Raw genomic sequence first — 56,453 nt, forward strand, 5'->3', positions numbered from 1 at the left:
CCCGTAATCCTGCTCCCCGGTGCCGGCGCAACCTCGGCCGTATTCGGGTCTCTGGCTTGGCGATTGGGGCACACGCACCGAGTATTTGCGATCGACCTGATGGGTGACGTCGGCCGAAGTGTTCCCCACGCGGATCGCATCGCGTCGATCGCGGCGCTTCACGGGTGGTTCGACGCAGTGGTCGGTGCCCTGGGTGTGCACGACTTCGACGTCGTCGCCCATTCGTACGGGGCGATGGTGGCAGTTTCGCGGGCTGTCGCACCGGACAGCGGAATTGCCCGCTTGATTCTCCTTGATCCCACGTCGGTGTTCACGGGACTGAGCGCTTCGTATCTCCTGCGTGCGCTCCCGCTTCTCACGATGCCGACAGAACGTCGACAACGTGCGTTCGTCGAGTGGGAGTGCGCCGGCATCGCCGTGGATCCGACGTGGATGTCCGTCCTGGCCATCGGAGCTGCAGATTTTCCACGGCAGCGTCCGGTCGTACCGAAGAAGCCTTCGAAGGTCGAATTCGCTGCGATCACAGCTGATGTGAGCGTCGTCCTGGCAGGCCGGAGCAAGGCTCACTCGGCGTCGAACGTGGCTCGCAGGGTCGACGAGGTTCTCCCGCGAGCGCGGGTAGTCCTCCTCGACACTGCATCCCACCACAGCCTTCCTCTCGAACCGGCCGACGATGTAGCCAGAATTGTCATCGACTGCCTTGCGCACCCGCGTCGGAGCGACTGACGGGCGACGCAGGTCCGGTTCACGCCCGGCAATCAAGAATTATCCTGCGTCGCTGTATCGAGGGAATTCAGCCGGCTGGCCACTTGCCCGTCGGGTACGTGTGCTCTGACACGTAGTGACTCGCGCCTGCGCACTTTTCGGCACCCGATCGTCGGAAATTCTGCCAATCGGCAGAATCGACCACGATCGGGTGGCATGAGATGCGGCCGAGGACCTGCGCCACTGCGGAAATGGGTCGCGCGCGGGGCCGTCGAGCACCTACCGTGCGAGGGCCCGACCGAAAGAGGATCACCCATGCGCGATGTGACGTACTACGTGGCGACGAGTCTCGACGGATTCATCGCGGCTCCCGACGGCACCTGGAGCGCGTTCCTCGACGAGGGCGACCATATGGCGGTGCTCGTGGACGAGTTCGCGGACACGCTTCCCGGACACGTGCAGAATGCGCTCGGGATCCAATCGGACGCAACGATGTTCGACACGGTGATCATGGGGTGGACGACATACTCCGCGGCCCTGGACGTGGGAATCGTCAGCCCCTATCCGCACCTGCGGCAGTTCGTGGCTTCCCGGCACCGTCGATCCGAGTCCGACGACGTGACCGTCACGGACGATCCGGCAGCCACCCTCGGCAGGCTCCGTGAGGAAGACGGCGCCGGAATTTGGCTGGCGGGTGGGGGAGCGCTGGCGGGTGACCTCGTCGACCAGATCGACCGACTCGTCCTGAAGATCAACCCGGTAGTACTCGGTGACGGTGTGCGCCTGTTCGCCGGTGCTCGGTACGCGGACCGACCGTTCACGGCGACCCGGGTCCGACAGTTCGAGTCGGGTGTGGTGATCGCTGAGTACCGACGAGTATCCGGCACTCGTGGGGTGACGCCGTGACGGACACTCGACACACCTATTCCGTCTCGGTCACGTGGACCGGCAACTCCGGCGCGGGAACCGCGTCTCTCCGTTCGTACTCCCGCGACCACGACGTCGAAGCGCCAGGAGTTCCCACCATCGCGGGGTCGTCCGACCCCGCGTTTCGTGGCGACGCGTCGAGGTGGAATCCGGAGCAGTTGTTCGTGGCGTCCATCGCCCAGTGCCACATGCTCTGGTATCTCGGGCTGGCAGCACAGGCGGGTGTCATCGTGACCTCGTACGTCGACGCGCCGATCGCGGTCATGATCGAAGAACCCGGTGGGGCCGGACAATTCGAGTCCGTGACACTGAGACCTGTGGTGCGGATCGACGCGTCGAGCGACGCGGATCTTGCCGAACAGGTGCATCATCGAGTCGCCGACTACTGCGTCATCGCACGCTCGATCACCACGCCGATCGGCTACGAGGTGACGATCGAACGCTAGCGCTTCGTGGACGTGGCGACGGCCAGCCGCTGGTGTAACCGCTCACGCACCTCGTCCGGTTCGTACTGACGACGCTGACGCTCGTTGCGGGCGACGAGGACGCCGGACGCTGCCACGCCGACGGCGCCGGCGAGACCTGCGACCTTCAGCAGACCGCGCACGGAGATCTTTCGGGATCGTGCAGCCATTCATGAAGGCTAGCGCCACGAACTAGGCTCGTCGTCGATGAGCGTCGACGGAGTGTCCTCAGTCAACCTCGCCACCGCCGTGGAGACCACGCGGACAGGCGATCTCTGGATCTTCCGCGGCCGGTCGGCGGCGGATCGAGCGATCCAGACGCTGACGAACAGCCCGGTGAATCACGTGGGCATGGCCGTGGTCCTCGACGATCTGCCGCCCCTGATGTGGCATGCGGAGCTGGGGCAATCGTTGCCCGACATGTGGACCGGGCGCCATCAGCGCGGCGTGCAGCTGCACGACCTCCGCGACGCCGTCACTCATTGGGGCGAGCGCTACGACCAGAAATGCTGGTTCCGGCAACTACAGTCGCCCATCACGCGCGAACAAGAAGACGAGCTGATGCGGACCATCGCGCGGCTCGACGGCACCGCGTTCCCGACCACGGCACGGCTGGCGGGCAGATGGTTCGCGGGGCGGCTCCCGGCAGTGTCGGCCAAGGACGACCGTCGACTCGAGACCGCCTACTGCGCGGAGGTGGTGGCCCTGACGTACGAGGCGATGGGTCTGCTCGATCCGCGCGAATCACCGACGCCGCTGAAGCCGTTCGACCGGGTGGGACTCAAACCGCCGCGTCGACGGGCCAACTGGTACGACCCCGGCAGGTTCTGGAGCGGTGATCACCTGCCGTTGGCGGAGGGCGTCGAGCTGGGGCGTGAGATCGCGGTGGTCCTGGACTAGAGCGTCCTGGACTCGTCCGCCATAACGCGCCCTCCGAGCTCCACCCACCCGTCGTCGGAGAGCGTGGTCGACAGGACCGAGCCTCGGCCCTGCACGATGCTCAGATCGCGCCCGAGCAGTTCGGTCACACGAACGGCGGCCGCGCCCGTTGCTTCGTCCTCCGGGACGCCCATGTCGGGCGCGAACATGCGGGAACGAATTGCGCCGCCTTTCTCGTCCGCCCACGCCCACACGTAGTGGTGACCGTCGGTGAAGTCGGACGGGTCCACGGCGAGGACATCGGCCGGCGAGGCCACCGGATGAAACTCGAACTGCGGCGCCCATGACGGGCGAGCCCGGACGTAGGTGACGCCGTCGGCGAACCGGACGGCAACCTCGCCTGCGGGCACCAGTAACGCATCCACTGGTGTACCGCGATCGGCCAGCCATGCGGCGGTGCCCACCGTGGGGTGCCCGGCGAACGGCAACTCGACGGCGGGCGTGTGGATGCGGAGGGCCGTGGACTGCGCCGCGCCGGCGGGAACGTCGACGAACACGGTCTCGCTGTACTGCAGCTCGTGCGCCACGGACTGGCGATCGGCCGGGGCAACGGACGCAGCGTCGACGATGCCGAGAGGGTTGCCCCACCGACCCTGGTCGTCGGTGAACACCCGCACGACGTGGACGTCGAATGGCATGGTCTTCCTCTCAGCCTGCGGTGACCGTGATGTCGTCGAACACGACCTCGGCCAGTTCGTCGGACTCCTCGACGTCGACGGTGGCGTCGAAGGACCACCCGTGGTCGCCCTCGGGGTCGTCGAGAACCTGCCGCGCGGTGGTCTCGTCGCGGGTCTGGACGAACGAGAACAGGTGGGGTCCGCGCGCGGTCGGTGTCATACCGATCTCGCCGTACTCCTCGAAGTAGGGCTCGAGTTCGTCCTGCCAATCGACGTCGTCGCCCAGCTCCTCGAGGAGGTCCCACCGGCGTCGCGACGCCAGCTCGACGCGTCGGAACAGGGCGTTGCGCACCATGATCCGGAACGCTCGGGGGTTGGCGGAGATGGGCTTCGGTGTGTCGGCTCCGTACGCGACGACGGGCGTGCCCTCCTCGTCGAAGGTGGGGTCGGTGAGGTTCTCCCATTCGTCGAGAAGGCTGGAGTCGACCTGGCGCACCGTTTCGCCGAGCCATTCGGTGATGTCCTGGACGTCCTCGGTGCGCGCCTCCGGTGGAACCGTCTGTCGCAGAGCGCGATACGCGTCGGCGAGGTACCGCAGGACGGACCCCTCCGAGCGTGAGAGCCCGTAGTGCGAGATCAGCTCCGTGAACGTCATCGACTTCTCGATCATGTCGCGCACCACGGATTTGGGCGACAGCCCGAACTCCGACAGCCACGGATGGCCGCCGCGGTAGATCTCGAAGGCCGGCCGTAACAGCTCCTCGAGCGGCTTGGGCCAGGTGATCTCCTCGAGCAGCTCCATTCGCTCCTCGTACTCGAGGCCGTCCGCCTTCATCTGCGCGACGGCCTCGCCGCGCGCCGCGTGCTGCTGCGCCCAGAGAATCTGCCGCGGATCGTCGAGAGTCGCCTCGATGACGGAGACGACGTCGAGGGCGTAGGTGGGTTGCTCGCGATCGAGCAGCTCGAACGCGGCCAACGCGAACGTCGACAAGGGTTGATTCAGTGCGAAATCGCGTTGCAGATCCACGGTGAGACGGGCCCGCCGCCCCTCGGCATCCGGTTCGTCGAGTTGCTCGACGATGCCGGCGTCGCGGAGACCACGGTAGAGCCGCACCGCCTGCAGGATGTGTCGGCGCTGCGCGGCGCGCGTCTCGTGGTTGTCCTCGAGCAGGTGCCGCATGGCGTCGAAACAGCTTCCCGGCCGGGCGATCACGTTGAGCAGCATCGAATTGTTCACCCGGAAGCGCGAGACCAGCGGCTCCGGACTCGCGGCGACCAGGCGCTCGAAACTCGGTTTGCCCCACGAGACGAACCCCTCGGGTGCCTTCTTGCGCTGAATCCGCTTGAGCTTCTTGGGATCGTCACCCGCCTTGGCCACCAGGCGCGCGTTCTCGATGTCGTGCTCGGGCGCCTGCACCATCACCGTGCCGAGCGTGTCGTACCCGGCGCGCCCGGCGCGACCGGCGATCTGGTGGAACTCGCGCGCTCGCAACTGACGGGTGCGGACGCCGTCGTACTTCGTCAGACCGGTGAGCAGCACCGTGCGAATCGGCACGTTGATCCCGACGCCGAGCGTGTCCGTTCCACAGATGACGGCGAGCAGGCCGTCCTGCGCGAGCTTCTCCACCAGCCTCCGGTACCGCGGCAGCATGCCCGCGTGGTGCACGCCGATACCGTGGCGCACCAAGCGGGACAACGTCTTTCCGAACCCGGTGGTGAATCGGAACCCGCCGATGGCGTCGGCGATCGCGGCTTTGGTCTCCTTGGTCGAGACCTGGATCGACGTCAGGGCCTGGGCGCGCTCCAGCGCCGCCGCCTGCGTGAAGTGCACGACGTAGACGGGAGCGAGGTGCGTCGACACCAGTTCCTCGATGGTCTCGACGATCGGGGTGAGGCGGTACGAGAACACGAGGGGGACAGGCCGTTCGGATCCCTCGACCACGGACGTCGGCCGGCCGGTGCGACGGGTGAGATCGTCGCGGAAGAACGAGACGTCGCCCAGCGTGGCCGACATCAGCAGGAACTGGGCGTGCGGGAGCTCGAGCAGGGGGACCTGCCATGCCCAGCCGCGATCGGGCTCGGAGTAGTAGTGGAACTCGTCCATGATCACCTGGCCGATGGAGGAATCCGCACCCTCGCGCAGCGCCATGTTGGCCACGATCTCGGCGGTCGCGCACACGATCGGGGCGGACGCGTTGACCGCGGCGTCACCGGTGATCATCCCGACGTTCTCCGCGCCGAAGATCTCGCACAGGGCGAAGAACTTCTCGCTGACCAACGCCTTGATCGGCGCGGTGTAGAACGATCGGACGCCCGCCGCCAAGGCGGCGACGTGCGCAGCCACGGCCACCATGGACTTCCCGGACCCCGTCGGGGTCGCGAGCACGACGTTGTTGCCCGAGACCAGCTCGATGACGGCCTCGTCCTGCAGCGGGTAGAGCTCGAGTCCACGGTCGGCGACCCAGGTGGTGAAGGCGTCGTACACCTCGTCTGCCGACGCGGAGCGGGGCACCATCTCGGTCAACAGCATCACTACAGGCTACGTAGCGGACCTCTCGTCCGAACCCATGGCACCCAGCACGGCCTGCCGGGTGGCGGGGCTGCCCGTGATCGCGGCCTCGCCGACTCCCTCGATCAGCAGTCTGCGCCATCGGGACTCGTCGAAATCGAGAGGCGTCGTCGTGGCGACGAAGTCCTCGAGGACGCGGAGGAACCGCATCGGATCGTCCCGGTGCGGGAAATGGCCCGCGCCGCGAAAGACGTCGAGGCGCGAGCCGGGCATCGCCGCGTGCGCGAGCGTGGCGTGCTCGGCGGGAATCACCGTGTCGTGTTCACCCCAGACCAGCTGCACGGGAAGGTTCTCGGTGAGGTAGCACCGGTCGAGCATGGTGACCGCCTGGCCGCGCCAGTCGACCACGGCGCGCAGGGTCTTCCGGTAGGCGTCGTACGCCGTCGAGTCGAGCAGGTTGCCCACCACGCGCAGGAGGTCGGGCGTGTCGTGCAGGGCGGGCCCGGGGTGCAGCGGGGTGCCGTCGAGTCGCTGGATCGCGGACCCGGCCACCCGGAGGGCCCGCATGGCGCCGGGCAGGCGCAGCACCTTGAACAGCTCGTTGACCACCGGGAGCGACATCAGTCGCAGCGCCGGATGCACGTCCTTGGTGACTCCGCCGGCCGACACCAGGACCAACCGTTGCACCATCTGCGGGTACTGGTACGCGAACTGCATGGCCACCCCGCCGCCCAGCGAATGGCCCACCACGGTGACCGCGTCGATGCCCAGGGTGACCAGCAGATCCCGGAGACCGTTGGCGTAGGCGGCGACGGAGTAGTCCGCCCGGGGCTTGTCGGACAACCCGTGACCGAGGAGATCGGGTGCGATCACGGTGTGCGACGCCGCGAGGTGGGGGATGAGCTCGAGCCAGGTCTCGGAACTGTCGCCGATGCCGTGGACGAGCAGGAGGGCCGGACCCTCGCCGGCCATCCGGAAGGCGCGGCGATAGCCGTGCACCGTGCGGTGATGGAGGGTCGGGCGGGTGTCCGGCACGGTCCGCAGTGCGCGAGTGCGTGAAGCCGTCATGAGTCGTCGCTCCTCGCCGATGGACCGGACGACGCGGGTGCGTCGACCGGTCCAGTGTGGTCGGGATGTGTGACGGTCACGCTACGTGGGGGTGACGGCTCCGTCAGCGAATCCCGATCGTGTCCGCCGTGGTCGAGTACTCAGTTCCGCTCGTCGGGGTCGACGGGGTCGTCGTCGACCCCGGTCTGCTCGGCCAGGAAACGCTCGAACTCGGCCCCGATCTCGTCGCCGCTGGGCAACTCCTCGTCCGAGGCCAGCAGCGTCGACTTCTGCTCCTGAGCGGTCACGAACGTGTCGTACTGACGCTCGAGCGCCGCAACCACCGAACCGACCTCCGGGTTGCCCTCGACGTGCTCGTCGACCTGCTCCCGCACGCGGGCCGCGGCCGAGGTCAGGGCCGCGAGGGGCAGCTCCAGGTCGGCGGCGTCGGCCACCAGTTCCAGCAGTTTCTCCGCGGCGCTCGGGTAGGCGGTCTGCGCCAGGTAGTGCGGGACGTGCACCGAGAAGCCCATGGACTCGTGTCCGTGCTGCGCCATCCGGTACTCCAGCAACGACGACGCGCTGCCCGGCACCTGCAACTCACCCGACCACTTGTGGTGGTCGCCGACCAGCTCGGAATCGGACGAGTGGGCCGTGACTCCGAGGGGACGGGTGTGCGGGACGGCCATCGGAATGGAGTTCAGGCCGATCGTCCGCCGCACACCCAACTGCTCGGCCAACAGCCGCACGGCCGTGGTGAACTTCTCCCACTTCAGGTCCGGCTCGAGCCCGGAGAGGAGAAGGAACGGCGTACCCACCCCGTCCTGCACGGCGTAGAGGTTCAGAACGGGTTCCTCGTAATCGGAGAAGTGGTCCGCCTTGAAGGTCATCGTGGGCCGCCGCGAGCGGTAGTCCAGTAGTTCGTCGACGTCGAACGACGCCACGAGTTCCGTCTCCAGCGTCTCGCGCAGGTGCGCCGTCGCGAGCTTCACGGCGTGCCCCGCGTCGGAGTACCCCTCCAGACCGTGCACGAGGACCGGGCCGAGGCCGTCCTCCGAGAGCACGCGCGGCGCCGGAAACTCGAGCTCGTACATTCCGGACTTCTCGTCCATGCCGTGTCCTCCCTCGTCGCGCGGGTGCCGCCGAAACGGCTTCCGGTCGGTTACCCAGTTTCCCACAGCACGACGCGCTCGCTCACCGTCGTTCGTGGACCGTCCAACGACGTGCCGCAGTCCGGCATTCCCGGCGTGCCCTCGGCCGGACGCGGACACCTGCCATGCCCGTCTTCGCATGGATGCACCGATAGGGTCGACGCCGTGCCCCGCGGTCCGTCGCGGGCTCGGGACTCACCACCGACGGACCCACGACCGACAGAGGAGAGACACCATGCCACAGCACGTCCGCGGCGTCGTCGCACGAAGCAAGGGCGCCCCGGTGACCACCGAGACCGTCGTCGTCCCCGACCCGGGGCCGAACGACGTGGTGGTCGCGATCCAGGCGTGCGGCGTGTGCCACACCGACCTCCACTACCGCGAGGGCGGCATCAACGACGAGTTCCCGTTCCTGCTCGGCCACGAGGCCGCCGGAGTGGTCGAGACCGTCGGCGACGACGTCACGCACGTCGCTCCCGGAGACTTCGTGGTGCTCAACTGGCGCGCCGTGTGCGGCCAGTGCCGGGCGTGCAAGCGCGGTGAGCCGTGGTACTGCTTCGACACCCACAACGCCTCGAAGAAGATGACCCTCGAGGACGGCACCGAACTCACCCCGGCGCTCGGCATCGGAGCGTTCGCGGACAAGACGCTCGTCCACGAAGGCCAGTGCACGAAGGTCGATCCCGACGCCGACCCGGCCGTGGTCGGGTTGCTCGGCTGCGGCGTGATGGCCGGGATCGGCGCTGCGATGAACACCGGCAACGTCGGCCGCGGTGATTCCGTCGCGGTCATCGGCTGCGGCGGCGTCGGCGACGCGGCCATCGCCGGTGCGCGACTCGCGGGCGCCGGCACGATCATCGCCGTCGATCGCGACAAGGGGAAGCTCGACTGGGCGACGGAACTCGGCGCGACGCACACCGTGGACGCCTCCGCCGTCGACGCTGTCGAGGCCATCCAGGAGCTCACCGGCGGCAACGGTGCAGACGTGGTCATCGACGCCGTCGGTCGGCCCGAGACGTGGAAGCAGGCGTTCTACGCCCGCGATCTGGCGGGCACCGTCGTCCTCGTCGGCGTCCCGACGCCGGAGATGACCGTCGAGATGCCGCTCATCGACTTCTTCTCCCGCGGCGGATCGCTGAAGTCCTCCTGGTACGGCGACTGCCTGCCCGAGCGCGACTTCCCGATGCTGGTCGACCTCTACCGCCAGGGCCGTCTGCCGCTCGAGAAGTTCGTCTCCGAACGCATCGGTCTGGAGGACGTCGAGGCCGCGTTCGATGCCGCCGCGGCGGGTCGCGTTCTGCGCTCGGTGGTGGTCCTGTGAGCGGCGCCCTGCGCATCGACCGGGTCGTCACGTCCGGGACCTTCGCGCTCGACGGCGGGGAGTGGGACGTCGACAACAACATCTGGGTGATCGGGGACGACTCCGAGGTGGTGATCGTCGACGCCGCGCACGACGCCGACCCCATCGTCGACGCCGTGGCCGGCCGGACGGTCGTCGCGGTGATCTGCACGCACGGCCACAACGATCACGTGACCGTCGCTCCGGAACTGGCTCGGCGTCTCGACGCGCCGATCCTGCTCCACCCGGCCGACGACGTCCTGTGGGAGCAGACCCATCCCGGCGTCGGCCACCGGGAACTCGCCGACGGCGACCGGATCGCCGTGGCGGGCACGACCGTGCAGGTGCTGCACACCCCGGGCCACTCGCCCGGGTCCTCGTGCCTGTACCTCCCCGAAGCGGGGGAGCTCTTCAGCGGCGACACCCTGTTCTCCGGCGGCCCCGGAGCCACCGGCCGCTCCTACTCGGACTTTCCGACGATCATCGGCAGCATCCGCGAGCGGCTGTTCGCGCTGCCGCCGGAGACGACGGTGCGCACCGGGCACGGCGACGGCACCACCATCGGGACGGAGTCGCCGCACCTCGAGGAGTGGATCGCGCGCGGCTCCTGATCGGGACCGGCCGGCCGGATAACGAACCGGACACCCCGCGGTGTGGGTGCGGTCGGCAGCCCGGTGCTCTGTGCGATGCTCGCCGGACCACCGGGCTGCGGCCGCACCCGGGTGAGGCGAGATGAGGACACGATGCTGCTGCGCAGGACCCGACTCGGAGTCGCAGGATGCCTGGGAGCCGGTGCCGTTCTGCTCACCGCGGCCTGCGGCGGCAGCACCGTCGAGGGCGTGCCGGAGGCCGCCCGCACCTCCGTGCCGTCGACCGGCTCGACCACGGCGTCGGCCCCGACCACGCCGTCCACGCCGTCGAGCGACAGCGTGACTCCGACGTCGCCCGCCGCCGCGTCGGCTCTCGCGGCCCTGACCCTCGATCCGTCGGTCTTCCCCTCGACGTACCAGGCGGTGGTGTTGCCCCCGCAGGCCGTGGCCCAGGCCGCGCAGGATCTCGACGGTGTCGCCGCCGGGGCCTCCGTGGACCCGGCCGGATGCAAGCCCGACCGGCCGACGGCCGATCCCGACGCGACGTCCCTGGTGGTCGGCACCGACCCGGTGAACCGCGCGACGGTGTCGGTCGAACTCGCTCGGGTGTCCGACACGCTCGAGTCCCTGCGCTCCCGGACCGAGGAGTGCGGCACCGTCCGCACGACGGCCGGCGGGGTCACCGCAGAGGTGGTCAGCGAGCTCGTGCCGCCGCCGCCCCTCGGTGCGGACGACACGCTGGCCGTGCGCCGCACCGTCTCCTCCGGCGGCGGGGCGGACGAGATCACCCAGTCGATGCTCTCGCTCGTCGGGCAGATCGACGACGTCCGCGTCACCGCCACGTACATGTCGTTCGGTGCGGGGGAGCCCGACACCGCGACGCTGGACCTGGTGTTCCGCGAGGCGGTGCAGAAGGTCAAGAACGGCTGATCGAGCGTGATGTTCGACTCCGTGACGGGGACAGCGGATCTGTTCCGAGTCCTCGATCTCACCGGCGTGGTGGCCAACGCGCTGCTCGGCGGGGCGGTCGCCCGCGCCATGCGTTTCGATCTGGTCGGGTTCTCGGTCCTCGCCGTCGTCTCCGGGCTCGGCGGCGGCATCATCCGTGACACCTTGCTGCAGGCCGGTCCGCCGGTCGCGCTCACCGACTACCGCTACCTGACCGCCGCGTTGCTCGGTGCCCTGGTCGCCTTCGCGGTGCGGTTCGAAGGACGCGGCTGGGATCGCGTCTTCCCGTACGTCGATGCTCTGGCGCTCGGCTGCTGGGCTGCGGCCGGGGCCCAGAAGACGCTGGGAGTGGGGTTGGGGTGGCTGCCCGCGATCGGGCTCGGCGCCGTGACCGCCGTGGGTGGGGGAGCGGTCCGCGACATCGCCGTCGGCCGTGTCCCCGCAATCTTCGGTGGGAACACCCTCTACGCGACCTGTGCGCTGGCGGGCAGCGCGACGCTGGTGGTGGTCCAGTCCCTGACCGGCACCGACGCGGGCCTGGTGGCGGGCACGGTGGTGGGGGCCTCGCTGTGTGTGGTCGCGCGGTGGCGCGGCTGGATGCTCCCGGAGGGCGTGCCCTGGTCCAGGTTGCCCAAGCCGACGTTGCCCAAGCCGACGTTGCCGGCCCCCGTGCGGCGTCGGCGGGTGTCGACCCGCCGCCCCGGGCGCTCGACCACGATCCGGCGGTGGTGGAACCGGCTCAGGGGCTCTCGACGATCACGGTGACCGGCCCGTCGTTCAGCCGACTCGACCGCCATGTGCGCGCCGAACACGCCGGTCGCGACGGTGATGCCCCGCGCGCGCAGGGTCTCCACGACCGCCCCGACCAGTGGCTCGGCGACCGGACCGGGGGCGGCGCCGTTCCACGACGGGCGTCGGCCCTTGCGCGTGTCGCCGTAGAGGGTGAACTGCGAGACCACGAGCACGCCCGCCTCGGGTACTTCGGACACCGACCGCTCACCCGGAAGAATCCGCAGCTCGGCGATCTTGCGGGCGACGTGCTCGACGTCTGTGTGTCCGTCGGACGGCGCGACACCGAGGAGGACGAGCACCCCCGGACCGATCTCCCCGACCACGCGGTCCTCGACCCGCACCGTCGCGGACGAGACCCGTTGCAGCACTGCACGCATGGTGACGATCGTGGCATGCCGACCGGTCGCCGCGCGGGCCGGTGTTCTCCCCGGGGTCGCGTGCATCCACAGGTTCGCCCGGGTGGACCCGTCGGCCCAGGTCACGCTCCGACCCCGGTCGGCAGCCCGGCGCAGAGTGCGGCACATGACCAGACATCCCTACGCCGCCCACCGCCGCGACGACCATCCGCTCGATCCTCCGCTGCGCGCCACCGTGGCGACGGTGGGCGACCTCCTCGCTGCCGTTCCGGCCCTGCTGGGTTTCGTGCCCGAGTCCTCGCTCGTCCTGATCTGCCTCGCGACCGGACCGACGACGACGGTGCGCATGACCATGCGCCAGGACCTGACCGCGTCGCCCGACGCTCCGGACCTGCTCGCGGCGATCGAGCGCTGCGCCCTGGTCTGCGACCGCGAGGCCTTCGACACGGTCGTCGCGGTCCTGATCACCGGTGACCGAGCGCCCGAGAGCTACGAGCCCGTGGTCGACGCTCTACGGGCAGCGTTCGACCCGCTCGACATCGACGTCCCGGGCGTACACGCGGTGACCACGCTCGTCGCGGGCGCGACCTGGATCAGCCTGGGCGGCGATCCGCGGCGCGGAATTCTGCCGGATCCGCGCTCGTCGGCCGTCGCGGCGTCGACCGTGATGCGGGGGCGGCCGATCCGGCCCTCCCGGTCCGAGCTGGCGCGACTGCTCGCACCGACGTCGGAGACGGACCGTGACCGGTTCGCCCGCCAGTGCGCCGTCGCATTCGGCGACGTCGTGAGCGAGTACCCGGGCGAGGTGCTCGCCCGCGTACTCGACGACCTCGAGGCCGACCTCGACGCCGACGGGGTGGTCGACGCCGGCGCAGCGGCTCGCGCGATGGCGGCGCTGACCCTGCTGCCCGTCCGCGACGCCCTGCTGGGGCTCGCCGGCGGCCCGTTGGACTCCGTCGCGGGTGGTCTGTGGGTGGAGCTGACCCGGCGAGTCGACGGACCCGACCGGGCGGCACCCGCCACGATGGTGGCGGCGTGGTTCTACCTCCGAGGGGACGGACCGATGGCAGGTGTCGCGCTGGAGGCCGCGCTGCGCGCGGATCCCGGCTATCGCCTGGCCGTCCTGCTCGACACTGCGCTGCAGAACGGATTGAGTCCCGCGGTGGTGCTCGACCTGGTCGAGTCCGCACGGGGCGTCGCGACGAGCCTCGGGGTCACACTGCCGACGGGCGAGTGACGTCGGCCCCGACGGACGAGTCAGGTCAGCCTCGGCGCGCCGAGTGCGCGCGGTCGCCGAGCGAGAGGAGGAATTCCCAGGCATCGGCGACGATGGTGTCGAGGTCGGTGAGCTCGGGCGACCACCCCAGCTCGTCGATGGCCTTAGCACTGGAGGCGACCAGTACCGCCGGATCGCCCGGGCGTCGCGGCGAGTCCACGACCGGGATGTCCCGGCCGGTGACCCGGCGGCACGACTCGATCACCTCGCGGACGGAGAAGCCGGCGCCGCTGCCGAGGTTGAAGATGCGGTGCTGCCCGGGGACGCTCCGGTCGATCGCTCGCAGGTGCGCGTCCGCGAGGTCCCGCACGTGGATGTAGTCACGGACCGCGGTGCCGTCGGGCGTGGGCCAGTCGGTACCGAACACCGAGATCGACGCTCGGTGGCCGGCGGCCACCTGCAGGACCAGCGGAATGAGGTGGGTTTCCACCACCCGGTTCTCGCCGAGACCGCCGTGGGCGCCGGCGACGTTGAAGTACCGCAGGCTGGTCGCGCCGAAGCCGTGTGCCGCGGTGTACCCCGTGATCGCGTGATCGATCGCCAACTTGCTCGCGCCGTAGGGATTGGTGGGGCGGGTGGGGAAGTCCTCGGTGATCGGCGTGCGCTCGGGCTCGCCGTAGGTGGCGGCGGTGGAGGAGAAGACCAGTCGGGGGACGCCGTGCGCGACGATGGCGTCGAGCAGCGCCAACGCGGTACCGACGTTGCCGCGCCAGTACTTCTCCGGCTGCTCCACCGATTCGCCCACCAGCGACTGGGCGGCGAAGTGCAGCACACCGTCCACCCCGCCGCCCGCCAGGACGTCGTCGATCCGGTCGGCGACCGGGCCCTCGACGAACGTCGTGCCCTCGGGCACGCCGTCACGGTTACCGGTGGTGAGGTCGTCGATGACCACCACCTCGTGGCCGGAGTCCGCCAGCACTCCGGCGCACACCGAACCCACATAACCGGCGCCGCCGGTCACCACGTACTTCACGGCACTCCTCGCATGGTCGCGACCCGGACGGTCAGATGGTCTTCACCTGGACGGCGTGCGCCATCTCGACGGACAGGTCCACGTCGTCGTGCCCGGGCACCGTGATGGTCACCGCGCCCGGCTTCGGGCACACCGTGACGCGCGCGTCCGGTACGACGCCGGCGTCGCGCAGCCGCGCGATCGTCTCGGGGTCCGACTGCACGTACTCGGCCAGGCGGCGCACCACGACCGCCGTCGGCGTTCCGCTCGGCAGATCCGACAAGCGCACCAGATCCTCGACCGGGCTGCTGGGCCGCGACGAGCCGAGCTGGTCCAAGCCGGGAATGGGGTTGCCGTACGGGGAGGTGGTGGGGTTGTCGAGCACCTCGACGAGGCGACGTTCGACTTCCTCGCTCATCACGTGTTCCCACCGGCAGGCCTCGGCGTGCACGTCCTCCCACCGCAGGCCGATCACGTCGACCAGCAGCCGCTCCGCCAGCCGGTGCTTGCGCATGACCGCGACCGCGAGTTCGCGGCCCTTCTCGGTGAGTTGCAGATGGCGATCACCGGCGACGAGCAGCAGGCCGTCCCGCTCCATGCGGGCGACGGTCTGGCTCACCGTGGGTCCGGACTGCTCGAGGCGCTCGGCGATCCGCGCCCGCAGCGGGACCACGCCTTCCTCTTCCAGGTCGTAGATGGTCCGGAGATACATCTCCGTGGTGTCCACCAAATCCTTCACAATCACACCCTTCGTCTTCTGTAATTCTACCGGTAGGGAATCGACGTCGTGGGTCGGCCGCGTCGGACAGATCGGACACGTAGGTTGAACCTCATGACCGTGCCGTCGACCACACCCGCGCTCGTCTGGAGCGCGGACTACCTCAAGTACCGGTGGAGCGACGACCACCCGATGAACCCCACTCGGTTGGCCCTCACGATGGACCTCGCGACCACACTGGGTCTGCTCGACGACGCGGACACGGTACCGCCCCTCGCCGCCAGCGACGAGGACCTGTTGCGGGTGCACACGTCGTCCTACGTCCGCGCCGTCAAGCGCGCCCCCGTCGACCTCCCGCTGGGGTCCCGCGCCACCGAACCCGTGCACGGGCTCGGGTCCGAGGACAACCCGGTGTTCACGGACATGCACGAGGCGAGCGCCGTCGTCGCCGGCGGCACGCTCACCGCCGCCCGGGCCATCGCGTCGGGTTCCTCGCGCCGCGCCGTCAGCATCGGGGGCGGCATGCATCACGCGATGGCCGATTGGGCGTCGGGCTTCTGCGTCTACAACGACGCGGCCATCGCCATCTCGTGGTTGCTCGACAACGGGTACGACCGCATCGCCTACATCGACGTCGACGCCCATCACGGGGACGGCGTCCAGGCCGCGTTCCTCGACGACCCTCGTGTCATGACCGTCTCGCTGCACCAGCACCCCGCGACGCTCTGGCCGAACACCGGCTGGTCGAGCGAGGCGGGATCGGGCCTCGCGGAGGGCACGGTGGTCAACGTGCCGGTGCTGCCCGGAACGGGGGATCGGCTGTGGCTGCGGGCCTTCCACGCCGTCGTCCCCGGGGCGGTGGCGGCGTTCCGGCCCCAGATCCTCGTCAGTCAGTGCGGCGTCGATTCCCACCGCGAGGATCCCCTCGCCGATCTCGGCCTGACCGTCGACGGCCAGCGAGCAGCGTTCCTCGCCATGCGTGACCTGGCGGACCGGGTCTGCGAGGGCCGGTGGCTTGCGGTGGGCGGCGGAGGATACGGCCTGGTCCGCGTGGTGCCGCGGGCGTGGACACACCTCATCGCCGCGGTCCTCGACCGCGATGTCGATCCGTCGACCGCACTCCCGGACGAGTGGCGCGAACGTGTGCGCGGCGCCGCCCCGAGCATCGACCTGCCGTCCACCATGAGCGACGACGGGGACGTCGACTACGCACCCTGGGACGGCCCGGGCGGGGCGCCGTCCTCCGGGGTCGCCACGGCGGACCGCGCAGTCGAGCGCGTCGACACCGCGATCATCGCGACGCGTCGCGCGGTGTATCCCGCCCTCGGACTCGACCCGGAGGATCCGCGTGACTGACGAGACCACGGACGCGGCGTCCCCGGCCGACGAACCGCCGGTGTCGGAGGCCAAGGCGCGCGAACGGGCGCAGGCGGAGAACTACCCGAAGCACTGGTCCGCCGACGTGCTCGCGAGCGACGGCCGGGTGGTCCACCTCCGGCCGATCGTGCCGGCCGACGCCGAGGCGATCGTCGCCTTCCACGGCAAACTCAGCGAACGCACCCGCTACCTCCGCTACTTCGGCCCGTACCCGACCATGCCGCAGCGCGACGTCGTCAATTTCACGACCGTCGACCACTCGTCGCGGGTGGCCTTCGTGGCCACTCTGGGTGACGAGATCATCGCGGTCGGTCGCTACGAGCGTCTCCCGGACGGCGACGGCAATTCCGCCGAGGTGGCCTTCGTGGTCGCAGACCACCACCAGGGCCGCGGGCTCGGCCCGATCCTTCTCGAGCACCTCGCCGGTGCCGCCGCGGAGAACGGTGTCCGACGTTTCGTCGCGGAGGTGCTCGCGGAGAACCGCAACATGGTCACCGTGTTCCGGCAGGCGGGTTACCAGGTCAGCCGCACCTTCGACGGTGGTGTGCTCAGCCTCGACTTCGACATCGACCCCACCGACGCGTTGGTGCAGGTGCGCAACTCCCGCGAGCGGGCGGCCGAGGCGCGCAGCGTCCGCAACGTGCTGTCGCCGCGGTCGGTCGCCGTGATCGGTGCCTCCACCGACCCCGAGAAGGTCGGCAACGCGGTCCTCACCAATCTGCTGCGCGCGTCCTTCACCGGGCCGGTCTATCCGGTCAACGCCGAGCACACGTCGGTGCGCGGAGTCCGTGCCTACGCCAGCGTGTCCGACATTCCCGACGAGGTGGACCTCGCCGTCGCGGCGGTGCCGTCCGCGCAGATCGACGCCGTCCTCGACGACTGCCTCGCCAAGGGCGTGCGGTCGCTCGTCGTCGTGTCCTCCGGTTTCGGCGAGACGGGGGAGGAGGGCCGGGCGAACGAGCGGCGGCTGGTGCGCGCGGCGCGCGCGCACGGCATGCGGCTGGTCGGCCCCAACGCCCTCGGCGTCGCGAACCTCGACCCCGCCGTCTCGTTGAACGCGACGCTCGCTCCGGTGCTGCCGGGTCGCGGTCGGGTGGGGTTCTTCTGTCAGTCCGGCGCCCTCGGAATCGCCATTCTGTCCCAGGCCTCGAAGCGGCTGCTCGGACTCTCGACCTTCGTCTCGGCGGGCAACCGCGCCGACCTGTCGGGCAACGACCTGCTGCAGTACTGGGACCAGGACGAGAACACCGACGTCGTGTTGCTCTACCTCGAAAGTTTCGGCAACGCGCGCAAGTTCTGGCGGATCGCGCGGCGCGTGGCGCGCACCAAGCCGATCGTCGCCGTCAAGAGCGGGCGCGGTGCGGTGCCGCCGGCGCTGGCCACGGGGTCGGACGTCGACGACACCGTCGTCCGGGCGTTGTTCGAGCAGGCCGGCGTGATCCAGGTCGATTCGATCACCGAACTGTTCGACTGCGCCGTCCTGCTCGGCTATCAGCCCCTCCCCGCCGGTCCGCGGGTCGCCGTGGTGGGCAACTCGACGGCGCTCGGGGTTCTCGCCGTCGATGCCGCGCGGGACAACGGCCTGCGTGCCGATCCTCCCGTCGACGTGGGCGCGCAGGCGACGCCCGAGGACTTCGCCGCGGCGGTGACCCGCGCGATGGACTCGTCCGAGGTCGACGCCGTGTTGGCGGTGTTCGTCCCACCGGTCGCGGTGCGCGTCGAGTCCTACGCCGAGGCGCTCGGCGGCGCGGTCCGCGGCCGTGACAAGCCGGTGCTCACCACGTTTCTCGCGGCCGAGGGCATTCCCGATCTGCTCGCCGTGCGAGACGACGCCGGCAATCTCGCGCGCGGGTCGGTGCCGTCCTATCCGGATCCGGCGCGAGCGGTGCTCGCGCTCACCCGAGCCTGGCGGTACGCCGCCCGACTCGGCCGACCGGTCGACGACGTCACCCGGCCTGGCGGGATCGACACCGACGCCGCGCGGGCTCTGATCTCGGGATGGATGGAGCGCAGCCCGGAGGGGCGGTGGCTGTCCGACGAAGAAGCGACGCAGTTGCTCGAGTGCTACGGGATCTCCGTGGCGGCGTTCCGCACGGTCACCGACGAATCCGATGCCGTCGCGGCGGCCGAGGAACTGGGCGGACCCGTGGCGGTCAAGGCGACCGGCGAACAGTGGCGGCATCGCCCCGACCTGTCCGGAGTGCGCCTCGACGTCGTGGGCGCGGGCGCCGTGGGCCGGGCGTACCGCGACCTGTTCGCGGTGTCCGGCAATCCGGTGATGGTGGTCCAACGCATGGCGACCAAGGGGATCGGCTGCGTGGTGCGGGTGCAGGACGACCCGTCGTTCGGCGCGGTGGTCTCCTTCGGGCTCTCCGGTGCCCTCCCCGACCTGCTCGGTGATCGCGCCTATCGCGTGCTGCCGCTCGGTGCGCGCGACGCCGCGGAGCTGATCGAGTCCCCACGCTCGGCGCCCATGCTCTCCGGATACCGCACGGCGTCGCCGGTCAACAAGAACGCCCTCATCGACCTGGTACTGCGGGTCTCCACCCTGGCCGACGACCTTCCCGAGGTTCGGCACCTCATCTGCGACCCGGTGCTCGCGTCGGCCACCGGCGCGGACACCACGGACGCCCGCATCCGCATCGGGCCGGAACCGATGCAGGCCGACTTCGGGCCGCGTCGCCTGCGCTGACCGCACGCAGAAGGGCCCCGGCTCGTGCCGGGGCCCTTCTGCGTGAACGATCGGGTGGCGTCGTGAACGATCAGCTGGCGTAGGAGCGCAACCGCTCGGCGCGGTCGCCCTGGCGCAGCTTCCCCATGACCTCGCGCTCGATCTGACGCACTCGCTCGCGGGACAGACCGAACAGCTTGCCGATCTGGTCGAGCGTGCGCGGCTGCCCGTCGTCGAGGCCGTAGCGCAACCGGATCACCTGCTGCTCCCGCTCGTCGAGGGTGGCCAGCACGCTGCGCACGTCGGTGTGCAACAGGCCGGCGATGACGGCGTTCTCGGCGGACGTGGCCTCCGAGTCCTCGATGAAGTCACCCAGTGGCGCTTCCTCGTCGCTGCCGACCGGCATGTCGAGGCTCACCGGGTCCCGGCTGTGATCGAGCAGATCGGCAATCTTCTCGACCGGAATGCCCGACTCCTCGGCCAGCTCCTCGTCCGTGGCCTCGCGACCGAGCTGCTGATGCAGTTCGCGCTTGATGCGGGCGAGCTTGTTGACCTGCTCGACGAGGTGGACGGGCAGGCGGATGGTGCGGCTCTGATCGGCCATGCCGCGGGTGATGGCCTGACGGATCCACCAGGTGGCGTAGGTCGAGAACTTGAAGCCCTTGGCGTAGTCGAACTTCTCCATCGCGCGGATCAGTCCGAGGTTGCCCTCCTGGATGAGGTCGAGCAACGGCATGCCGCGGCCGGTGTACCGCTTGGCGAGGGACACGACGAGCCGGAGATTGGCCTCGAGCAGGTGCGCCCGGGCGGAACGACCCTCGCGAACGATGGTGGCCAGATCACGCTTCTTGGCGGCCGTGAGGCGCTTGCCGGTGGCGAGAACGTGGGCGGCGTAGAGGCCTGCCTCGATCTTCTTGGCCAGCTCGACTTCCTCGGCAGCGGTGAGCAGTGCGGTACGGCCGATACCGTTCAGGTAGACGCGCACGAGGTCCGCAGCCGGGCTCTGGGCATCGAGATCGGCTTCGCTCGGGCGCGGACGAACGGTGGTGGGGCTGGTCATGACGTGCCTCCTGATCGGTGGTGTCTCACCCGCTACAACGTCGAGACACTCCCCGAAAGTTCCCACCGCGTCCGGCCGTCAAACCACCTGGCCTGCGGATTCGTGCCTCGTGCCCTGAGAAGTTGCTGAGAGAAAGGATCGGTCCGCCGACAGCGCGGTCACGGGGAACCGGCCGGCCGAACGAGCCCGTGCATCACCAGTCCGGAGACCAGGGCCACCGCGCCCGGCATCAGCTCGTCGGCGTCGACCCCGCGCGCCGCGGCCAGCAACTCCACCACATCGGCCAGCGGCAGGCCGTCCTCCCGCAACCCGGCGAGCAGCGCGGCGCCGTCCTCGTCGATCTCGTGCTGCCATGCCGGGCCGTCGCCCCGGTGCACCCGACGAACCACCGTCGACCAGCCGCCGTCGGGGTCGGGGAGGGCGACGTCCTCGTACGCGGTCGCAGGGTCCACCGCGAAGCGCTCCGCGGCCACGTCCCGGGTGCGCAGCCAGTCGAGTCGGTCGAACACGTCGAGGGCCTCGTCGCCGAGGGGGTCCTCGAGACCGTGGCGGAGGTCCTCCGCGAGCACGCTCGTGGGACGGTCGGTGCGTCGCAGATAGACGAAGCCGAAGCCGACACCGGTGACGTCGGCGTCCTCGAGGCGTGCCAGCCACCGCTCGGCCAGCGCGTCCGCCGCCGGTGTGCGGGGGTCGAGTCCGCCGTCGCGCAACCAGGTCCCCACGTGCAGGGCAGGATCGGCGACGTCGCGCTGCACGATCCAGGCATCCACGCCGTGATCGGGGAGCCACGACGCCACTCGCGAGCGCCAGTCCTCTCCGTCGACGTGGATCCAGGCAGCGAGCAGTGTGGCGGTCCCGCCGAGTTCGAGGTGCTCCGGCGCGGTGGACACCACCGTCCGGCTCGCGCCGTCGAGGTCGAGCCCGGAGTCGCGGTAGGAGTGGGTCACGTCCCCCGTGCCCACGACGAACGGGGGATTGGCCACGATGCGGTCGAACCGCCGGCCGGCCACCGGGTCGAACCACGGGCCCGTCAGTACCTCGACGTCCAGGTCGTTCAGCGCCGCCGTCACGCGCGCCAGCACGACGGCCCGCGCGGACAGATCGGTGGCGGTGACCCGGGCGGCGTAGTCGCACGCGTGCACTGCCTGCACTCCGCACCCGGTGCCGAGATCGAGGAGCGTCACCGGAGCGTCGGTGCGCGTGGGCGTGGCTCGCACCAGGGACAGGGAGGCGTGACCGACGCCGAGTACGTGGTCGGCGCCGATGGCCACCTCCCGGGTGCTGCCGTCGATGTCCGAGACCACCCAGCGGGTGCCGTGGCCGAGGTCGAGCGGCCGGACGTCGAGGAGAGCGCGAACCGTCGTGGCGTTCGGACGGGCGAGCAGCCCGCCGCGCTCGGCGTCGGCCGGATCGACCGGTGTCAGGGCGTTCCGGGCCGCCTCGGCGTCGACGTCGTCGGCCAGGAGGAACAGGCGCACCAGCGTGCCGAGGTCGCCCAGCGCACGGCAGCGGCGACGTACCGGGGTGGGCTCGCCCCGGCCCAGCGCGTCGTGCACGTCGGAACCCAGCGCGGCCAGAATCCCGTCGGCCGTGAAGCCCGCGCGCTCGAACGCCTCGCGCAGCGGCTGCGCGAGGCGAAGGAGGATGGGCTCGTCGATCGGTGGGGAGTCGGCGGGATGCGTCGGGTCTGCTCCGGTCACGCGCACGAGCGTAGCCAGGGAGCGGACGCCGCTCAGGTGCCGACGGTGCCCGGACGCTTCGCCGTCACCGCCGGGCGACTCGACGCGTCGTCACGGGGTTTCTCGTCGAACTCCGCGTCGACCGTCACCACCGGGTGGCTCGAGGACTCGAGCGCGGTGGTGTTCTGCGCCCGCCAGCCGTAGCGGCTCGGCTCGTCGTCGGTCCGCGGCGGGCGATCGTTCGCGATCAGCACCGCCATCCACGGCAGCGGGATGGACGCACCGACGATCGCCATCGCGATCCACGGGTTCTGCCACGCGGCGTACGCGAGCGCCGCGAGGACCAGCGCCGGGATGCGGAACGACATGATGAAGAGGTATTTGCGGACACGCGCGCGGTGTTGCTCCTCGACCGACGTGTGTGCCTCGGTGATCAGAACCGCCCGGCGAACATCCTCTCGGGCGGCCTGGCGTGAGGTGCCGTCTTGTGCCATGACTCCACTGTGTCACTGTTGAACGAACTGTGCAGTAATCCTGGTCGTGACATGTCCGACGCCCGCGTCGGGAACAACCGTCATAATCGAGGAATGAGCAGCACGCAGACCATCGAACGGCCCGATGTCACCACCGACGAGACCACCGACGACGACACTCCCAAGTTCTTCCACTACGTCAAGAAGAACAAGATCGCCGAGAGTGCGGTCATGGGTACGCACGTCGTCGCGCTGTGCGGAGAGGTCTTCCCGGTGACCAAGTCGGCCAAGCCCGGATCGCCGGTGTGCCCGGAGTGCAAGAAGGTCTACGACGGCTTGCGCAAGGGGGACTGAGCCGGATCCGGCCGCGGGGACCGACCGCGAGTCGCCTCGGGCCGGTCGTCTCCCCGGCCGTCCTGGCGACCGAGCCTGATGGGCCCGGTCGCCAGCCGCCCGAGCGCCCCGGTGGCCGGCTCGACGGCCTTCGTGTTCACCCAGTCCTTCACCTGCTCGAGCCGCGAGGCGCGAGCAGGCCAGAACTCCTGCACGGTCGCGTTGAACTCCGCGCCGAGGACCACGGCGAAGCCGAGGAAGAACGTGAAGAGCAGGAAGGCGATCGGCGTGGCCAGCGCGCCGTAGGTGTAGCCCGTTCCGGTCACCCAGGACAGGTAGGAGCGCAGCACCGCGCTGGCGATCATGAAGAACACGCCGGCGAGCAACGCGCCGCCGAGGAGTCGGTGCCACGGCAGCGAGGTGTGCAACGCCACCTTGTACAGCGTGGTCAGTCCGACGATGAGCAGCAGACCCACGCCGGGGTAGTAGGCGACGTCGATGACGGTGGATCCGATTTCGTACCAGGACGACGGAAGCACGCGGCCGATCATCGCCGGCCCGAGGGCGACGAGTGGCAGCACGAACACCGCCACGATCAGGAATCCCACGTAGAGGAGCAGGGCGAAGATGCGCTGCCACACCGGATTGCGCGCGTCCTGCTGCCCGTGCGCGGCGACGATCGAGTCCACGAACGTGGAGATCGCCGACGATCCCGCCCAGAGCGAGAGCAGGAAACCCACCGACACCACCGGGCCGTGGCCGCTCGCGAGGATGTCCTGGACCGTGGGGCCGATGATCTCGTCCACCACGTTGTCGCTGAACAGCGTGCCGCTGAAGGTGAGGATCTTGGACTCGATGATGTCGAGCGTGTTCGGGCCGAACCAGGCGGCCACGGACGTGAGGCTCCCGAGCAGCGCCAGGATCAGCGGCGGCAGCGACAGCGTCTGCCAGAACGCGGCCGTCGCGGACTCCGAGAAGATCGAGTCGTCCCACGCCTTGCTCGCGGTGCGCGCGACGACGCGCCACGCCGTCGTCAGCGGTCGGCCCGGCACCGGCCCGCGGGCGTCGGCCGTCGCCGTGTCGGGCGAGTCGGTCGGGTTCGGATTCTCGGGCGCGGACATGGTCCTTCCAGCATGACGGACGGCGCGGGAAGATGCGGCGGTGCCGGGCGGCGTGTCACCGCGCGGCCGCGTCGGGCACCTCGACGGGACCGCGTGCTGGGGATTGGTCGGTCCGTCGCGTGGGCCGCTAGGGTTGCCCGCGGTGTGTACGAGAGCGGTGTGGTCGAGAGCGGTGTGTACGAAGCGAGTGAGCCGGACGGGAGTTCCATGCCACGGACGGAGCCGGTTCGCGTGAGGCCGCCCGCAGTGTCGACCGGGGCCGGGGTGGGCCGATGACGGCCGGTGTCGACGACACGCCGCGCGGCGCCACGGGGGTGTCGCTCCCACCGCTGCGCGCCTGGCAGCGACGAGCGCTGACCAAGTACCTGTCCGCGGGTCCCCGCGACTTCCTGGCCGTTGCGACGCCGGGTGCGGGCAAGACCACCTTCGCGCTGCGCGTCGCCCTGGAGTTGCTCGCCGACCGCACCGTGGATCGCGTGACGGTCGTCGCGCCGACCGAGCACCTCAAGCATCAGTGGGCGGAGGCTGCGGCCCGCGTGGGCCTGGCGTTCGACTCCCGCTTCTCCAACAGCACGGGGTCGACGTCGGCGGACTACCACGGCATCGTCGTCACCTACGCCCAGGTGGCGTCGCATCCGGCCCGTCACCGGGTCCGCACCGAGTCCTATCGCACCCTCGTGATTCTCGACGAGATCCACCACGGCGGGGACGCCAAGAGCTGGGGCGAGGGCATCCGGGAGGCCTACGGCGACGCGACGCGGCGTCTGGCGCTGACCGGAACGCCGTTCCGCAGCGACGACAGCCCCATCCCGTTCGTCTCCTACGAGCCGGACGAGGAGGGCCTGCCGCGGTCACGGGCGGACCACAGTTACGGCTACGCGGACGCGCTGGCCGACGGGGTCGTGCGCCCGGTGGTGTTCCTGGCCTACTCGGGCGAGGCGCGGTGGCGCAACAGCGCCGGCGACGAGTTCTCCGCTCGACTGGGCGAGCCGCTCAGCGCCGAGCAGACCGCGCGGGCGTGGCGCACGGCGCTGGATCCGTCGGGGGAGTGGGTGCCGTCGGTGCTGACGGCGGCCAACACTCGTCTGCACCAGTTGCGCGCGGGCGGCATTCCCGACGCCGGCGGCCTGGTCATCGCGTCCGATCAGACCACGGCGCGCGCCTACGCCGGCATCCTCGAGGCACTCACGGGGGAGACTCCCACGCTGGTCCTGTCCGACGACCCGACCTCGTCGTCACGCATTGCCGAGTTCGGGGCCGGCACGTCGGCGTGGATGGTGGCGGTGCGCATGGTGTCCGAGGGCGTCGACGTGCCGCGCCTGGCCGTGGGCGTCTACGCGACGAGCGCGTCGACGCCGCTGTACTTCGCGCAGGCGATCGGACGGTTCGTGCGGTCGCGCCGCAAGGGCGAGACCGCGAGCGTCTTCCTGCCGTCCGTTCCGGTGTTGCTGGACCTCGCGAGCAAGCTCGAGGCGCAGCGGGACCACGTGATCGGCAAGCCGCACCGGGAGAAGGACGGTCTCGACGACGATCTGCTGGCGGACGCGAACCAGCAGAAGGACGAGCCCGGTGAGGAGGAGAAGGCCTTCACGGCCCTGGGTGCCGACGCCGAACTCGACCAGGTGATCTACGACGGGTCGTCGTTCGGGACGGCGACGTTCTCGGGCAGCGACGAGGAGGCGGATTATCTGGGTCTGCCCGGTCTGCTGGACGGGGACCAGATGAGGGCCCTGCTGCGCAAGCGTCAGAGCGACCAACTCGCGGCGCCGGGTCCCGCCGCGCCCACGGCGCCCACGGCGCCCACCCCCGATGCTCCTGCCGGTACGGGGCGCGCGGGCGACGCTGCGAAGCTCGCGGAGCTGCGCAAGGAACTGAACTCGCTGGTGGCGATGCAGCATCACCGCACCGGCAAGGCCCACGGCATCATTCACGGCGAACTGCGGCGCACCTGCGGCGGTCCGCCGACGGCCATCGCGACGGCCGAGCAACTCGCCGAACGTATCGCCGCTCTGCGGTCCTGGTGATGCCGGCCCGCTGACACGGACATCCGTCGCGGGCCCCGGAGACGACGACGGCGGGCGACCACCGAAGTGGTCGCCCGCCGTCGGGTCGTGGGAGTCGGGGCTCAGGCCATCGCGTCGGCGTCGGTGACGATCGTCGCGTTCATCTCGCGAAGTCGGTCCTCGTGCTCGTTGGCGTGGTGGCGGCAGAAGAGAAGCTCACCGCCGGTGGCGAGGACGGCGCGTACCCGTGCGCCTGCGCCACAGCGGTCGCATCGGTCCGCCGCTGTGAGGGTCGTGTCTGTCATCAATCCGGGCATGACGCCTCCGTACTGACCGCGACTCACGGTCCTGGGATCGGTCCTCCGCGCCGGTGCGACGCGGTTCGTTCACTCTGTCAGACGTATAGCCGTCGTGCCTTGTTCCCACGCAGGACACGATGTGTTGTCACTAACACGAAACATGCTGGCCAGGGGCGTCGGCGTCGGACGCGTTCGCTGAGGGCAGAACGTCGGGGCGGGGTCCGGACCCTCGGCGAGGGTCGGCCGCGAGCCCTCGCTAGCGTTCTCGGCGTGGCCCTCGACGTGACGCGCACCGCACCGCGCACCTTTCCCGGGTGGGCGGTTCCGGGTGTCTTCGTCGTCGGTGCGGTGGCGCAGTACCTCGGTGCCGCCGTGGGGGTCTTCCTCTTCGATACGACGTCGCCGACGACGGTCGCGTGGCTCCGCGCCGCCGGCGCCGCCGTGATCCTGCTCGCGTGGCGCCGTCCGTGGCGTACGCGGTGGACCCGGCGGTCCGTGGTCGCCGCGACGGGCTTCGGCGTGGTGACCGTGGCCATGAATCTCGCCTTCTACGAGGCGATCGCGCGCATCCCGCTCGGGACGGCCGTGGCCATCGAGTTCCTCGGACCGGTTGCGGTGGCCGCCCTGGGGTCGCGACGGCCGCGGGACGTGCTCGCACTGGTTCTGGTGGTCGTGGGCGTCGCGCTGGCCGCGGGTGCGACCGGTGACGTCGGCGTCGCGGGAGTGGCCTTCGCGCTCACGGCAGCCGCGCTCTGGGCCGCCTACGTGGTGCTCGGCACGGTGGTCGCCGACGCCGGCCGCGGGCTCGATTCTCTGGCGGTCGGCATGGGAGCTGCGACCGTGCTCCTGGCCCCGATCGGACTCACCCCGCAGCTGCTGGCGGACCCCGGCGTGTTCGCCCACCCCGCGACGTGGCTCCTGGGCCTGGGCATCGGCCTGCTGTCGTCGGTGGTGCCCTACGCGCTCGATCAGGTCGTCCTGCGCTCGGTCGGCCGGGCGCGTTTCGCCCTCCTGCTGGCTCTGCTCCCCACCACGGCGACGGTGGTCGGATTCCTCGTGCTGCGTCAGCTCCCCACCGCAGGTGAGGGCCTGGGCATCGCGTTGGTCGTCGTCGCGGTGGCTCTCGGGGGCGTCGAACGCCGTCCCCGCCCCGAACCCGACCCCTCACCGACAGGACGGACATGACGGATCTTCTGCACCTGTGCAGCGACGACGAGTGGGCGACGTACCGCGCGGCCGGGGAGGTTGCGCCGCCGTCGTTGGCGACGGACGGATTCGTCCATCTCTCGACGCCCGAGCAGGTCCATCTGCCGGCGAACCGACTCTTCCGCGGGCGCACGGACCTGGTGGTCCTCCACGTCGATCCCGAGGCATTGCCCGCCGAGGTGAGGTGGGAGCCGGGAGTGCCCGGCGACCCGGCGTCGATGCTCTTCCCGCACCACTACGGTGCGATCCCGGTCGACGCCGTGCGTCGAGCGGAACCGTGTCCGCCCGGCGACGACGGCCTGTTCGGCGGGTGACGCCGAGCCGTGGTCACCGGGCGGTGAACGGGGTGGTGATCGAGTCGATCAGTCCAGGTAGTCGCGCAGCACCTGGGACCGGCTGGGGTGGCGCAGCTTGGACATCGTCTTCGACTCGATCTGGCGGATGCGCTCACGCGTGACGCCGTAGACCTGCCCGATCTCGTCGAGCGTGCGGGGCTGGCCGTCGGTGAGGCCGAAGCGCAGGCGGACCACGCCGGCCTCGCGCTCGGAGAGCGTCTCGAGCACGGACTGCAGCTGATCCTGCAGGAGGGTGAAGGACACGGCGTCGACGGCGACCACGGCCTCCGAGTCCTCGATGAAGTCACCGAGCTGGCTGTCGCCCTCGTCGCCGATGGTCTGATCGAGAGAGATCGGCTCACGCGCGTACTGCTGGATCTCCAGCACCTTCTCCGGCGTGATGTCCATTTCCTTCGCCAGTTCCTCCGGCGTGGGCTCGCGGCCCAGATCCTGGAGGAGTTCACGCTGGATACGGCCGAGCTTGTTGATGACCTCGACCATGTGCACGGGGATGCGGATGGTGCGGGCCTGGTCGGCCATCGCGCGGGTGATGGCCTGACGGATCCACCACGTCGCGTAGGTGGAGAACTTGTAGCCCTTGGTGTAGTCGAACTTCTCGACCGCACGGATCAGACCGAGGTTGCCTTCCTGGATGAGGTCGAGGAAGGCCATACCGCGGCCGGTGTAGCGCTTGGCCAGCGAGACCACGAGGCGGAGGTTCGCCTCGAGGAGATGGTTCTTGGCGCGGTTGCCGTCGCGGCAGATCCAGTTCATGTCCCGGCGCTGCGCGACGGGCAGCTTCTCGCCCTTCTCGGCGGACTCGGCCATGAGCTGCGTGGCGTACAGGCCCGCCTCGATGCGCTTGGCCAGTTCCACCTCCTCCTCGGCGTTGAGGAGCGCGACCTTGCCGATCTGCTTGAGGTAGGCGCGGACCGAGTCGGCCGAGGCGGTGAGCTCGGCGTCCTTGCGGGCCTGCCGCAGGGCTTCCGACTCCTCCTCGTCCCACACGAAGTCGCCGGACGCCTTGTCCTCCGCGGTGGGCTCCGGCGTGGCCTCGTCCTCGCCGTCCTCACCGACGGCGACGACCTCGACCACGTCGGTCTCGGCGGCGAGTTCGCCCTCCGGGACGTCGAGATCGGCAATGTCGCCGGGGTTCTCGTCGGCGTCCTCTCCCGCGGGCGAGGTGGCCTTCTTGGCCGGAGCCTTCTTCGCTGCCGTCTTCTTGGCAGCGGCGCCGCGCGGGGCGGCCTTCTTGGCGGGGGCCTTACGAGCCGCCTTCTTGGCGGGAGCCTTCGCAGGTGCGGCAACCGCAGCGTCCGCGGTGTCGGTCGCGGTCTCTACGGTCTGACGGATGTCGGTGGCTGCCACGTACGCCCTTTCGTGACGGTGTCGTGCGGCGTCACGCCAGAGTGTTCTTCCGGCGGAGAGGTCTGTCGGATTTCCCGGCGACGAAGCCGGGGCGTGGACCATTGTAACGACCGCGCGGCAGGTTCGAGACCGCGCGAGTCGCGCGGACCGGAACGACCGCTCGGGACCGGTGTCTCAGGGCGCGACGCGGGACGTCGAGGCGAGGGCCGCCCCGACGATGCCCGCCGTGTTGCGCAGGGTGGCGGGCTGCACGGGAGTGCGATTGGTCAGCATCGGGATCCACTTCTCGGCCTTCCGGCTGATCCCGCCGCCGGCGATGAACAGGTCGGGCCAGAACAGGTCCTCGATCCGTTCCAGCACGCGGGACACCTCCTTGGCCCACTGCTTGTAGGAGAGGTCGTTCTCCTCCTTGACGCGGGACGCGGCGCGGTGCTCGGCCTCCTTGCCGTCGACCTCCATGTGCCCGAGCTCGGTGTTGGGCAGCAGGACGCCGTTCTGCAGGATGGCCGAGCCGATCCCGGTGCCGAACGTCAGCAGGATGACCACGCCCTTGGTGTCCCGGCCACCCCCGAACTTGTCCTCGGCGATTCCGGCGGCATCCGCGTCGTTGAGCACGGTCACCGCCCGACCGCCGAGATGTTCGGAGAACAGTGCACCGGCGTCCGTGCCGATCCACGCCTGGTCGACGTTCGCGGCCGTGCGTGCGACGCCGCCCGTCACGACGCAGGGCAGGGTGATGCCGACGTCGCCGGTCCACTCGAAGTGGTCGACGATGGCGCGGACGGTCTCGGCCACGGCCTGCGGCGTCGACGGCTGCGGGGTCTCGATCTTGTGCCGGTCGCCGACGAGTTCACCGGTGGCGAGGTCGACGATGCCGCCCTTGACGCCGCTGCCGCCGACGTCGACACCGAACCCCCGACCCGACGGGGCGGTGCCGGTCCGGTCGGCGATGGACACGGGTCCGGGATCGGTGGGGCCGTTCGACATGCGTGCATCCTCCTCGGGCAGCGGGCGAGCGGAACCGGCGCTCGCGAATCACCCTAGTTGTTCCCGGCGGGTCCGGGACGGGGCGGCGCGTCGGTCGGGGATGTGGTCGGATCGAGCAATGACTTCGTCGATGGAACCCCCCGTGCCCGCCGACCGCCCGCGCGCCGACGACGACCCGGACACGCTGCAGCGCATCGCGGTCGAGGTCGCCCGCGAGGCCGGTCGCCACATCGCTCGTCGTCGACCCGAGGTGTTCGGTCGCGGTGCGACCCCGGCGGCGGCGGACGCCGTGCAGTCCAAGTCGACGCCCACCGACCCGGTCACCGTGGTGGACACCGAGACCGAGCACCTGGTGCGGGAGCGACTCGCCGATCGACGGCCGGACGACGACGTTCTGGGCGAGGAAGGCGGGGGAGCGAGGCAGGCGCCGTCGGGGGTGCGCTGGGTGGTCGACCCCATCGACGGCACCGTGAACTTCCTCTACGGCCTGCCCGCCTACGCGGTGTCGGTCGCTGCGCAGGTCGACGGTCGGTCCGTCGCGGGCGCGGTGGAGGACGTCGTTCGACGCCGGACCTACGCCGCCCGACTCGGCGGCGGCGCGTGGGTCAGCGACGACGGCGGGGACTGGGTCCGCCTGTCCGTCCGCGACGTCGACGACGTCTCGATGGCGTTGGTGGCCACCGGATTCGGGTACGGCGCGGCTCGCCGCCGTCGCCAGGGCGAGATGGTGAGCGCCCTCCTGCCCCGGGTGCGCGACCTGCGCCGAGTGGGGTCGGCAGCGCTCGACCTGTGCATGGTCGCGGAGGGGCAGGTGGACGCGCACTTCGAACACGGACTCTCACCCTGGGACTGGGCCGCCGGCGCGCTGATCGCGGCGGAGGCGGGTGCGCGGGTGCGGACACCGTCGCCGCACTCGCGCAGCAGCGACGGCGAGGTCACCGTGGCGGCGGCTCCGGGGGTAGCGGACGCGTTCTCGGCCCTGCTGGACGGACTCGGGGCCCTGGACCCCATCCCGGAGTAGTCCGGTACCGGGTCAGCAGTCGACGGTGCGCGCCGCCTGCAGCAGATCGAGGTCGAGGGCCGGAGCGGGCTGGCCGGGCGGAACCTCGGCGAGCGTCCGGACCACTTCCTCGGCATCGGTGTTCGGTTGCAGCGCGCGGAAATTCGTCCCGAGCGCGAGATCGACCGTGTCGTCGGCGCGATCGTCGCGCACGAACTCGGCGCACGGAGCGACGAGCGCGACGGTGCCGGCGGCGGCGACCCCTGCCTCGCCGAATCGGATCTGGGCGATGCACTGCATGTTCTGATCGACGTACACCGGGTCGTTGCCCACCTGGACGTCGGGAGCACTGGCATAGCCGTAGTTGTTGAGGTCCGCCGCTATCTCGGCGGCCTGGCCGCCCTGACCGTTGGCGTTGAACACTCGCACCTTCGTCGCCGAGAGCGGGAGCGGTTGCGACTCGTCGACGATGCCGGCGTCGACCACCTCGCCGAGCGCGGCCGCCGTCGGTGCCGCCGGGTCGGACGGCGGCTGGGGCGCGTTGCAGGCCACCGCCTCGGTGCCGGTCTCGGTGGCGGTCAGCACGCGCACCCACACCGCGGCGCCGGCCAACGCGAGTACCACCAGCAGGATCAGGATCGGAGCCGGGCGACGGCGGCGGAACGGCCGGCCGCGGTCGTCGGTGGACGATCCCCCGGTGATGTACGAAACCACGTTGGCGGCTGCCCTTCCGTCGTCGGTCCCTGCCCGCGGCGGGTCCTGGATACGCGGGACCGGCGGGGTGTCGCGCTCACTGTAGTGGCCGCGGCCGGCCGACAGGGCGCAGGACCGAGCGGTGCTTTCGATCCGGTCGGGCGTCGGCTATTGTCTGGCGGCCCGGTCAGGAATGGACGGCCCGTCGGCGCCATCGGCGGTGCAGGTCATCCGCACCGGCCTCGGCTGCGAATGGAGGTCGAACACGGTGCCCGACAGGGCGGCGACGGCCGTATCGGGAACAACTCGACCCGAATGGCTGTTCGGCCACGAACACCGTTCGGAAGCACCGCCCGCGGTGCGACCGAGGATGTAGGCACACGAGGAACGAGTTCGTCGAACAAGAAGCGGTCGACGTCTTGCACATCCCCACGAAGGCGATCGAGAGGATCGGGGCACCCATCCCGGTCCAGCAGGAAGGTAAGGGGACACGGTCATGGCAACCGATTACGACGCACCACGGCGTACCGAATCCGACGACGTGTCGGAGGACTCGCTGGAAGAACTGAAGGCGCGACGCAACGAGGCACAGTCCTCCGTCGTCGACATCGACGAGACCGACACCGCGGAGTCGTTCGAACTGCCCGGCGCGGACCTCTCGGGCGAGGAACTCTCCGTCCGGGTCGTCCCGAAGCAGGCGGACGAGTTCACGTGTTCGAGCTGTTTCCTCGTTCATCATCGGTCGCGACTGGCCGAGGAGAACGGGGGCGCTCCGATCTGCCGCGACTGCGCGGCCTGATCGAACCGTCTCGCTCCGCAGGAATCACGTACCGGGCACCCGACCTCGTCGGGTGCCCGTTGTCGTGTCGGCCGTCTCGGCGTCCCCGGTCTCGTCCGCGCGGGGACGGCGCGGGCGAGGTCAGCTGCCGCGGACGAGGGCGGCGACCACGTCGTCCGGCCGGCGACTGCTGACGAGCCAGTACGGCGTCGGGTCGTCCGCGTCGTCGAGCACGACCAGAACCAGTGTCTTCACCCAGGACCGGTTGAGGACGAACGCCGCGGGATCGAGCTGGCGGCCGAGCGCCGCGCTCTTCGCCGACGCGGGGACCGCGGCCGCCCGCGACACGACGGACGCCGGCAACGTGGCCTTGCCCGCGAGCAGATACCGCTCACCGTCGCGCTCCACCACGCGCACGCGCGTGCGCCCCAGGCGGGCGACGATCCACACCGCGAACGGCACGAGGACCAGGTACGGCAGCCACGCGGGGACTCCGGGAGACCCCAGATGGACCTCGACCGAGAGGATCACGGCCACACCGACACCGGCGAACCAGTACCAGAGCGGAACCCCGAGCCGCTCGTCGTGCAGCACGGTCTCGGCGGTGCCCGCCCTGTTCGGACGCTGCGTGTCGTTCTCTCCCACACCACCAGGGTAGTGCGTGCGATGCGACGGTCCGCCGCGCGCGGGTCGACGGGTAACGTCGTCGTCCGTGACCGACCCCCACTCCGGACCCGACGACGGCGCGTGGGCCGTGTCGTTCCGCCGGCTCGACCCGTCCGTTCCCGTTCCGTCCCGCGCGCACGCAGGCGACGCCGGGGTGGACCTCACCGTCACCGAGGACGTCGTCATCGAGCCGGGCGCGCGCGTGCTGGTGGGAACCGGGATCGCGGTCGCTCTGCCCGTGGGAACGGTGGGGTTGATCCACCCTCGGTCCGGCCTCGCGGCGCGGACGGGATTGTCGGTGGTGAACACACCCGGCACGATCGACGCGGGTTATCGCGGCGAGATCAAGGTATGTCTGATCAACCACGACCGATCGACGCCCATCGAGCTGCGACGCGGCGATCGGGTGGCGCAGTTGGTGGTGCAACGGGTGGAGTTGCCCCGATTCGTCGAGGTGGACACCCTGGACGAGACGACGCGCGGCCACGGCGGATACGGCTCGAGCGGTGGCCACGCGGTGCTCGATCGGGTGCCACCGGTCGACGCGGGCCCCGCGGCGAGCGCGAGCGAGAAGGAGTGAGCATGTTCGGCAGGAAGAAGCGGGACACGACCGAGACCGCGGAGGCCGAGACACAGTCGGCCCTCGATACGGATGCCGGCGAGGATCTCGGCGCCGACGGCGCCCCCGACTCCGTCGACGTGGCCGACGGGACCGCCGATCCGGACAGCGGTCCCTGGTCCATCGAGGACCGGGAGGGCGAGCGCGAGGAGATCGCGCAGGGACGCCTCGATCTCGGCTCCGTGCTGTTGCCCCTCCCGGCGGGCGGCCAGTTGCAGGTCGAGATGACGCAGCAGGGCACGCCGCAGGCGGTGCACATCGTCACCCAGCACGGGAGGATCACGGTGGCCGCGTTCGCCGCACCGAAGTCGCCCGGACAGTGGCGGGAGGTGGCCACGGAACTGGCCGACACGCTGCGGCGGGACAACGCGACGGTGTCCGTCGAGAGCGGCCCGTTCGGTCGCGAGGTGGTGGGCCTGACCGCCGGCGGCGAGCTGCGCTTCATCGGCGTCGACGGCTACCGCTGGATGATCCGTGGGGTCGCGACGGGTCCGACGGGGTCCGTGGGGGCCGACTCACCGCTGGTCCAGCAGGCGCGAGCGGTCGTCGCGGGCACCATCGTGGATCGAGGTTCCGATCCCCACCCGGTGCGGACTCCGCTGCCCGTCACGCTCCCGCAGGCGCTCGCGCAGCAACTCGCGGCCGCGCAGCAGCAACAGCAGGCGGCGGCCCAGCAGCAGGCGGCGGCCCAGCAACAGGCGGCGGCCCAGCAACAGGCGGCGGCCCAGCAGCAGCCGTCCACCGAGGACCCGACCGCCGGTGGCGGTCGACGCGGCCCCTCCGGGTCGGCGATGCAACAACTGGGCTGATCGGCCACCGCCCCGGTCAGCTGTCGGCCGGGGCCAGCGCGGCCAGGGCGTCGCGGGCACACCGTCCCAGCACGGCGCTGTCCCGGCCGACCTCGTCGAGCGTCGTCGTCGCGATCGCGCCGCGTCGCGCCGCTGCCGTCCACGCCCGGGCGACGGACACCGGATGGACGGGGTCGCCGTCGACGCCGACGACGGCCACGGGCACGTCGATCGCCGCGACGTCGTCGTCCGTGGGCGATGCGTAGGCCGCCGCCGAGTCGAGCGCGTCCGGGAGCGACGGCCACTGCGACCGCCAGGACGGTGCCAGGGTGCGCGCCAGCCAGTCCGGACTGGACGCGGCCATGCGGTCCAGGGTGACCTCGAGGCCGTCGCGGCGCAGCATCTCGGCCGAACTCCGCGCCAGAACCGCGGCGGGAGCGGAGTCCGGCGCGCCCGACCAGGCCGGCATCACCGCGACGACCCCGTCCACCACCCGGTTCCCGACGCCGGAGTCGGCGCGGTCGAGGAGCCACCGCGCCGCGACCGCGGCCCCGATCGACACCCCGCCGACGAGCAGACGCCCGCCTCCGCGTCGGGCCGCCCGGACCGCGTCGTCGAGAGCGCGTCGATATCCGGCGATCAGGTCGGACGGGGTCGGATCGACCGCCACCAAGGACCATCCCGCCGCCGCCGACGCGGGGGCGAAGGACGCTCGGACGAACGCGGCGTCCGATCCGGTTCCCGGCAGCATCACGAGCGTGGTGTTCGTCATGAACGGGGCTCCTTCGGGCGCGCCCCGAGCGGTCCGTCGGACGTGACCGAGCAGACGTGCAAGGGGTGTGGTGGGCGGTGCGGCCGGGGTCTACAGTGGCGCTGACAGAAGCGAAACACCAGTCGCGGACCGCCCGCGCGAACGCTCCAGGAGCAACCATGGCACCCGCTGCCGCAGGATACTTCCGCCGGATGGCTCGGAAGTTGACCGAGGACATCGACCAGCTCGATGCCGAGGACATGGAGTCGGAGTCCAGGGCGTCCGGTGCACAACGCGCCTGCGACTGTTCTCGCGGTGACGAGGTCACCATGATCGGTCGCCTCCGCAGCGTCGAGGCGTGCAGCAAGTCCGCCAACGCCGCCGTCCAGGCCGAGTTCTTCGACGGCACCGACACGCTGTCACTCGTCTGGATGGGCCGCCGCAAGATCGCGGGCATCGAGTCCGGCACGCAGCTGCTCGTCCGCGGCCGGGTCGGCGAGCGCGACGGGCGCAAGGTCATCTACAACCCGTACTACGAGCTGCGCTCGGGGGACTGACCCCACCGCACGGCTCGGAGTTCTCCGTCCGGTCTGGCAGGGTGACCGACCATGAGCGACGCTCCGAAGATCGACACCGACGCCCCGCCGCCCACCGTGCTCGCCCAACTCGGTGGCGTCAGCGGCCTCGTGTTCTCCACCCTGCCGGTCCTGGTTTTCGTGCCCGTGAACGCGCTCGCCGGTCTCACGGCGGCCATCTGGTCCGCGCTGGGACTCGCCGTCGCCATCCTGCTCTGGCGCCTCGTGCGCCGAGATCCCGTCCAGCCCGCGATCTCGGGGTTCTTCGGTGTCGCGCTGTGCGCGTTCATCGCCCACCGCACCGGTGATGCCAAGGGGTACTTCCTGTTCGGCATCTACACCTCGCTCGTCTACGGCGGGGTGTTCCTGGTGTCGATCCTCGTGCGCCGGCCGTTGGTGGGCATCATCTGGGGTTATCTCAACGGCACCGCCAAGGAATGGCGGGGGCACGCGCGGGCCGTGCGGGCGTACGACATCGCGACGGCCGCCTGGGTCCTCGTGTTCGTCGCGCGGTATCTGGTGCAATCGCAGCTCTACGACGCCGACGAGACGGGCTGGCTCGCCGTCGCGCGCATCGCGATGGGCTGGCCGCTGGCCGCCGTCGCCTTCGGGGTCACCTTCTGGGCCGTCCGCCGGGCCGACGCGATCGTGGCCGCGGCCGACGAGCCCGACGCGGCGGCACCGGAACCCGCGCCGCGCGCCTCAGGGTCGCGCGAGTCCGAGGCAGGCGCGTAGCTCGTCCTCGACGTCCACGGTGGTCACGAACAGGAGCTCGTCGCCGCCCTCGAGCGGATCGTCGGCCTGCGGCACGATCACGCGGCCCCCGCGCAGGATGGTCACCAGGGCCGCGTCCCGCGGCAGCGTGACCTTCCGCACCGGCTTGCCCGCCAGGGGAGTCGTGGCCGGCAGCGTGATCTCGACCAGGTTCGCCTTGCCCTGACGCAGGGTCATCAGCCGAACCAGGTCGCCGACCGACACCGCCTCCTCGACCAACGACGCCAGCATCCGCGGCGTGGACACCGCCACGTCGACGCCCCAGGACCCGTCGAAGAGCCATTCGTTGCGGGGATCGTTGACCCGAGCGACGACGCGGTCGATGCCGAACTCGGTCTTGGCCAGCAGGCTCAGCACCAGGTTGGCCTTGTCGTCTCCCGTCGCGGCGATGACGACGTCGTACGACTCGATCCCGGCGTCCTCGAGGGTCGCCAGTTCGCAGGCGTCCGCGTGCACCCACTCGGCGTCCGTCACGGACTCGGGGTCGACGTGGTCGAGTTTGCGTTCGATCAGCAACACGTGATGGTCGGAACGCAGCAGCTCGCGGGCGATGGATCGCCCCACGGCGCCCGCTCCGGCGATGGCGACTCTCATACTCGGAATCCGTTTCCTTCTCGGGTCGAGGTGCGACGGTGGGCGGCGGGCGTCATTCCTCGGGGGGCGGGCTGCTCGCGAGCGCGACCGCCTCGGCGACCATGCCGTCGACGGCGGCGACCCACACTTCGTCCTCGGCCTGCAACACGGTCTTCCGGTCGGGGAGCAGCCCACTGCCGAAGCGGATGAGGAACGCCACCCGGGTTCCGGTGGTCTTCTCGAGCACCGTGACGCTGCGCCCGACCCAGCCGTCGGCGAGGTCGAGCCGGGTGACCGCGACGTTGCCGGACGGATCGCGCCACTTGGTCTGCTCGTTGTCGTGGATCAACGTGTGCAGGAAGCGATCAGTCGTCCACGGCACGGTCGCCACCGTGGGGATGCCCAGGCGTTCGTACACACGCGCACGCTTGGCGTCGTAGATCCGGGCCACCACCCGCTCCACGCCGAAGGTCTCCCGCGCGACGCGCGCGGAGATGATGTTGGAGTTGTCCCCGGAGGACACCGCGGCAAGTGCGTCGGCGCGGTCGATTCCCGCCTCCACCAGGACGTCCCGGTCGAATCCCATGCCCGTGACCCGTCGACCGGCGAAGGCGCTGCCGAGGCGGCCGAAGGCCGTGGGGTCGCGATCGATGACGGCGACCTCGTGTCCGAGGCGGGACAGGGCGGTGGCGAGCGACGATCCGACTCGGCCGCACCCCATGACGACGACGTACAACGACTGCTCCGTTCGGGGCGGAAGAAATGCGTGGGCAGGACCGACGCGCTCACGCTATCGGTCACCCTGCCCCCCGGTCGAGTCCGGCACGGCTTACGCTTCTGCCTGTGTCCAAGCTTTCGACGGCCACCAAGAGGCTGCTGCTGGGTCGGCCGTTCCGCAGCGACACGCTCGGCCACACGCTGCTGCCCAAGCGCATCGCGCTGCCCGTCTTCGCCTCCGACGCCATGTCGTCGGTCGCCTACGCGCCGGAAGAGATCTTCCTGGTGCTGTCGGTGGCCGGCATCACGGCGTACTCGTTCTCCCTCTGGATCGGCCTGGCCGTGGCCGTCGTGATGGCGGTGGTCGTCGCCAGTTATCGGCAGAACGTGCACGCCTACCCGTCCGGCGGCGGCGACTACGAGGTGGCGACCACCAACCTCGGTCCCACGGCCGGCCTGACCGTCGGCAGCGCGCTGATGGTGGACTACGTCCTCACCGTCGCCGTCTCCATCTCGGCCGCGGCGTCGAACATCGGATCTGCGGTGCCGTTCGTCGCCGAACACAAGGTGCTGTTCGCCGTCGCGGCGATCGCGGCGATCACGGCGGTGAATCTGCGCGGCGTGCGTGAGTCCGGCACCGCGTTCGCCATCCCGACGTACGCCTTCATGGTGGGCATGTTCGTCATGCTGGCGTGGGGTCTGATCCAGGTCTTCGTGCTCGGGGAGGACGTGGCGGCGGAGTCGTCGGCCTTCGATCTGCAGGCCGAGGACAGTCACCTGTACGGCATCGCGTTCGCGTTCCTGCTCGCCCGCGCGTTCTCGTCCGGCTGCGCGGCGCTGACCGGTGTGGAGGCGATCTCCAACGGCGTGCCGGCGTTCCGTAAGCCGAAGTCCCGCAACGCCGCCACCACCCTGCTGCTGCTCGGGACGATCGGCGTCACCCTGCTCATGGGCATCATCGTGCTGGCGGAGAAGATCGGGGTGAAGTACGCGGCGGACCCGGCGACCCAGCTGATCGGCGCGCCGGAGGGCTACCAGCAGAAGACGTTGATCGCGCAGCTCGCGGAGGCGGTCTTCCAGGGGTTCAGCCCGGGCTTCTACTTCATCACCATCGTCACGGCGCTCATCCTGGTCCTGGCCGCCAACACCGCGTTCAACGGCTTCCCGGTACTCGGCTCGATTCTCGCCCAGGACCGCTTCCTCCCGCGCCAGTTCCACACGCGCGGTGACCGCCTGGCGTTCAGCAACGGCATCGTCTTCCTCTCGGCCGCCGCGATCACGTTCGTCGTGGTCTTCGGCGCCGAGGTGACCAAGCTCATCCAGCTCTACATCGTCGGCGTCTTCGTCTCGTTCACCCTCAGTCAGACCGGCATGGTGCTGCACTGGACGCGGCTGCTGCGGGACGAGACCGACCCCGCGGCGCGACGACGGATGGTGCGGTCGCGGGTCGTCAACGGTATCGGTCTGGCCATGACCGGCGTGGTGCTGGTGATCGTCCTGTTGACCAAGTTCCTCGCCGGCGCGTGGATCGCGATCGCGGCCATGCTGTTCATCTTCGGGCTCATGAAGCTGATCCGGAAGCACTACGACTCCGTGACGGCGGAGCTCTCCGACGTCGAGTGGGACGGCGTGTTGCCCAGTCGCACGCACTCGATCGTGTTGGTGTCCAAGCTGCACAACCCGACGCTGCGCGCGCTCGCCTACGCGCGGGCCACACGGCCGGACACCCTCGAGGCCATCACCGTCAACGTCGACGAGGCGGACACGCGCGCGCTGGTGCGGGACTGGGAGAAGAGCGACGTGACCGTTCCGCTCAAGGTCGTCGAGTCGCCCTACCGCGAGATCACCAAGCCGGTTCTCGACTACGTCAAACGGGTCAAGCGTGACTCACCGCGCGACGTCGTGACCGTCTTCATCCCGGAGTACGTCGTCGGACACTGGTGGGAGCAGGTCCTGCACAACCAGAGCGCCCTGCGGCTCAAGAGCCGCCTGCTGTTCCAGCCCGGCGTCATGGTGACCAGCGTGCCGTGGCAGCTCAACTCGTCCGAGCGGGCCAAACGCGAGAGCTTGCAGAACGCGCCGGGCGGGTCCCGGCGAGGCTACGAGTCGCCGCGCGACGCGGGCCCCGGCGCATGAGCGAGCCCTGGACGGGCCGCGTGCTCGAGGTCGTCGTCGGCACACCGGGGCACGGTGGATTCTGCGTGGCGCGGTACGACGGCCGCGTGGTCTTCGTCCGGCACAGTCTGCCGGGGGAGACGGTGCGCGCCCTGGTCACCGAGGACACCGGGGGCAGCTTCTGCCGCGCCGACGCCGTCGAGATCGTCGAGGCCTCGCCCGATCGGATCGACCGCCTGTGTCCGATCGCCGGACCCGGCGGTTCCGGCTGCTGCGACCTGTCCCACGCGACCGAAGCGGGTGCGCGGGCGTGGGAGGCGGCGGTGGTGTCCGAACAACTGCGACGCATCGCGCACGTCGACACCGACGTCGAGGTCGAGAGCTGGGGTGAGCGGACCGGCTGGCGGACTCGGCTGCGCCTCGGGGTGGGCGGTGACGGCCGCGCCGGTTTCCATCGCGCGCGCAGCGCCGAGCTGGTCACCGACCTCGCCTGCCCGCAGTCGCCTGCCGCCGCTTACGACGGCCTCGCCGATCGCACCTGGACCCCCGGGGCGGATCTCGCCGTGGCGCTGGCGTCCGACGGCGAGCGGCACGTCGTCGAGATCGCCCCGCCGACGGCGTCGCCCGCGACCCGCGGCGGCGCCCGTCGGGGAGCGTCGTCCCGACGGGCCCGCCGGTCCGCGCCGCGCGCCCACCGCGTCGTCGTCGGCTCCGGACGGGCGTCGCAGCGCGTCGGTGATCGCGAGTGGACGGTCGACGCGCAGGGCTTCTGGCAGGCCCACCGCCGTGCCCCGGACCGATACTCGGCGGTGGTGCGAGAGTGGGCCGATGTTCGACCGGGCGACACGGTGTGGGACCTGTACTCCGGCGCCGGGGTCTTCGCGGCCGCGGTGGCCGGCGACGCCGGGAGCACCGGATCGGTCGTGGGCGTCGAGGCCGCGGCCGACGCCGTGCGCGACGGCCGCGCCGCGCTGGCCGACCTCTCGGCCGTGGATCTGCGCGCGATACCCGTGGAGCGGGCGTTCGCGCAGTTACCGGCCGACCCGGCGACCGTGATCCTCGACCCGCCGCGGGCGGGCGCCGGGAAGGCCGTGGTGGCCGCCGTCGCGGACGCCGGGCCGCGCCGGGTGGTGCACGTCGGCTGCGACCCGGCCTCCTTCGCCCGCGACCTCGGCCTCTACCTCGGACACGGCTACCGCCTCGAGCAGCTGCGCGCGTTCGACGCGTTCCCGCTCACCGGCCACGTGGAGTGCATCGCCGCCCTCGTGCGGTGAGCGGTGACTACCTGCGGTTGTAGAGCCGCATCGTGATCGGACCGAAGATCGCGAGCAGCCCCGCCGACCAGATGCCCGTCCACAGCAGAGCGTGGGTGTCCACGGCGCCGTCGGACACGCTGCGCAGGGTGGTCACCAGGTGCGACACCGGGTTGACCTCGACGAACGCCTGCAACCACCCGGGCATGGTGGCCGGGTCGACGAAGATGTTGCTGGCGAAGGTGAGCGGGAACAGCACGAGCATCGACACGCTCATGACGGCGGTCTCGCTGCGCATCATCAGCGCGAACATCGTCCACACCCACGACACGCAGAACGAGAACACCAGCAGCAGCCCCACGGCGACAACCATCCCCGGCAGACCGCCCGCCGGCCGGAAGCCGAGTGCGAACCCGAGCAGCAGCACGATGGTGGACGCCAGGGTGTAGCGCACGACGTCACCGAGGAGAGCGCCCACCAGCGGGGCCGGCCGCCACATCGGCAGCGACCGGAAGCGGTCGAACACGCCCTTCTCGATGTCCCGGTTCAGCGTCATGCCCGTGTACATGGTGATCATCACGACCGTCTGCACCAGAATGCCGGGCAGCAGGAACTGGATGTAGGCCCCCGTCGAGCCCGCCAGCGCCCCGCCGAACAGGAACGTGAACATCAGCGTGAACATGATGGGGAACATCGTCACGTCGAACAGTTGCTCGGGGACGTGCTTGATCTTCAGCAGGGCGCGCCAGCCGAAGGAGAGCGCCGTCGACGTCGCGGTCGGGCGCGCCGGCCTCGGTCCGGACGACGCGAGCAGGTCGGCGACGGACGGGGTCGTGCCCGCCGCGCGGACGCCGGACTCGGTGGTGGTCATCTGGAGGACTCTTCCTGCTCGGTGGGTCGGCCGGTGAGGGCCAGGAACACTTCGTCGAGGCTCGGTTGCCCGAGCGCGTACGTGCCGATCTCGATGCCGGCCTCGTGCAGCGCGGTGAGGCCGCGCGCCACCGCGGCCGTGTCGTCGACGATGGAGGTGAGCGCAGCCGGATCCGGCTCCTCCACCACGTCCGTGCGCAGCGTCTCCCGCAGGATCCGCGCCGCCTCGACGCGGGTGGCGGAGTCGACCACCCGCACGTGCAGGGAGCCCGATCCCACCGAGGCCTTGAGCTGACCGGTGGTGCCCTCGGCGATGACGCGACCGGAGTCGATGACGGCGACGCGGTCGGCCAACTGATCGGCCTCGTCGAGGTACTGGGTGGTGAGCAGGACCGTGGTCCCGCCCGCGACCAGTGACCGCACGATCTCCCAGACCTGGTTGCGGCTGCGCGGGTCGAGGCCGGTGGTCGGCTCGTCGAGGAACATCAGTTCGGGGGTCACGACGAGGCCGGCGGCGATGTCCACCCGCCGCCGCATTCCGCCGGAGTAGGTCTTGACCTGCTTGCTCGCCGCGGCCGACAGGTCGAACACCTGCAGCAGCAGATCCGCGCGCTCGCGTGCGGCCGGTCGGCTGTAGCCGTACAGGCGCGACAGGAGAACCAGGTTCTCCCAGCCGGTCAGATCCTCGTCCAGCGACGCGAACTGTCCCGTCAACGACACTGCCGACCGCACGGCGTCGGGCTCGGTGGCCACGTCGTGGCCGAGGACACGGGCGGACCCACCGTCGATGCTCGTCAGCGTCGCGAGCATGCGCATGGTGGTGGTCTTGCCCGCACCGTTGGGGCCGAGCACGCCGTAGACGCCGCCGCGTGGCACGGCGAGGTCGACGCCGTTCACGGCCACGGTGGACCCGAACGTCTTCGTGAGGGCGGTCGCCTCGATCGCGAGGTCGGTGGGCGGGCCCGTCTCGGTGGCACTGCGCGGGGTTGCAGTGCGCGGGGTGGCGCTGTTCGTCATGGCGCGGTTCATGGTGGAAAGGACTCCCGGGGATACGAAAAGTCATCGCGGACGCCGGCGGGGTGCAGCGACCGAGGCGGACATATCGTGCGCGCCGACCGAGGGACGACGCAACGGAATTGATCCGTACGGGTGCGGTTCCGGTCCGTCCGGCCGTCGGTACCGAATCCCCGATGACGGAACACAGGGGTCTCTGTGGGGGGTGGACCACGACGAGTCGGCGCGGCCGGTAGTGAGGTGTGGACGATGACCACTAGTGTCATGGTCGATGAACGACACATCTTGTTTCGCGTCGGACCGCGCGCGATGAGTGCGGACGAGTCGGACACGGCCGCGTCGAACACGGTCGACTCGGCCTGCGTGGTGCCGACGTCCGACGTGAAGGCCCGGCGGGCCGCCGAGGCGGACGAGTTGCGGTCGCTGCTGTCCGCGGCGGCGACGGGCGATCAGTCTGCCTTCGGTCGGCTGTACGACCTCACGTCCTCCCGCGTCTACGGCATGGTTCTGCGTGTCCTGCGGGACCCGGGGTTCAGCGAGGAGACCACGCAGGAAGTCTTCCTGCAGGTCTGGCGGTCCGCCGATCGCTACGACCCCGCCCAGGGTTCTCCTCTGGCCTGGATGATGACGCTGGCGCATCGCCGCGCCGTCGACCGGGTGCGGTCGGAGCAGTCCGGCACCGATCGGGAGGCGCTCTACGGCAGCAAGGCCCACAGCCCGGCGCACGACGAGGTGCTCGAATCGGTCACGCAGACCCTGGAATCCGAGGCGGTGGTGCGCTGCCTCGGGTCGCTCACCGAGACCCAGCGTGAATCCGTCCGCATGGCGTACTACAACGGATGGACCTACCGCGAGGTGGCCGAGCGACTCGGTGTCGCCGTGCCCACCGTCAAGTCCCGCATCCGGGACGGACTGATCAAGCTACAGAAATGTCTGGGGGTGGACGGCGGTGAGTGACCCTGCCGACCACGGCCGACATCGGAAAGACGAGCTCGACGCCATGCCTTCCTCGCTCTCACCCACGTCGGGCGACGCCGCGTCGCGGGATCTGCTCGACCTCGCGTACGCCTACGCACTGGACGCGGTGGACGACGACGAACGCGCGGACATCGAGCGGCGAGTGGCGTCGGCGCCGGCGGACCAACGGGCCCGCTTCGACGCCGTCGTCGAGTCGGTCCACGTCACCCTCGCGCTGACCGCCGACGCTGACGCCAGTCCCGCGCCCGCACACCTGCGGGACAAAATTCTCGCCGCCGTCGACTCCGGTATCGCCGCCGGGCAGCCGGAACCCGGCGCGGAGCCGTCCCCGGTCGTCTCGCTCGACGACCGCCGACGCACCCGCCGGTGGCGTCTCGCCGCGGCCGCCGCCGCCGCGGTTCTCGTGGTGGGCGTCGGGGGAGCCGTCGTGTCCCAGCAGTTCGGTACCGACCCTGCGTCGCCGACCGCGACCGTCCTCGCCGCCGACGACGTCCAACGCAGCACCGTGCCCGTCGAGGGTGGCGGCTCGGCCACCGTCGCCTGGTCGCCGACGCACGACGCGGCCGTCGTCACGCTCGACGGCGTCGCCGACCCCGGGGACGGGCGGGTCTTCGAGATGTGGCTCATCGGCGCGGACCCCGAGCCCCGGCCCGCCGGACTGATCGACGCCGACAGCGCCACCGCCGACCGGGAACACCTGGTCAGCGGACTGTCCGGCGCCACCACCTGGGCCGTCACCGTCGAACCCGACGGCGGGTCGGACGCTCCCACCAGCCAGCCGATCGTCGCCGTCACCTTCTAGGCGACCCGCCTACGCCGGGCCGCTCCTCCGCAGGGCCCCCACGATCGTCTCCACCTGCTCGTAGGCCCGGTCCAGCAGCGTGATCACCAGATCCGCGGTCGCGGCCGGGTTCTCCACGCGCAGTCGCTCGAAGTCGGCCGGCGCGAGAACGGCCACCGCGGTCTCCTCGACCGCGGTGATCCGCAACCCGAACTCGCTCCGCCTGATCAGCGGAATCTCGCCGAAGCTCATCCCGGCGGACAGCGTGGACACCGGACGCACGACGTCGTCCGCCGCGACGAACTCCACCGACACCCGACCGGAGAGCACCAGGACCAGACCGAGAGCCGGGTCGCCCACGTCCGCGACCACCGTGCCGGCCGCATAGGTCACGGCGCTGGTGAGGGCCATGATGCGATCGCGGTGCGCGGGCGTCGTCGCCGCCAGCACCGGATGTGCGGCCAACGCCACCTCGGTGGCCTGCCGCGGCCCGTCGCACCACCGATCGAGAACGACGTCCTCGGCCCACCGCAGCGCCGAGTCCAGTGTCGCGAACACCCGACCGGAGCCGTCCCGGTCGGCCAGCGTGGACACCGTGTGGGCCATGGTCCCGCGCGGATCGACCAGCCCCGCCGCGCACCCGGCGCCACGGAGTTGCTCGGCCAGCGCGTCGAGCATGGACCGCGCGACGCCGCTGACGTCGTCGACACGGCGCATGTCCAGCACCACGGCGTCCGGCGGGGCCTCGTCCGCGGCCGGGGTCACGGCGCGCACCACCGACTCCGCGGCCGAGAACAACAGATCCCCGTGCAGTTCGTAGACGCGCGCCCGCGACCCACGCTCGGCGAGGGTGCGTTGTTCGGACGCGGTGCGGCGGCGACGCGACGGGGCGTCGACGATGCTGTACCGCGCGCGGACCGCGCTGCGGGCCGCACGTCCGACGTGCAGGAAGTGCAGTTCGAGGCGCCGGGACAACTCACGGCAGGCAAGGACCCCGCGCACGCTGTTGCCGTGCTCGTCGAGGCGGGGGGAGAAGACGGAGATGCCGAGCTGGCCCGGGAGGACGGCCATGACCGACCCGGCGACACCGCTCTTGGCGGGGAGTCCGACGCGGTTGACCCAGTCGCCCGCTCCGTCGTACATGCCGCAGGTGGTCATGACGCTGAGGACCCGCTCGGTCAGCACGGGGTCGGCGGCGATCTCTCCGGTGCACGGGTTGGTGCCGTTGTTCGCCAGGGTGGCGGCCATGGCTGCGATGTCGCGACCGGTGACGGTCAGCGAGCACTGCCGGAAGTACAGGTCGACCGCGGCGTCCGGGTCGGACTCGACCACACCGAAGGAACGCAGCATGTGGCCGATGGCGCGGTTGCGATGGCCGGTGGCGGCTTCCGAGGCATGCACGGCGGCGTTCAGCTCGAGGTCGCGGCCGGCGAACCGGGAGAACGAGCGACGGATGCGGTCGAACTGCACGTCGGGGGTGTCGCCCGTCACCAGCGACGCGGCGGTGATGGCCCCGGCGTTGATCATGGGGTTGCGCGGACGCTCGGTGACGGGGTCGAGACTGATCTCGTTGAACGGTTCACCCGACGGTTCGACGTCGATCTTCGTCGCCACCGCCTCCTCGCCGCGATCGGCCAGGGCCAGGGCGTAGGTGAACGGCTTGGAGACCGACTGGATGGTGAACGGCACCCGCGTGTCGCCCACCTCGTACACGTAGCCGTCCGCGGTGGTGAGGCAGATGCCGAATCGGTCGGGTTCGGCGGACGCGAGCTCCGGGATGTAGTCGGCGACGGCGCCGGACGTGTCCTCGGCGCACAGCGCGTACACGTCCTCGAGGATGTGTTGCACGACGTCGGTCATCGTTCTCGGTGCCTCGTTCCGTCGGTGCTGGTGTGGCCGGTCGTACGGTAACGCGACGCTCGGTGGCACGTAGACTGGCGTGACCGATCGGCGCGCCTCGATCGGACCGTACGAGGGGAGACGATTTCGTTGGGTGTTCTGTCACGTGTGCACGAGCCCGGCGACCTGCGTGCCCTCTCCCTCGACGAGATGACCGAGCTGGCCTCGGAGATCCGGCAGTTCCTGGTGGAGAAGGTGTCCGCCACCGGCGGCCATCTCGGGCCGAACCTGGGTGTGGTCGAGCTGACGCTGGCCGTGCACCGGGTGTTCGAGTCGCCCGCCGACGCCGTGATCTTCGACACCGGCCACCAGGCCTACGTCCACAAGATCGTCACCGGTCGGGCCGACAGGTTCGACACGCTGCGCAAGGACGGCGGGCTGTCCGGCTACCCGTCGCGGGCGGAGAGCGAGCACGACTGGGTGGAGTCGTCGCACGCGTCTGCGTCGTTGTCCTACGCCGACGGACTCGCGAAGGCCTTCGCCCTCACCGGCCGGTCGGACCGGCACGTCGTCGCGATCGTCGGCGACGGTGCCCTCACCGGTGGCATGTGCTGGGAAGCGCTCAACAACATCGCGGCCGGGCAGGATCGCTCGCTGGTCATCGTCGTCAACGACAACGGTCGGTCCTATTCGCCGACCATCGGCGGCCTGGCCGACCATCTCGCCACGCTGCGTCTGCAGCCGGGGTACGAGCGCGCACTCGACACCGGTCGCCGGGTCGTCCGGAACATCCCGGTGGTCGGCTCGCCCGCCTACGCCATGCTGCACGGCATGAAGGCCGGGCTGAAGGACGCCGTCAGCCCGCAGGTGATGTTCACCGACCTCGGCATCAAGTACCTCGGTCCGGTGGACGGGCACGATCAGTCGGCGATGGAATCGGCGCTACGCCGCGCGAAGGCCTACGGCGGACCGGTCATCGTCCACGCCGTGACCCGCAAGGGCATGGGGTACTCGCACGCCGAGAACGACGTCGCCGATCAGATGCACTCCACCGGTGTGATCGACCCGCTGACCGGTCGCGCCGTCGCCGTCGCGGCGCCCGACTGGACGTCGGTGTTCTCCCGCGAACTCATCGCCCTCGCCGCCGAGCGCACGGACGTCGTGGCGATCACGGCGGCCATGGCCGGCCCGACCGGGCTCGCTGCCTTCGGCGACCGATACCCGGACCGCTTCTTCGACGTCGGAATCGCCGAGCAGCACGCGCTGACGTCGGCGGCGGGCCTGGCTCTGGGCGGTCTCCATCCCGTGGTCGCCGTCTACTCGACGTTCCTCAACCGTGCTTTCGACCAGTTGCTCATGGACGTCGCACTACTGAAGCAGCCCGTGACCCTCGTCCTCGACCGCGCCGGAGTGACCGGATCGGACGGAGCGAGCCACAACGGCATGTGGGACATGTCGCTGCTGGGCATCGTGCCGGGCATGAAGGTCGCCGCGCCTCGTGACGCGGCCACTCTCCGGGAGGAACTGGCCGAGGCGTTGGCCGTGTCCGACGGGCCCACCGCGATTCGTTTCCCCAAGGGGGCCGTGCCGGAGAGCACCGTGGCCGTGCGTCGGATCGACGACGTCGTCGACGTCCTGCACGAGACGGACGGGCCGGGCGACGTCCTGCTCGTCGCCGTCGGACCGTTCGCGTCGTTGGCGCTGGACACCGCCGAGGAACTGGCGGCCGGCGGCGTGCGCGCCACCGTCGTCGATCCGCGGTGGGTGCTGCCGGTGCCGCAGTCGCTGACCAAGCTCGCCGCGGACTACCGCCTGGTGGTCACGGTCGAGGACAGTGGCCTGCACGGGGGCATCGGTGCGTCCGTGTCCGCCGCGTTGCGCGCCGCGGGTGTCGACGTCCCGTGCCGGGATCTCGGTGTGCCGCAACAGTTCCTGGACCACGGTTCGCGTGACCGGATTCATCGGGAGATCGGGCTGACCCCGGCCGACATCGCCGGTCGGGTGTTCGGGTGGCTCGGCCATCGGCCGGACGGCATCTGACCGAGCCACCGCCCGCGTCGCGGTCAGGCTGCCTTGCCGGCGGCGTCCTTCAGCTGCGGCAGGATGCGCTCGAGGACCCAGGGCGTCGACACCGGGTTGACGTTGCTGAGTCCGGCGATCACCTGCTGATCGGTCATCGCGATCGCGGAGCCGGACTGCACCGCCGGCAGGGTGGCCAGTGCGGGCACCGAGTCGAAGGTGAAGCCGTCCGGGGTGAAGGCCACGATGACGTCGGCATCGAAGCTCTGGACGTTCTCGAGCGACACGGTGGAGAAGAAGGAACCGGTGGTGTCGGCGTCGGCCAGCGCGGTCACGCCCGGCGCGTTCACGAAGCCCATCTCGTTCAGCACCTGCACGCGCGGATCGGTGGGCAGGTACACGTTGGCCTGACCGGCGTCGGTGTCGAGATTCACGACGGCGACCGTCTTGCCGGCGAACTCCGGGTTGGCCTCGGCCTCGGCGGCGAGCCGTTCGCCCAGACCGTCGATCAGGCCCTGCGCCTCGGCGGGCTTGCCGACGGCCTCGCCGATCATCGTGGTCTGCTCCTGCCACGTGGTCTGCCAGGGGCCGCCGGGGTACGCGACCACGGGGGCGACACCGCTGAGGGTGTCGTAGTAGGTCTGCGAGAAGCCCTCGTACGGAGCGAGGACCAGGTCGGGTGCCAGGGCGGCGAGGGCCTCGACGTCCGGGTCGCCCGCTGCCGGATCCTCGTACAGCGTCGTCGCGTCGGCGTCGTAGAACTCCTGCGCCCACGGCATCACGCCGTTCTCGTCGGCGCCGTAGGTGTACCGCGGCTGTCCCACCGGGGTCACGCCCAGCGCGCCGAGGATGTCCTGGGCGTTCCATCCCATCGTGACGATGCGCTCGGGGGCGGAGGGGATCTCCGTCGACCCGAAGGCGTGCTCGATGGTGACGGGGAAGGCTCCGTCGCCGGTGCCGGCGGAGGTCGATTCCGAGCCCGAGTCCGAGGAGCACCCGGCCACGAGGGCGACAGCGGCGGTCGCAGCGACGAGGGGAACGAGGCGGTTGCGTTTCACGAGGGTAGCCTAACCTATGCAGGTGGGCCGGGGTGATGGTCCGGGGCTCGCCGGTGTGGGCGGCTCGGGTTCTGGTCGGGGCGCAGGGAAGGGTTGCGCAGGTTCCGGTCAGGTGCGCGGGGTGCAACCGGTGACGGTGGCGAAAACCTGCGCAGGAACGACGACACCTCCGGGGGATGCGCGGAGCACCCACCCGGAGGTGTCGGTCGAGCGGCGAACTACAGGCTGGCCACACCCTTGTCGAGGAAGCGGTGCCCGGTGACGGCCTCGGAGGTGCCGGTGCGGTCCAGGTACGGAGTGATGCCGCCGTTCCAGAAGCCGAACCCGCCGCCGAGGATGAGGCACAGGTCGATGTCCTGAGCCGCAGCGACGACACCCTCGGTGAGCATGATGTCGATCTCCTCCGCGAAGGCGCGGCGGGTGCGATCGAGCACCTGCTCGGCCGTGGACGGAGAGTCGCCCTGCGGCCAGAGGTCCGCGACCTCCGGGTCGACGGTCTTGGTGCCGTCGGCGCCGTAGGTCCACACCGCGGACTTCTTCGCGGCGACCATGGCCTGGAGGCCGGGGGAGTCGTGGAAGCGCTCCGGGTAGTACTCCGCCATCGTCTCGCCGGTGTGCAGTGCCACCGCCGGGCCCACCAGGGACAACAGGGTCAGCGGGCTCATCGGCATGCCGAGTTCCCCGATGGCGTCGTCCGCGACGTCGAAGGGGGTGCCCTCGTCGATGGCGTTCATGACCTCGCCGAGCGCTCGGGTGAGCAGCCGGTTGAACACGAAGCCCGGCTTGTCGGCGACGAGCACGGCCGACTTCTTCAGCGACTTCGCCGTGGCGAACGCGGTGGCCAGCGTGGCGTCGTCCGTCTTCTCGCCGCGGATGACCTCGAGCAGCGGCAGGACGGCGACCGGGTTGAAGAAGTGGAAGCCCACCACTCGCTCGGGGTGCTTCAGGTCCGCGGCCATGCGGGTGATGGACAGCGACGAGGTGTTGGTCGCCAGGATGGTCTCCGGGGAGACGTGCTCCTCGAGCTCGGCGAACACCTTCTTCTTGACGTCGAGGTTCTCGAAGACGGCCTCGATGACCCAGTCGGTCTTCGCGAACGCGGCCTTGTCCAGCGAGCCGGACACGAGCGCCTTGAGGCGGTTCGCGGCGTCGGGTGAGAGCCGCTTCTTGCCCTGCAGCTTGTCGATCTCCGCGTGGACGTAGCCGACGCCCTTGTCGATGCGCTCCTGATCGATGTCGGTGAGGATCACCGGCACCTTCAGCTGGCGCACGAAGAGGAGGGCGAGCTGGCTGGCCATCAGTCCGGCTCCGACGATGCCGACGCCGGTGACCTTGCGGGCCGCCGACTTGTCGGGTGCGCCGGCGGGACGCTTGGCCCGTTTCTGCACCAGGTCGAAGGCGTAGAGACCGGCCCGCAGTTCGTCGGCCATGAGGAGGTCGGCGAGCGCCTCGTCCTCGGCGGCGAATCCGGCATCGAGCGACGCCGGGTCGCCGAGATCGGTGTTCCGCGCCAGCTCCAGCAGTTCGACCGCCTTGACGGGTCCCGGAGCATGGTTGCGGGTCTTGCCGGACACGATGCCCTTGGCGCGGGCGATCGCGTCGTCCCACGCCTGGCCGCGATCGATCTCGGGCCGGGCGGGAACGACGTCACCGGCGAGCACCGAGGCGGCCCACACGAGCGACTGCTCGAGGAAATCGGCGCCGCCGAGCACCGCGTCCGCGATACCGATCTTCTGCGCGTCGGCCGGCTTCAGCATGCGGTTCTGGTTGAGAGCGTTCTCGACGACCACCGTCACCGCGGCCGACGGGCCGATGATGTTGGGCAGCAACTGCGTTCCGCCCCAGCCGGGCACGAGACCGAGGAACGCCTCGGGCAGTCCCAGGGCCGCGGCGTTGTCCGCGACGGTCCGGTAATGGCAGTGCAGGGCCAGCTCCAGACCGCCGCCGAGCGCAGCGCCGTTGACGAAGGCGAACGTCGGCACCGTCGATTCGCGGAGACGACGGAACACGGCGTGGCCGCGGCGCCCCATGGTCAGGGCGACGTCCCGGTCGGCGATCTTCGGCACACCGTTGAGGTCCGCGCCGACGGCGAAGACGAACGGCTTGCCGGTGACCGCGACGGCGACCGGGTCGGCGGCGTAGGCCTCGTCGAGCGCCGCCTCGAGCGCGTCGAGTCCGGCCGGGCCGAAGGTGGACGGCTTGGTGTGGTCGAAGCCGTTGTCGATGGTCACGAGGGCGACGGGTCCGTCGATGCCCGGGACGGTGAGGATGCGCGTGAAGGCGTGCGTGACGACCTCGTCGGCGAAAGCAGCCGCGCTGGTGGATTCGGTCATGATGGTCACTTGCTCCCGTCGAAGTTCGGGTTCTCCCAGATGACGCTGCCGCCCATGCCCAGGCCGATGCACATGGTGGTGAGGCCGTAGCGGACATCGGGGCGGGTGGCGAACTGTCGGCTGAGCTGGGTCATCAGCCGAACGCCGGACGAGGCGAGGGGGTGGCCGCACGCGATGGCGCCGCCCCACTGGTTGACGCGAGCGTCGTCGTCGGCGATGCCGAAGTGCTCGGTGAACGCGAGGACCTGGACGGCGAAGGCCTCGTTGATCTCGAAGAGCCCGATGTCGCCGATCGACAGGCCGGTGCGGGCCAGCAGCTTCTCGGTGGCCGGCACCGGGCCGACGCCCATGACGGCGGGGTCGACGCCGGCGAAGGCGAAGCCCACCATGCGCATGCCGACCTTCAGGCCGAGTTCGGCCGCGGTGTCCTCACCCGCGAGGATCGCCGCGGTCGCGCCGTCGTTGAGGCCGGCGGCGTTGCCCGCGGTCACGCGTCCGGCGGGCCGGAACGGCGTCTTCAGCGCGGCGAGGTTCTCGAGGGTGGTGCCGGGACGAGGCGGCTCGTCCTCGGTGGCGAGGCCCCAGCCGGCGGCCGACTTGGTGGCGACGGGGACGAGCGTCTCGCCGATGAGTCCGGCGCGCTTGGCGGCGTCGTACTTCTCCTGGCTCGCCACGGCGTACGCGTCGGTGCGGTCCTTGGTGATCGACGGGTACCGGTCGTGCAGGTTTTCCGCCGTGTTGCCCATGACCAGAGCGCTCGGGTCGACGAGGCGGTCGGCGAGGAAGCGCGGGTTCGGGTCGACGCCCTCGCCCATCGGGTGGCGGCCCATGTGCTCGACGCCGCCGGCGATCACCACGTCGTACTGCCCGAAGCCGATGCCCGACGCGGTGGTGGTCACCGCGGTCATGGCGCCGGCGCACATACGGTCGACGGCGAAGCCGGGGACGCTCTGCGGGAGTCCGGCGAGCAGCGCACTGGTGCGGCCGATGGTCAGGCCCTGGTCACCGGTCTGGGTCGTGGCGGCGATGCCGACCTCGTCGACCCGCTCGGGCGGGAGTTCCGGGTTGCGGCGCAGAAGTTCCCGGATGGACTTGACCACCAGGTCGTCGGCGCGGGTGTCGGCGTACATCCCCTTGGGGCCGGCTTTGCCGAACGGGGTGCGGATGCCGTCGACGAAGACGACACCGCGGGCGGACGAGGCGGCAGCGGGCGAGGACTGTTCGGACATGATTCCTTCCGACGAGCGCGAGGATCGGCTCGGACGGTGGTCCGAGCACCGTCACTGTAGACCGTCTGCTACTCGTCGGTAACTTCGGGCGCGTCCGCGGTGGCCAGCGCCTCCGCGGCCACGGGACCGACCAGCTCGCGCTGCCACGGACGAGCGCCGTGGGCGGCGAGAACCGCGTCCACGTGTGCCGGTAGATCGTCCGTCGCGGGTGGGCCGGGCCACTCCCAACAGAGGCGTCGGAGGGTGTCCGGGGCGCAGAGATTCTCGACGGGCACGTGCACCCGTTCCGACAGCGCTGCGACGGCCTCGCGCACGGCGGCCAATCGCGCCGCGGCGGCCGGGTCGCGCCGGGCCCACCTGCTGATGGGCGGAGGGCCGGTGAACGGCTGGGCGACCGGAGGCAGTACGTCCTCCGGCAGGCCGCGGGCACGCTCGAGCGCGGACATCCACACATGGGATTGACGGCGTTGCCGCGGACCGCCGAACACGGGCAGCGACCGCAGCTCCCCGCTGGTCGACGGATTCTGTTGTGCTGCAGCGGTGATGGCGGAGTCGGGCAGGACCCGGCTGGGTGCGACGTCCCGCTTGCGGGCGAGATCGTCACGCGCGGTCCACAACTCGCGGATCGCCGCCAGGGTGCGGGCGTTCTTCACGGTGTGGATGCCCGACGTCCGGCGCCACCGGTCCGGTTTCGGCGCGGGCGGTGGGGCCAGCCGAATGTGCTCGAATTCCTGTGCGGCCCAGTCGGTCTTACCCTGGCTCGCCAGCTCCTCGGCCATGGCGTCGCGCAGTTCCACCAGGACCTCGACGTCGAGAGCGGCGTAGTTCAGCCACGTGTCGGGAAGCGGGCGCGTGGACCAGTCGGCGGCGCCGTGCCCCTTCTGCAGGGACAGCCCCAGCACCCGTTCGACCATGGCCGCGAGACCCACGCGCTCGAAACCGGCCAGGCGCCCGGCGAGTTCGGTGTCGTAGAGCGAGCCGGGGATCAGGCCCAACTCGGCGAGACCCGGCAGGTCCTGGTCGGCGGAGTGCAGGACCCACTCGAGGTCGCCGATCGCGTCGGCCAGGACGGCCAGGGCGTCGCGGCCGTCGTCGCCGGCCGCGACCACCGGGATGGGATCGAGGAGCACGGTGCCGGCACCGCGACGTCGGAGTTGGATCAGGTAGGCCCGAGCGGAGTATCGGAATCCGGAGGCACGCTCGGCGTCGACCGCGAGTGGCCCGGACCCGGCGGCCAGTGCGGCCGCGACGGCGCGCACCGCGTCGGGCGTGTCCGTCAGCGGCGGCACTCCCTCGCGCGGCGCGAGCAGGGGTGTCGGCTCGGGGGAGACGTCCGCGGCCGGGGAGTCGGCTGCGGACGGGTCGGGCGTGTCGGAACTGTCGGGCACCTCGGCCACTCTAGGCGTCGGCGGTGCCGGTCGACCCGCGTGCTCCCAGGCGGGTGATCCCCGCGGGCGGCAGACCGGCGGCGTAGGCGAGCACCTCGCAGAACGCCTCGACGTGGACGGACAACTCGTCGGTCAGCGCGGTCCACGAGGAGCGCAGTTCCAACTGGTGCGCTCGCGGGGGACCGGCGATGTCGCCGAAGCGCACCGAGCTGGTGGACGTCACCGTGCCGCCCAGGGCGGTCAGCGGCTCGTTCCGGGAGTCGAATGCCTCGACGAGCCAGGACCACGCCACGTCGGGAAGGAGGGGGTCGCCCGCGAGGGAGGCGTCCACGTCGGCCTGGATGTACGCGACCAGGCGCATCGTGCCGTTCCAGGCCTCGTCGCCCTCGGGGTCGTGCAGCAGGATCAGCCGGCCGAAGGCGTCACCCTCGGTCTGCTCCGGAACGCCCTCCGATTCCGGGTGGCGCACCTCGGCGCCGAGGGCGTAGCTGTACGGCGCGAGCCGCTGGGGTGGCCGGATCGGTCCCACCTCGATGCTCGGGTGCACCGTGGCACGGTGCATGGCCTCGATGGCGGCGCGGAACTGCGCGGGTTGCGAGGCATCGGGCGTGGTCACGAAATCGGACGTTAGCCCGGTCACGGGGCACAGGAGCGGAGGCGCGCCGGACCGCGGCGTTCTGGCAGCATGGACGCCGATGAACACCACCTCGGCCCCCGCTTCCGGTCACGACGTCGCGCGTCGGACACTTCCCGACGCCCCGTTCCTCGCGGCGGCGACGGGCCGGACGCCGTCGCGGCGTCCGGTGTGGTTCATGCGGCAGGCCGGTCGGTCGCTGCCGGAGTACCGGAAGCTGCGCGAGGGCACGTCGATGCTCGCGTCGTGCTTCGACCCCGAGATGGTCTGCGAGATCACGATGCAGCCGGTGCGCCGACACGGCGTCGATGCCGCGATCCTGTTCTCCGACATCGTCGTTCCGCTCAAGGCCGCCGGCATCGACCTCGAGATCGTCGCCGGCACCGGTCCCGTGGTGGCCGAGCCGGTGCGGTCGGTGGCCGACGTGCGCGCGCTGCCCGCGCTCTCCCCGGACCAGGTCCGGCCCGTCGCCGACGCGATCGGCCGGCTGCTGACGGCACTCGGCGAGACCCCGCTCATCGGCTTCGCGGGCGCGCCGTTCACTCTGGCGTCCTACCTCGTGGAGGGTGGGCCGAGCCGCAACCACGAGCGCACCAAGGCGCTCATGCACTCCGACCCCGAGACCTGGCACGCACTCCTCGGCTCGCTGGCCGACACCACCATCACGTTCCTCACCGCGCAGCTCGACGCCGGCGTCGACGCCGTCCAGCTCTTCGATTCCTGGGCCGGCGCCCTGTCGCTCGCGGAGTACCGCGAGTTCGTCCTG

54 protein-coding genes and 1 pseudogene (1 of these 55 running past the window's edge) are annotated in these 56,453 nt (G+C 70.7%); 27 read left to right on the forward strand and 28 right to left on the reverse strand.

The features are described 5' to 3' along the window. From RC2_RS12480 to RC2_RS12490, 3 genes are all read left to right on the forward strand, one after another. On the forward strand, positions 1–726 hold a 726-nt coding region (locus RC2_RS12480; protein WP_072681478.1), incomplete at its 5' end, for an alpha/beta fold hydrolase. Positions 727–1,020: 294 nt separating this feature from the next. After that, on the forward strand, positions 1,021–1,611 hold the full coding sequence (locus RC2_RS12485) for a dihydrofolate reductase family protein (protein WP_068150724.1): 591 nt from the start codon (positions 1,021–1,023) through the stop codon (positions 1,609–1,611). After that, positions 1,608–2,078 carry an OsmC family protein gene (locus RC2_RS12490; protein ID WP_068150726.1) on the forward strand — a complete coding sequence of 157 codons (471 nt, stop codon included), beginning with the start codon at positions 1,608–1,610 and terminating at the stop codon, positions 2,076–2,078. The genes RC2_RS12485 and RC2_RS12490 overlap by 4 nt, the downstream gene beginning before the upstream one ends. Here the strand turns inward: RC2_RS12490 and RC2_RS12495 are convergent. Then, positions 2,075–2,266, reverse strand: a complete 192-nt coding sequence (locus RC2_RS12495) for a hypothetical protein (RefSeq protein ID WP_037185345.1) — start codon at positions 2,264–2,266, stop codon at positions 2,075–2,077. The two genes, RC2_RS12490 and RC2_RS12495, sit on opposite strands and share 4 nt — an antisense overlap. Positions 2,267–2,303: 37 nt before the next feature. Here RC2_RS12495 and RC2_RS12500 point away from each other — a divergent pair, with 37 nt between their 5' ends. Continuing rightward, on the forward strand, positions 2,304–2,996 hold the full coding sequence (locus RC2_RS12500; protein ID WP_068150729.1) for a hypothetical protein: 693 nt from the start codon (positions 2,304–2,306) through the stop codon (positions 2,994–2,996). On the opposite strand, the gene RC2_RS12505 is transcribed toward RC2_RS12500, so the two are convergent. The 4 genes from RC2_RS12505 to RC2_RS12520 all read right to left on the reverse strand — a co-directional run bounded on the left by RC2_RS12505 (position 2,993) and on the right by RC2_RS12520 (position 8,320). Further along, a complete protein-coding gene (locus RC2_RS12505; protein WP_068150732.1) occupies positions 2,993–3,673 on the reverse strand; it encodes a PhzF family phenazine biosynthesis protein in 681 nt (226 codons plus the stop codon). The two genes, RC2_RS12500 and RC2_RS12505, sit on opposite strands and share 4 nt — an antisense overlap. A gap of 10 nt (positions 3,674–3,683) precedes the next feature. Beyond that, positions 3,684–6,182: a DEAD/DEAH box helicase gene (locus RC2_RS12510; RefSeq protein ID WP_068150782.1), complete on the reverse strand. Its 2,499-nt coding sequence runs from the start codon at positions 6,180–6,182 to the stop codon at positions 3,684–3,686. A 9-nt stretch (positions 6,183–6,191) separates the two neighbouring features. Continuing rightward, positions 6,192–7,229 carry an alpha/beta fold hydrolase gene (locus tag RC2_RS12515; RefSeq protein WP_068150735.1) on the reverse strand — a complete coding sequence of 346 codons (1,038 nt, stop codon included), beginning with the start codon at positions 7,227–7,229 and terminating at the stop codon, positions 6,192–6,194. 140 nt (positions 7,230–7,369) lie between these two features. Continuing rightward, entirely contained in the window at positions 7,370–8,320 is a 951-nt protein-coding gene (locus RC2_RS12520; protein ID WP_068150738.1) for a proteasome assembly chaperone family protein, read from the reverse strand. 274 nt (positions 8,321–8,594) lie between these two features. Here RC2_RS12520 and RC2_RS12525 point away from each other — a divergent pair, with 274 nt between their 5' ends. The 4 genes from RC2_RS12525 to RC2_RS12540 all read left to right on the forward strand — a co-directional run bounded on the left by RC2_RS12525 (position 8,595) and on the right by RC2_RS12540 (position 12,001). Then, positions 8,595–9,680: an S-(hydroxymethyl)mycothiol dehydrogenase gene (locus tag RC2_RS12525; RefSeq protein ID WP_068150741.1), complete on the forward strand. Its 1,086-nt coding sequence runs from the start codon at positions 8,595–8,597 to the stop codon at positions 9,678–9,680. Then, entirely contained in the window at positions 9,677–10,309 is a 633-nt protein-coding gene (locus RC2_RS12530) for an MBL fold metallo-hydrolase (protein ID WP_068150745.1), read from the forward strand. The genes RC2_RS12525 and RC2_RS12530 overlap by 4 nt, the downstream gene beginning before the upstream one ends. 132 nt (positions 10,310–10,441) lie before the next feature. Then, positions 10,442–11,218 (forward strand): hypothetical protein, encoded by a 777-nt coding sequence (locus tag RC2_RS12535; protein ID WP_068150785.1) that lies wholly within the window; start codon positions 10,442–10,444, stop codon positions 11,216–11,218. Between the two features lie 21 nt (positions 11,219–11,239). Further along, positions 11,240–12,001, forward strand: a complete 762-nt coding sequence (locus tag RC2_RS12540) for a trimeric intracellular cation channel family protein (RefSeq protein ID WP_245811107.1) — start codon at positions 11,240–11,242, stop codon at positions 11,999–12,001. On the opposite strand, the pseudogene dtd reads toward RC2_RS12540, so the two are convergent. Then, positions 11,976–12,405: pseudogene (gene dtd / locus RC2_RS12545) on the reverse strand (D-aminoacyl-tRNA deacylase). The gene RC2_RS12540 and the pseudogene dtd overlap by 26 nt on opposite strands. Positions 12,406–12,550: 145 nt before the next feature. On the opposite strand from dtd, the gene RC2_RS12550 reads away from it, so the two are divergent. Further along, entirely contained in the window at positions 12,551–13,621 is a 1,071-nt protein-coding gene (locus RC2_RS12550) for a DUF4192 domain-containing protein (protein WP_169818403.1), read from the forward strand. Between the two features lie 25 nt (positions 13,622–13,646). Here RC2_RS12550 and galE read toward each other — a convergent pair whose 3' ends face one another. Further along, positions 13,647–14,633 carry a UDP-glucose 4-epimerase GalE gene (gene galE / locus RC2_RS12555; RefSeq protein WP_068150747.1) on the reverse strand — a complete coding sequence of 329 codons (987 nt, stop codon included), beginning with the start codon at positions 14,631–14,633 and terminating at the stop codon, positions 13,647–13,649. A gap of 31 nt (positions 14,634–14,664) precedes the next feature. Beyond that, the gene (locus RC2_RS12560) at positions 14,665–15,351 is read right to left on the reverse strand and encodes an iron-dependent transcriptional repressor DtxR (protein ID WP_068150794.1); all 687 of its coding nucleotides are present in this window, start codon (positions 15,349–15,351) and stop codon (positions 14,665–14,667) included. Between the two features lie 93 nt (positions 15,352–15,444). Between RC2_RS12560 and RC2_RS12565 the strand changes: the two genes are divergently transcribed. After that, positions 15,445–16,686: an acetoin utilization protein AcuC gene (locus RC2_RS12565; RefSeq protein WP_068150748.1), complete on the forward strand. Its 1,242-nt coding sequence runs from the start codon at positions 15,445–15,447 to the stop codon at positions 16,684–16,686. Positions 16,687–16,726: 40 nt separating this feature from the next. Continuing rightward, positions 16,727–19,399: a bifunctional acetate--CoA ligase family protein/GNAT family N-acetyltransferase gene (locus tag RC2_RS12570; protein WP_245811119.1), complete on the forward strand. Its 2,673-nt coding sequence runs from the start codon at positions 16,727–16,729 to the stop codon at positions 19,397–19,399. A gap of 70 nt (positions 19,400–19,469) precedes the next feature. On the opposite strand, the gene RC2_RS12575 is transcribed toward RC2_RS12570, so the two are convergent. The 3 genes from RC2_RS12575 to RC2_RS12585 all read right to left on the reverse strand — a co-directional run bounded on the left by RC2_RS12575 (position 19,470) and on the right by RC2_RS12585 (position 22,611). After that, complete coding sequence (locus tag RC2_RS12575; protein WP_068100856.1) at positions 19,470–20,438, reverse strand: sigma-70 family RNA polymerase sigma factor; 969 nt, start codon at positions 20,436–20,438, stop codon at positions 19,470–19,472. 158 nt (positions 20,439–20,596) lie between these two features. After that, the gene (locus tag RC2_RS12580; protein ID WP_068150797.1) at positions 20,597–22,096 is read right to left on the reverse strand and encodes a DUF7782 domain-containing protein; all 1,500 of its coding nucleotides are present in this window, start codon (positions 22,094–22,096) and stop codon (positions 20,597–20,599) included. Positions 22,097–22,170: 74 nt separating this feature from the next. Then, positions 22,171–22,611: a DUF3099 domain-containing protein gene (locus RC2_RS12585; RefSeq protein ID WP_082895646.1), complete on the reverse strand. Its 441-nt coding sequence runs from the start codon at positions 22,609–22,611 to the stop codon at positions 22,171–22,173. A 93-nt stretch (positions 22,612–22,704) separates the two neighbouring features. On the opposite strand from RC2_RS12585, the gene RC2_RS12590 reads away from it, so the two are divergent. After that, entirely contained in the window at positions 22,705–22,944 is a 240-nt protein-coding gene (locus tag RC2_RS12590) for a DUF3039 domain-containing protein (RefSeq protein ID WP_068150753.1), read from the forward strand. Here RC2_RS12590 and RC2_RS12595 read toward each other — a convergent pair. Further along, positions 22,917–24,044 (reverse strand): YihY/virulence factor BrkB family protein, encoded by a 1,128-nt coding sequence (locus tag RC2_RS12595; protein WP_072681481.1) that lies wholly within the window; start codon positions 24,042–24,044, stop codon positions 22,917–22,919. The two genes, RC2_RS12590 and RC2_RS12595, sit on opposite strands and share 28 nt — an antisense overlap. Positions 24,045–24,316: 272 nt before the next feature. Between RC2_RS12595 and RC2_RS12600 the strand changes: the two genes are divergently transcribed. Next, positions 24,317–26,068 (forward strand): DEAD/DEAH box helicase, encoded by a 1,752-nt coding sequence (locus RC2_RS12600; protein ID WP_068150756.1) that lies wholly within the window; start codon positions 24,317–24,319, stop codon positions 26,066–26,068. 101 nt (positions 26,069–26,169) lie between these two features. Here the strand turns inward: RC2_RS12600 and RC2_RS12605 are convergent, their stop codons facing one another. After that, positions 26,170–26,364, reverse strand: coding sequence for a DUF7455 domain-containing protein (locus RC2_RS12605; protein ID WP_068150802.1), 195 nt, complete (start codon positions 26,362–26,364; stop codon positions 26,170–26,172). Positions 26,365–26,616: 252 nt separating this feature from the next. Between RC2_RS12605 and RC2_RS12610 the strand changes: the two genes are divergently transcribed. Both RC2_RS12610 and RC2_RS12615 read left to right on the forward strand, forming a co-directional pair. Next, positions 26,617–27,531: an EamA family transporter gene (locus tag RC2_RS12610; RefSeq protein ID WP_068150758.1), complete on the forward strand. Its 915-nt coding sequence runs from the start codon at positions 26,617–26,619 to the stop codon at positions 27,529–27,531. Then, positions 27,528–27,866, forward strand: coding sequence for a DUF952 domain-containing protein (locus RC2_RS12615; protein ID WP_068150760.1), 339 nt, complete (start codon positions 27,528–27,530; stop codon positions 27,864–27,866). Before RC2_RS12610 ends, RC2_RS12615 begins: the two co-directional genes overlap by 4 nt. A 48-nt stretch (positions 27,867–27,914) precedes the next feature. Here RC2_RS12615 and RC2_RS12620 read toward each other — a convergent pair whose 3' ends face one another. Beyond that, on the reverse strand, positions 27,915–29,255 hold the full coding sequence (locus RC2_RS12620) for an RNA polymerase sigma factor (RefSeq protein ID WP_068150763.1): 1,341 nt from the start codon (positions 29,253–29,255) through the stop codon (positions 27,915–27,917). 174 nt (positions 29,256–29,429) lie between these two features. Then, positions 29,430–30,242, reverse strand: a complete 813-nt coding sequence (ppgK, locus tag RC2_RS12625; RefSeq protein WP_082895648.1) for a polyphosphate--glucose phosphotransferase — start codon at positions 30,240–30,242, stop codon at positions 29,430–29,432. Positions 30,243–30,372: 130 nt separating this feature from the next. Here ppgK and RC2_RS12630 point away from each other — a divergent pair, with 130 nt between their 5' ends. Next, positions 30,373–31,263 (forward strand): inositol monophosphatase family protein, encoded by an 891-nt coding sequence (locus RC2_RS12630; RefSeq protein WP_082895649.1) that lies wholly within the window; start codon positions 30,373–30,375, stop codon positions 31,261–31,263. A gap of 12 nt (positions 31,264–31,275) precedes the next feature. Here RC2_RS12630 and cei read toward each other — a convergent pair whose 3' ends face one another. Next, on the reverse strand, positions 31,276–31,956 hold the full coding sequence (gene cei, locus RC2_RS12635) for an envelope integrity protein Cei (RefSeq protein WP_068150766.1): 681 nt from the start codon (positions 31,954–31,956) through the stop codon (positions 31,276–31,278). A gap of 475 nt (positions 31,957–32,431) precedes the next feature. Here cei and RC2_RS12640 point away from each other — a divergent pair, with 475 nt between their 5' ends. Further along, positions 32,432–32,734, forward strand: a complete 303-nt coding sequence (locus RC2_RS12640) for a DUF4193 domain-containing protein (RefSeq protein WP_068100871.1) — start codon at positions 32,432–32,434, stop codon at positions 32,732–32,734. Positions 32,735–32,854: 120 nt separating this feature from the next. Here the strand turns inward: RC2_RS12640 and RC2_RS18445 are convergent, their stop codons facing one another. After that, positions 32,855–33,358: a DUF3093 domain-containing protein gene (locus RC2_RS18445; RefSeq protein ID WP_169818402.1), complete on the reverse strand. Its 504-nt coding sequence runs from the start codon at positions 33,356–33,358 to the stop codon at positions 32,855–32,857. 67 nt (positions 33,359–33,425) lie between these two features. Here RC2_RS18445 and dut point away from each other — a divergent pair, with 67 nt between their 5' ends. Together dut and RC2_RS12655 are read left to right on the forward strand one after the other, a co-directional pair. After that, positions 33,426–33,959 (forward strand): dUTP diphosphatase, encoded by a 534-nt coding sequence (gene dut / locus RC2_RS12650; protein ID WP_068150768.1) that lies wholly within the window; start codon positions 33,426–33,428, stop codon positions 33,957–33,959. A 2-nt stretch (positions 33,960–33,961) separates the two neighbouring features. Then, positions 33,962–34,807: a DUF3710 domain-containing protein gene (locus RC2_RS12655; protein ID WP_068150813.1), complete on the forward strand. Its 846-nt coding sequence runs from the start codon at positions 33,962–33,964 to the stop codon at positions 34,805–34,807. Between the two features lie 16 nt (positions 34,808–34,823). Here RC2_RS12655 and RC2_RS12660 read toward each other — a convergent pair whose 3' ends face one another. Then, positions 34,824–35,558, reverse strand: a complete 735-nt coding sequence (locus tag RC2_RS12660) for a hypothetical protein (RefSeq protein ID WP_068150771.1) — start codon at positions 35,556–35,558, stop codon at positions 34,824–34,826. Between the two features lie 158 nt (positions 35,559–35,716). Here RC2_RS12660 and RC2_RS12665 point away from each other — a divergent pair, with 158 nt between their 5' ends. Both RC2_RS12665 and RC2_RS12670 read left to right on the forward strand, forming a co-directional pair. Then, positions 35,717–36,094 carry an OB-fold nucleic acid binding domain-containing protein gene (locus RC2_RS12665; RefSeq protein WP_068100877.1) on the forward strand — a complete coding sequence of 126 codons (378 nt, stop codon included), beginning with the start codon at positions 35,717–35,719 and terminating at the stop codon, positions 36,092–36,094. Positions 36,095–36,145: 51 nt separating this feature from the next. Next, positions 36,146–36,847: a DUF3159 domain-containing protein gene (locus tag RC2_RS12670; RefSeq protein ID WP_068150773.1), complete on the forward strand. Its 702-nt coding sequence runs from the start codon at positions 36,146–36,148 to the stop codon at positions 36,845–36,847. Here the strand turns inward: RC2_RS12670 and RC2_RS12675 are convergent. Then, positions 36,815–37,480 carry a potassium channel family protein gene (locus tag RC2_RS12675; protein WP_068100881.1) on the reverse strand — a complete coding sequence of 222 codons (666 nt, stop codon included), beginning with the start codon at positions 37,478–37,480 and terminating at the stop codon, positions 36,815–36,817. The two genes, RC2_RS12670 and RC2_RS12675, sit on opposite strands and share 33 nt — an antisense overlap. Positions 37,481–37,532: 52 nt before the next feature. Continuing rightward, complete coding sequence (locus RC2_RS12680; protein ID WP_068150777.1) at positions 37,533–38,195, reverse strand: potassium channel family protein; 663 nt, start codon at positions 38,193–38,195, stop codon at positions 37,533–37,535. Positions 38,196–38,302: 107 nt separating this feature from the next. Here RC2_RS12680 and RC2_RS12685 point away from each other — a divergent pair, with 107 nt between their 5' ends. After that, positions 38,303–40,312, forward strand: a complete 2,010-nt coding sequence (locus RC2_RS12685; protein WP_072681482.1) for an APC family permease — start codon at positions 38,303–38,305, stop codon at positions 40,310–40,312. Continuing rightward, positions 40,309–41,565, forward strand: coding sequence for a class I SAM-dependent RNA methyltransferase (locus RC2_RS12690; RefSeq protein ID WP_068152424.1), 1,257 nt, complete (start codon positions 40,309–40,311; stop codon positions 41,563–41,565). The genes RC2_RS12685 and RC2_RS12690 overlap by 4 nt, the downstream gene beginning before the upstream one ends. A gap of 7 nt (positions 41,566–41,572) precedes the next feature. Here the strand turns inward: RC2_RS12690 and RC2_RS12695 are convergent, their stop codons facing one another. Together RC2_RS12695 and RC2_RS12700 are read right to left on the reverse strand one after the other, a co-directional pair. Next, a complete protein-coding gene (locus RC2_RS12695) occupies positions 41,573–42,415 on the reverse strand; it encodes an ABC transporter permease (protein WP_068152427.1) in 843 nt (280 codons plus the stop codon). Continuing rightward, the gene (locus RC2_RS12700) at positions 42,412–43,431 is read right to left on the reverse strand and encodes an ATP-binding cassette domain-containing protein (protein WP_082895734.1); all 1,020 of its coding nucleotides are present in this window, start codon (positions 43,429–43,431) and stop codon (positions 42,412–42,414) included. The genes RC2_RS12695 and RC2_RS12700 overlap by 4 nt, the downstream gene beginning before the upstream one ends. Before the next feature lie 306 nt (positions 43,432–43,737). Between RC2_RS12700 and RC2_RS12705 the strand changes: the two genes are divergently transcribed. Both RC2_RS12705 and RC2_RS12710 read left to right on the forward strand, forming a co-directional pair. Then, positions 43,738–44,385, forward strand: a complete 648-nt coding sequence (locus tag RC2_RS12705) for a sigma-70 family RNA polymerase sigma factor (protein ID WP_139277387.1) — start codon at positions 43,738–43,740, stop codon at positions 44,383–44,385. 43 nt (positions 44,386–44,428) lie between these two features. Continuing rightward, positions 44,429–45,208 (forward strand): anti-sigma factor, encoded by a 780-nt coding sequence (locus RC2_RS12710; protein ID WP_068152431.1) that lies wholly within the window; start codon positions 44,429–44,431, stop codon positions 45,206–45,208. A 9-nt stretch (positions 45,209–45,217) separates the two neighbouring features. Here RC2_RS12710 and glsA read toward each other — a convergent pair whose 3' ends face one another. After that, positions 45,218–47,047, reverse strand: a complete 1,830-nt coding sequence (gene glsA / locus RC2_RS12715) for a glutaminase A (protein ID WP_068152433.1) — start codon at positions 47,045–47,047, stop codon at positions 45,218–45,220. Positions 47,048–47,176: 129 nt separating this feature from the next. Between glsA and dxs the strand changes: the two genes are divergently transcribed. After that, entirely contained in the window at positions 47,177–49,066 is a 1,890-nt protein-coding gene (gene dxs, locus RC2_RS12720; protein ID WP_072681484.1) for a 1-deoxy-D-xylulose-5-phosphate synthase, read from the forward strand. Positions 49,067–49,089: 23 nt separating this feature from the next. Here the strand turns inward: dxs and RC2_RS12725 are convergent, their stop codons facing one another. The 5 genes from RC2_RS12725 to RC2_RS12745 form a co-directional block, all read right to left on the reverse strand. Continuing rightward, positions 49,090–50,103: an iron-siderophore ABC transporter substrate-binding protein gene (locus tag RC2_RS12725; protein WP_068152436.1), complete on the reverse strand. Its 1,014-nt coding sequence runs from the start codon at positions 50,101–50,103 to the stop codon at positions 49,090–49,092. A 218-nt stretch (positions 50,104–50,321) separates the two neighbouring features. Beyond that, on the reverse strand, positions 50,322–52,436 hold the full coding sequence (locus RC2_RS12730) for a 3-hydroxyacyl-CoA dehydrogenase NAD-binding domain-containing protein (protein WP_068152532.1): 2,115 nt from the start codon (positions 52,434–52,436) through the stop codon (positions 50,322–50,324). 5 nt (positions 52,437–52,441) lie between these two features. Next, positions 52,442–53,665, reverse strand: a complete 1,224-nt coding sequence (locus RC2_RS12735) for a thiolase family protein (RefSeq protein WP_068152438.1) — start codon at positions 53,663–53,665, stop codon at positions 52,442–52,444. Positions 53,666–53,733: 68 nt separating this feature from the next. Beyond that, positions 53,734–55,053: an HRDC domain-containing protein gene (locus tag RC2_RS12740; protein WP_371828713.1), complete on the reverse strand. Its 1,320-nt coding sequence runs from the start codon at positions 55,051–55,053 to the stop codon at positions 53,734–53,736. A 10-nt stretch (positions 55,054–55,063) separates the two neighbouring features. Next, a complete protein-coding gene (locus RC2_RS12745; protein WP_245811121.1) occupies positions 55,064–55,615 on the reverse strand; it encodes a DUF3000 domain-containing protein in 552 nt (183 codons plus the stop codon). A 133-nt stretch (positions 55,616–55,748) separates the two neighbouring features. Between RC2_RS12745 and hemE the strand changes: the two genes are divergently transcribed. Further along, positions 55,749–56,453, forward strand: the 5' portion of a protein-coding gene (gene hemE / locus RC2_RS12750) for a uroporphyrinogen decarboxylase (protein WP_068152446.1). Its footprint extends 378 nt past the window's final position; 705 of the gene's 1,083 nt are visible here — the first part of the coding sequence; its start codon is at positions 55,749–55,751; the stop codon falls past the right edge of the window.

It is taken from the genome of Rhodococcoides corynebacterioides NBRC 14404, assembly GCF_001894765.1.
GTDB lineage: Bacteria > Actinomycetota > Actinomycetes > Mycobacteriales > Mycobacteriaceae > Rhodococcoides > Rhodococcoides corynebacterioides.

Excerpts from the sequence above, each read along its gene's own strand:
- RC2_RS12505 (WP_068150732.1), bottom strand. The coding sequence starts at position 3,673 with ATGCCATTCGACGTCCACGTCGTGCGGGTGTTCACCGACGACCAGGGT.
- RC2_RS12730 (WP_068152532.1), bottom strand. The coding sequence starts at position 52,436 with ATGACCGAATCCACCAGCGCGGCTGCTTTCGCCGACGAGGTCGTCACG.
- RC2_RS12670 (WP_068150773.1), top strand. The coding sequence starts at position 36,146 with ATGAGCGACGCTCCGAAGATCGACACCGACGCCCCGCCGCCCACCGTG.
- RC2_RS12695 (WP_068152427.1), bottom strand. The coding sequence starts at position 42,415 with ATGACCACCACCGAGTCCGGCGTCCGCGCGGCGGGCACGACCCCGTCC.
- RC2_RS12590 (WP_068150753.1), top strand. The coding sequence starts at position 22,705 with ATGAGCAGCACGCAGACCATCGAACGGCCCGATGTCACCACCGACGAG.
- RC2_RS12515 (WP_068150735.1), bottom strand. The coding sequence starts at position 7,229 with ATGACGGCTTCACGCACTCGCGCACTGCGGACCGTGCCGGACACCCGC.
- RC2_RS12655 (WP_068150813.1), top strand. The coding sequence starts at position 33,962 with ATGTTCGGCAGGAAGAAGCGGGACACGACCGAGACCGCGGAGGCCGAG.
- RC2_RS12660 (WP_068150771.1), bottom strand. The coding sequence starts at position 35,558 with ATGACGAACACCACGCTCGTGATGCTGCCGGGAACCGGATCGGACGCC.
- RC2_RS12700 (WP_082895734.1), bottom strand. The coding sequence starts at position 43,431 with ATGACGAACAGCGCCACCCCGCGCACTGCAACCCCGCGCAGTGCCACC.
- RC2_RS12500 (WP_068150729.1), top strand. The coding sequence starts at position 2,304 with ATGAGCGTCGACGGAGTGTCCTCAGTCAACCTCGCCACCGCCGTGGAG.
- glsA (WP_068152433.1), bottom strand. The coding sequence starts at position 47,047 with ATGACCGACGTCGTGCAACACATCCTCGAGGACGTGTACGCGCTGTGC.
- RC2_RS12605 (WP_068150802.1), bottom strand. The coding sequence starts at position 26,364 with ATGCCCGGATTGATGACAGACACGACCCTCACAGCGGCGGACCGATGC.
- RC2_RS12535 (WP_068150785.1), top strand. The coding sequence starts at position 10,442 with ATGCTGCTGCGCAGGACCCGACTCGGAGTCGCAGGATGCCTGGGAGCC.
- RC2_RS12735 (WP_068152438.1), bottom strand. The coding sequence starts at position 53,665 with ATGTCCGAACAGTCCTCGCCCGCTGCCGCCTCGTCCGCCCGCGGTGTC.
- RC2_RS12630 (WP_082895649.1), top strand. The coding sequence starts at position 30,373 with ATGGAACCCCCCGTGCCCGCCGACCGCCCGCGCGCCGACGACGACCCG.
- RC2_RS12550 (WP_169818403.1), top strand. The coding sequence starts at position 12,551 with ATGACCAGACATCCCTACGCCGCCCACCGCCGCGACGACCATCCGCTC.
- RC2_RS12575 (WP_068100856.1), bottom strand. The coding sequence starts at position 20,438 with ATGACCAGCCCCACCACCGTTCGTCCGCGCCCGAGCGAAGCCGATCTC.
- RC2_RS12690 (WP_068152424.1), top strand. The coding sequence starts at position 40,309 with ATGAGCGAGCCCTGGACGGGCCGCGTGCTCGAGGTCGTCGTCGGCACA.
- RC2_RS12600 (WP_068150756.1), top strand. The coding sequence starts at position 24,317 with ATGACGGCCGGTGTCGACGACACGCCGCGCGGCGCCACGGGGGTGTCG.
- RC2_RS12565 (WP_068150748.1), top strand. The coding sequence starts at position 15,445 with ATGACCGTGCCGTCGACCACACCCGCGCTCGTCTGGAGCGCGGACTAC.
- RC2_RS12595 (WP_072681481.1), bottom strand. The coding sequence starts at position 24,044 with ATGTCCGCGCCCGAGAATCCGAACCCGACCGACTCGCCCGACACGGCG.
- RC2_RS12675 (WP_068100881.1), bottom strand. The coding sequence starts at position 37,480 with ATGAGAGTCGCCATCGCCGGAGCGGGCGCCGTGGGGCGATCCATCGCC.
- RC2_RS12520 (WP_068150738.1), bottom strand. The coding sequence starts at position 8,320 with ATGGACGAGAAGTCCGGAATGTACGAGCTCGAGTTTCCGGCGCCGCGC.
- RC2_RS12665 (WP_068100877.1), top strand. The coding sequence starts at position 35,717 with ATGGCACCCGCTGCCGCAGGATACTTCCGCCGGATGGCTCGGAAGTTG.
- ppgK (WP_082895648.1), bottom strand. The coding sequence starts at position 30,242 with ATGTCGAACGGCCCCACCGATCCCGGACCCGTGTCCATCGCCGACCGG.
- RC2_RS12710 (WP_068152431.1), top strand. The coding sequence starts at position 44,429 with ATGCCTTCCTCGCTCTCACCCACGTCGGGCGACGCCGCGTCGCGGGAT.
- RC2_RS12525 (WP_068150741.1), top strand. The coding sequence starts at position 8,595 with ATGCCACAGCACGTCCGCGGCGTCGTCGCACGAAGCAAGGGCGCCCCG.
- RC2_RS12495 (WP_037185345.1), bottom strand. The coding sequence starts at position 2,266 with ATGGCTGCACGATCCCGAAAGATCTCCGTGCGCGGTCTGCTGAAGGTC.
- RC2_RS12585 (WP_082895646.1), bottom strand. The coding sequence starts at position 22,611 with ATGGCACAAGACGGCACCTCACGCCAGGCCGCCCGAGAGGATGTTCGC.
- RC2_RS12510 (WP_068150782.1), bottom strand. The coding sequence starts at position 6,182 with ATGCTGTTGACCGAGATGGTGCCCCGCTCCGCGTCGGCAGACGAGGTG.
- RC2_RS12485 (WP_068150724.1), top strand. The coding sequence starts at position 1,021 with ATGCGCGATGTGACGTACTACGTGGCGACGAGTCTCGACGGATTCATC.
- RC2_RS12615 (WP_068150760.1), top strand. The coding sequence starts at position 27,528 with ATGACGGATCTTCTGCACCTGTGCAGCGACGACGAGTGGGCGACGTAC.
- RC2_RS12745 (WP_245811121.1), bottom strand. The coding sequence starts at position 55,615 with ATGCACCGTGCCACGGTGCACCCGAGCATCGAGGTGGGACCGATCCGG.
- RC2_RS12640 (WP_068100871.1), top strand. The coding sequence starts at position 32,432 with ATGGCAACCGATTACGACGCACCACGGCGTACCGAATCCGACGACGTG.
- RC2_RS12705 (WP_139277387.1), top strand. The coding sequence starts at position 43,738 with ATGAGTGCGGACGAGTCGGACACGGCCGCGTCGAACACGGTCGACTCG.